41 protein-coding genes (2 of these 41 running past the window's edge) are annotated in these 57671 nt (G+C 67.3%); 13 read left to right on the top strand and 28 right to left on the bottom strand.

The window, feature by feature from the left end:
• The 4 genes from sppA to ACVOMH_RS11880 form a co-directional block, all read right to left on the bottom strand.
• Positions 1 to 840, bottom strand: partial view of a signal peptide peptidase SppA gene (gene sppA, locus ACVOMH_RS11895; protein WP_481552094.1) — the 5' portion only. 1068 nt of this gene lie to the left of the window's left edge; the window shows 840 of its 1908 coding nt (coding positions 1-840); its start codon is at positions 838 to 840; the stop codon falls past the left edge of the window.
• Positions 841 to 909: 69 nt separating this feature from the next.
• Positions 910 to 2274, bottom strand: a complete 1365-nt coding sequence (locus ACVOMH_RS11890) for an MATE family efflux transporter (protein WP_481552093.1) — start codon at positions 2272 to 2274, stop codon at positions 910 to 912.
• 146 nt (positions 2275 to 2420) lie between these two features.
• Entirely contained in the window at positions 2421 to 2987 is a 567-nt protein-coding gene (locus tag ACVOMH_RS11885) for a DUF3106 domain-containing protein (protein ID WP_481552092.1), read from the bottom strand.
• The gene (locus ACVOMH_RS11880; RefSeq protein WP_481552091.1) at positions 2974 to 3972 is read right to left on the bottom strand and encodes a hypothetical protein; all 999 of its coding nucleotides are present in this window, start codon (positions 3970 to 3972) and stop codon (positions 2974 to 2976) included. The genes ACVOMH_RS11885 and ACVOMH_RS11880 overlap by 14 nt, the downstream gene beginning before the upstream one ends.
• Before the next feature lie 422 nt (positions 3973 to 4394).
• Between ACVOMH_RS11880 and ACVOMH_RS11875 the strand changes: the two genes are divergently transcribed.
• Positions 4395 to 6590: a primosomal protein N' gene (locus ACVOMH_RS11875; protein ID WP_481552090.1), complete on the top strand. Its 2196-nt coding sequence runs from the start codon at positions 4395 to 4397 to the stop codon at positions 6588 to 6590.
• Positions 6591 to 6804: 214 nt separating this feature from the next.
• On the opposite strand, the gene ACVOMH_RS11870 is transcribed toward ACVOMH_RS11875, so the two are convergent.
• The 6 genes from ACVOMH_RS11870 to ACVOMH_RS11845 form a co-directional block, all read right to left on the bottom strand.
• Positions 6805 to 9468, bottom strand: a complete 2664-nt coding sequence (locus tag ACVOMH_RS11870; protein WP_481552089.1) for a beta-mannosidase — start codon at positions 9466 to 9468, stop codon at positions 6805 to 6807.
• A gap of 35 nt (positions 9469 to 9503) precedes the next feature.
• Positions 9504 to 10745: an AGE family epimerase/isomerase gene (locus ACVOMH_RS11865; protein ID WP_481552088.1), complete on the bottom strand. Its 1242-nt coding sequence runs from the start codon at positions 10743 to 10745 to the stop codon at positions 9504 to 9506.
• On the bottom strand, positions 10742 to 11737 hold the full coding sequence (locus tag ACVOMH_RS11860; protein ID WP_481552087.1) for a carbohydrate kinase family protein: 996 nt from the start codon (positions 11735 to 11737) through the stop codon (positions 10742 to 10744). The genes ACVOMH_RS11865 and ACVOMH_RS11860 overlap by 4 nt, the downstream gene beginning before the upstream one ends.
• Positions 11738 to 11743: 6 nt before the next feature.
• Positions 11744 to 12988: an L-fucose:H+ symporter permease gene (fucP, locus tag ACVOMH_RS11855; RefSeq protein ID WP_481523325.1), complete on the bottom strand. Its 1245-nt coding sequence runs from the start codon at positions 12986 to 12988 to the stop codon at positions 11744 to 11746.
• 106 nt (positions 12989 to 13094) lie between these two features.
• Complete coding sequence (locus tag ACVOMH_RS11850; protein WP_481552086.1) at positions 13095 to 14156, bottom strand: LacI family DNA-binding transcriptional regulator; 1062 nt, start codon at positions 14154 to 14156, stop codon at positions 13095 to 13097.
• Between the two features lie 98 nt (positions 14157 to 14254).
• Positions 14255 to 16717, bottom strand: a complete 2463-nt coding sequence (locus tag ACVOMH_RS11845; RefSeq protein WP_481552085.1) for a GH92 family glycosyl hydrolase — start codon at positions 16715 to 16717, stop codon at positions 14255 to 14257.
• A 756-nt stretch (positions 16718 to 17473) separates the two neighbouring features.
• Here ACVOMH_RS11845 and ACVOMH_RS11840 point away from each other — a divergent pair.
• A complete protein-coding gene (locus tag ACVOMH_RS11840; RefSeq protein ID WP_481523128.1) occupies positions 17474 to 20593 on the top strand; it encodes a TonB-dependent receptor in 3120 nt (1039 codons plus the stop codon).
• 123 nt (positions 20594 to 20716) lie between these two features.
• On the opposite strand, the gene ACVOMH_RS11835 is transcribed toward ACVOMH_RS11840, so the two are convergent.
• Together ACVOMH_RS11835 and ACVOMH_RS11830 are read right to left on the bottom strand one after the other, a co-directional pair.
• Positions 20717 to 21337 carry a glutathione S-transferase family protein gene (locus tag ACVOMH_RS11835; RefSeq protein WP_481552084.1) on the bottom strand — a complete coding sequence of 207 codons (621 nt, stop codon included), beginning with the start codon at positions 21335 to 21337 and terminating at the stop codon, positions 20717 to 20719.
• A 43-nt stretch (positions 21338 to 21380) separates the two neighbouring features.
• Positions 21381 to 22178: an NYN domain-containing protein gene (locus ACVOMH_RS11830; protein WP_057506279.1), complete on the bottom strand. Its 798-nt coding sequence runs from the start codon at positions 22176 to 22178 to the stop codon at positions 21381 to 21383.
• Between the two features lie 128 nt (positions 22179 to 22306).
• Between ACVOMH_RS11830 and ACVOMH_RS11825 the strand changes: the two genes are divergently transcribed.
• Positions 22307 to 23587, top strand: coding sequence for an NAD(P)/FAD-dependent oxidoreductase (locus ACVOMH_RS11825; protein ID WP_481552083.1), 1281 nt, complete (start codon positions 22307 to 22309; stop codon positions 23585 to 23587).
• A gap of 142 nt (positions 23588 to 23729) precedes the next feature.
• On the opposite strand, the gene rpoH is transcribed toward ACVOMH_RS11825, so the two are convergent.
• From rpoH to rhlB, 6 genes are all read right to left on the bottom strand, one after another.
• Positions 23730 to 24605, bottom strand: coding sequence for an RNA polymerase sigma factor RpoH (gene rpoH / locus ACVOMH_RS11820; protein WP_481552082.1), 876 nt, complete (start codon positions 24603 to 24605; stop codon positions 23730 to 23732).
• Positions 24606 to 24785: 180 nt separating this feature from the next.
• Positions 24786 to 25514: a uracil-DNA glycosylase gene (gene ung / locus ACVOMH_RS11815; protein ID WP_481552081.1), complete on the bottom strand. Its 729-nt coding sequence runs from the start codon at positions 25512 to 25514 to the stop codon at positions 24786 to 24788.
• Complete coding sequence (locus ACVOMH_RS11810) at positions 25511 to 26353, bottom strand: response regulator (RefSeq protein ID WP_481523122.1); 843 nt, start codon at positions 26351 to 26353, stop codon at positions 25511 to 25513. The genes ung and ACVOMH_RS11810 overlap by 4 nt, the downstream gene beginning before the upstream one ends.
• 7 nt (positions 26354 to 26360) lie before the next feature.
• Positions 26361 to 27323: a permease-like cell division protein FtsX gene (gene ftsX / locus ACVOMH_RS11805; protein ID WP_481523121.1), complete on the bottom strand. Its 963-nt coding sequence runs from the start codon at positions 27321 to 27323 to the stop codon at positions 26361 to 26363.
• Entirely contained in the window at positions 27320 to 28006 is a 687-nt protein-coding gene (ftsE, locus tag ACVOMH_RS11800; protein WP_054659484.1) for a cell division ATP-binding protein FtsE, read from the bottom strand. The genes ftsX and ftsE overlap by 4 nt, the downstream gene beginning before the upstream one ends.
• 69 nt (positions 28007 to 28075) lie before the next feature.
• The gene (gene rhlB, locus ACVOMH_RS11795) at positions 28076 to 29728 is read right to left on the bottom strand and encodes an ATP-dependent RNA helicase RhlB (RefSeq protein WP_481552080.1); all 1653 of its coding nucleotides are present in this window, start codon (positions 29726 to 29728) and stop codon (positions 28076 to 28078) included.
• 198 nt (positions 29729 to 29926) lie between these two features.
• Between rhlB and trxA the strand changes: the two genes are divergently transcribed.
• Both trxA and rho read left to right on the top strand, forming a co-directional pair.
• Positions 29927 to 30256 carry a thioredoxin TrxA gene (gene trxA / locus ACVOMH_RS11790; RefSeq protein ID WP_481552079.1) on the top strand — a complete coding sequence of 110 codons (330 nt, stop codon included), beginning with the start codon at positions 29927 to 29929 and terminating at the stop codon, positions 30254 to 30256.
• A gap of 231 nt (positions 30257 to 30487) precedes the next feature.
• Positions 30488 to 32212 (top strand): transcription termination factor Rho, encoded by a 1725-nt coding sequence (gene rho, locus ACVOMH_RS11785; protein ID WP_481552078.1) that lies wholly within the window; start codon positions 30488 to 30490, stop codon positions 32210 to 32212.
• A gap of 133 nt (positions 32213 to 32345) precedes the next feature.
• Here the strand turns inward: rho and ACVOMH_RS11780 are convergent, their stop codons facing one another.
• The 7 genes from ACVOMH_RS11780 to ACVOMH_RS11750 form a co-directional block, all read right to left on the bottom strand.
• Positions 32346 to 33230, bottom strand: coding sequence for an energy transducer TonB (locus ACVOMH_RS11780; protein ID WP_481552077.1), 885 nt, complete (start codon positions 33228 to 33230; stop codon positions 32346 to 32348).
• 60 nt (positions 33231 to 33290) lie between these two features.
• Entirely contained in the window at positions 33291 to 35021 is a 1731-nt protein-coding gene (gene aceK, locus ACVOMH_RS11775; RefSeq protein ID WP_481552076.1) for a bifunctional isocitrate dehydrogenase kinase/phosphatase, read from the bottom strand.
• A gap of 235 nt (positions 35022 to 35256) precedes the next feature.
• Positions 35257 to 37488, bottom strand: coding sequence for an NADP-dependent isocitrate dehydrogenase (locus ACVOMH_RS11770; RefSeq protein ID WP_481552075.1), 2232 nt, complete (start codon positions 37486 to 37488; stop codon positions 35257 to 35259).
• A gap of 405 nt (positions 37489 to 37893) precedes the next feature.
• Positions 37894 to 38376, bottom strand: a complete 483-nt coding sequence (locus ACVOMH_RS11765; protein WP_054658577.1) for a hypothetical protein — start codon at positions 38374 to 38376, stop codon at positions 37894 to 37896.
• 50 nt (positions 38377 to 38426) lie between these two features.
• Positions 38427 to 38726: a LysM peptidoglycan-binding domain-containing protein gene (locus ACVOMH_RS11760; RefSeq protein WP_481552074.1), complete on the bottom strand. Its 300-nt coding sequence runs from the start codon at positions 38724 to 38726 to the stop codon at positions 38427 to 38429.
• 95 nt (positions 38727 to 38821) lie between these two features.
• Positions 38822 to 39640 carry an NADPH-dependent 7-cyano-7-deazaguanine reductase QueF gene (gene queF, locus ACVOMH_RS11755; RefSeq protein WP_481552073.1) on the bottom strand — a complete coding sequence of 273 codons (819 nt, stop codon included), beginning with the start codon at positions 39638 to 39640 and terminating at the stop codon, positions 38822 to 38824.
• A gap of 148 nt (positions 39641 to 39788) precedes the next feature.
• Positions 39789 to 41111 (bottom strand): amidohydrolase, encoded by a 1323-nt coding sequence (locus ACVOMH_RS11750; RefSeq protein ID WP_481552072.1) that lies wholly within the window; start codon positions 41109 to 41111, stop codon positions 39789 to 39791.
• Positions 41112 to 41321: 210 nt separating this feature from the next.
• Here ACVOMH_RS11750 and ACVOMH_RS11745 point away from each other — a divergent pair, with 210 nt between their 5' ends.
• The 8 genes from ACVOMH_RS11745 to ACVOMH_RS11710 all read left to right on the top strand — a co-directional run bounded on the left by ACVOMH_RS11745 (position 41322) and on the right by ACVOMH_RS11710 (position 54952).
• Positions 41322 to 42563, top strand: a complete 1242-nt coding sequence (locus ACVOMH_RS11745; RefSeq protein WP_481552071.1) for an efflux RND transporter periplasmic adaptor subunit — start codon at positions 41322 to 41324, stop codon at positions 42561 to 42563.
• Between the two features lie 47 nt (positions 42564 to 42610).
• The gene (locus ACVOMH_RS11740; protein ID WP_481552070.1) at positions 42611 to 45835 is read left to right on the top strand and encodes an efflux RND transporter permease subunit; all 3225 of its coding nucleotides are present in this window, start codon (positions 42611 to 42613) and stop codon (positions 45833 to 45835) included.
• 6 nt (positions 45836 to 45841) lie between these two features.
• Positions 45842 to 48961 carry an efflux RND transporter permease subunit gene (locus tag ACVOMH_RS11735; protein WP_481523110.1) on the top strand — a complete coding sequence of 1040 codons (3120 nt, stop codon included), beginning with the start codon at positions 45842 to 45844 and terminating at the stop codon, positions 48959 to 48961.
• Positions 48962 to 49821: 860 nt separating this feature from the next.
• Positions 49822 to 50499, top strand: a complete 678-nt coding sequence (locus ACVOMH_RS11730) for an ABC transporter ATP-binding protein (RefSeq protein WP_481552069.1) — start codon at positions 49822 to 49824, stop codon at positions 50497 to 50499.
• Positions 50480 to 51466 carry an HlyD family secretion protein gene (locus ACVOMH_RS11725; RefSeq protein ID WP_481552068.1) on the top strand — a complete coding sequence of 329 codons (987 nt, stop codon included), beginning with the start codon at positions 50480 to 50482 and terminating at the stop codon, positions 51464 to 51466. Before ACVOMH_RS11730 ends, ACVOMH_RS11725 begins: the two co-directional genes overlap by 20 nt.
• Positions 51463 to 52449, top strand: a complete 987-nt coding sequence (locus ACVOMH_RS11720) for an HlyD family secretion protein (protein WP_481523107.1) — start codon at positions 51463 to 51465, stop codon at positions 52447 to 52449. The genes ACVOMH_RS11725 and ACVOMH_RS11720 overlap by 4 nt, the downstream gene beginning before the upstream one ends.
• Complete coding sequence (locus tag ACVOMH_RS11715) at positions 52446 to 53705, top strand: efflux RND transporter periplasmic adaptor subunit (RefSeq protein WP_481552067.1); 1260 nt, start codon at positions 52446 to 52448, stop codon at positions 53703 to 53705. Before ACVOMH_RS11720 ends, ACVOMH_RS11715 begins: the two co-directional genes overlap by 4 nt.
• Entirely contained in the window at positions 53702 to 54952 is a 1251-nt protein-coding gene (locus tag ACVOMH_RS11710; RefSeq protein WP_481552066.1) for an ABC transporter permease, read from the top strand. The genes ACVOMH_RS11715 and ACVOMH_RS11710 overlap by 4 nt, the downstream gene beginning before the upstream one ends.
• A gap of 335 nt (positions 54953 to 55287) precedes the next feature.
• Here the strand turns inward: ACVOMH_RS11710 and hglS are convergent, their stop codons facing one another.
• From hglS to ACVOMH_RS11695, 3 genes are all read right to left on the bottom strand, one after another.
• The gene (gene hglS / locus ACVOMH_RS11705) at positions 55288 to 56646 is read right to left on the bottom strand and encodes a 2-oxoadipate dioxygenase/decarboxylase HglS (RefSeq protein WP_481552065.1); all 1359 of its coding nucleotides are present in this window, start codon (positions 56644 to 56646) and stop codon (positions 55288 to 55290) included.
• Positions 56647 to 56740: 94 nt separating this feature from the next.
• A complete protein-coding gene (locus tag ACVOMH_RS11700) occupies positions 56741 to 57325 on the bottom strand; it encodes a hypothetical protein (protein ID WP_481552064.1) in 585 nt (194 codons plus the stop codon).
• A gap of 2 nt (positions 57326 to 57327) precedes the next feature.
• Positions 57328 to 57671: the end of an HAD family hydrolase gene (locus ACVOMH_RS11695; protein WP_057506616.1), read on the bottom strand. 403 nt of this gene lie beyond the right edge of the window; 344 of the gene's 747 nt are visible here — the last part of the coding sequence; its start codon lies off the right edge, out of view; it ends in the stop codon at positions 57328 to 57330.

Raw genomic sequence — 57671 nt, 5'->3', positions numbered from 1 at the left:
GAACCGGGCCAGATCGCCCTCGGCCGCGGCGATACCTTCGGGCAGGGTGTCGATGCCGGCGGCCAGCTGTGCGGGGTCAAGCTTGCGCGCGGTGGCGATGTCACCCAGGTAGCGCTGCCACACATCGTTCATCCAGAACAGGTCCGCTTCCTTGGCCTGCGGCGAGGCGGCGTCGAGCACATAGGGCTCGGCGGCGGACTTGAACTGGCCGACCTTGAACAGGTGCACGTCCACGCCCAGCTTGTCCTGCAGGCCGGTGCGGAAGTACTGACGGTAGCGGCCCAGGCCTTCCAGCAGCAGCCCGCCCATCGGGTCCAGATAGATCTCGTCGGCCTGCGCGGCCAGCAGGTACTGCGACTGGTTCAGGTTTTCGCTGAAGGCCACCACCTGCTTGTTGGCCGCACGCAGCTCCTGCAGCGCCGCGGCCACCTCGCGCATCGAGGCGAAGCCGCTGGGCTGGAGCTTGTCCAGATTCAGCACCACCCGCTCGATCTTCTTGTCGTCCCTGGCCGCCTCGATGCCGCGGATCAGGTCACGCAGCTGGATCTCCTCGGCGCCGGTATCGCCCAGCGCCTTGCCCAGCGCGCGGCTGACCGGATCGGTGCTGTACTGCTCCACCAGCCGGCCCTCGGGGGCGATCACCAGCGTGGTGCGTTCGTGCAGGACCTTGGCCGAAGACGCGCTCATGCCCAGCGCCGCCACGAACACCATCAGCACCAGCAACAGCAGACCGAAGAACACCAGGTTGAGGATCAACCGGCGGGTGAAATTCATCACATCCCACAGCCCGATGAAGAAGCTGGCGATGGGGTTGCGACGCGGAATCGGGGGGGGATTCATGAACGCTCCAGAGGGGCTTGTTGCAAAGCAGGATACCCACAACCGGCGGCGCCGGGCATGGGCTTCAAGTCAGGGTGCCACACGGACGAGCAGCCGCCGGCTGCTGACCCGCAGCCGCCAGCCCAGCAGCAGCGCGGCCACGGTCAAACCGATAATCAAGCCGACCCACATGCCCTGCGGACCCCAGCCCAGACCCAGGCCCAAGCCGGCACCGACCGGCATGCCCACGCCCCAGTAGGCGAACATGGCGATGAACATCGGCACCCGGGTGTCCTTCAAGCCGCGCAGCGCGCCGGCCGAGAGCACCTGGATGCCATCGGGGATCTGGAACGTTGCCGCATACAGCAGCAAGGTCGACGCCAAGGCCGCCACCGCCAGGTCGTCGGTATACAGGCCCACCACCGCGTCATGGCCAAGCAGCAGGGCGCTGATCGACACCAGCTGGGTCACCAGCACGATGGCGTAGCCGGCCCAGGTGGCCCGGCGCACCCCCAGCGGATCATTGCTGCCCACCGCATGGCCGACCCGCACCGTGGTGGCCTCGGCCACCCCCATCGGAATCATGAAGCACAGCTGCGCCACGTTGATCGCGATCTGGTGGGCGCTGGCCTCGGTGGCGCCGATGCGGCCGATCAGCAGCGCGGTGATGATGAACAGACCGCCTTCCATCAACACGGTGATGCCGATCGGCAGACCGGTACGCAACAGGTCCCAGATCGCGGCCATGCGCGGCAGCTCGAAGTGCGTGAACAGCCCAAGGTGTGCGAACCGCCGGGTCAGGGCCAGGTAGCTGGCGAAGGCCAGCGCCTGCACCCACATGGTCACGGCCGAGGCGATGCCCAGGCCTGCGGCGCCCAGCTCCGGGAAGCCGGCCTTGCCGTTGCACAACGCGTAACCCAGTGGCCCCAGCACCAGCAGGCCGCCGAAGCCGATCAGCATGGTCGGCAAGGTCCAATGCATGCCTTCACTGAGGTAGCGCATGCAGAAATACAGCGTCAATGCCGGCACACCCCAGCGGATGGCATGCAGGAAACCGGTGGCCCCGGGCACGATATCCGCGGCAATCCCGAACGCCGGCAGCAACGCCGGCACCCCGCTCAGGAACACGAACATCAGCGCACTCAGGCCCACGCCCAGCCACAGCGCCTGGCGGAACAGCGGGCCGATTTCACGCGCGCGGCCGGCACCGTTTAGCTGCGAGACCGAGGCGGTGAGCGAGATCAGGGTGCCGATCGGCACCAGCATCGGCAGCCACAGCAGCGCGGTACCGATACTGACCGCGGCAAAGGTGTCGGTGCCGTGGTGGCCGGCGATGGTGTTGTCAACGAAAGCGATCAGACCGGTCGAGACATGGCCCAGAACCAGCGGCAACGCGAGCAGACCGGTCGTCCGCACTTCGTTGAGGAAGCGCGGCGTGGCGGTGGCGGTAGACATAAGGAACAGGACAGACGCGGACTGCGGCCGGCGCGGAAAGCGCACAGGTGCCGGGTCGCGGAAGCCGCGCATTTTACATGCGCCGGCCGCAATCCGGGGCGCCGGGCCATGAACAACGGATCAACTGGCGGGCCGCACCGGCCGGTTCAGTGACCGACTTTCTCGCGCAACCACGCGCCGCGGCCGGCCGCCGACACCCCCAGCAGCTGCGCGCGCAGTTCAGCGCGGTCCTGCGGCGGGGTGCGCTGGGCGATCAGGGTCAGCTGCGCCAGCTGCTCGGGGTCGAGCTGCCGCAACAGGGTGAGCAGCGGCTCACGCTGCTCGGCCGGCACGTAGCCCAGCAGCGGCTGCAGTTTGGGATACAGCGCGCCCAGTTGCGGGCCCAGCCGCCAGCCGTCGCGATGCAACTGGTCCTGACCGGCAAAACGCGCGCGCAAGGCGTCGCGCTCGGCGGCGGACAAAGCGGCCACGCGCGCGGCGGCCTGGCGGATGCGCTGGCGCTCGCTTTCCGGCAACGCCCGCCACGCGGCATAGCGCGCGCGCAGGTCACGCTGCTGCGCAGGGACCAGCGCCGACCAGCCGGCGGCCGGATCGGTCCTTGGCGCCGGTGGTGCGGCCGGCGGCAGGCCAGGCAAGCCAGGCGGGGGCGCGGCGGCCACGGCCAGCGGCAACCACAGCAGACAGCCCAGCAGCACTCGCTCAGTTTTCCGCATCGACCGTCTCAAGGGCGGCGGTGGCCGGTTCCGGGCGGCTTGGTTGCGGCTGCGATTCGTCCACCGGCAACGGGCCGCCGGCAGCCACCCAGGCATGGAAGTCGGCCTCGCGGGCCAGTGCCAGCTCCGGATCGGCCAGCATCGCCGCATCGGCGGCAGGAACGTCGGACGCCGGCGGGGCCGGAGTACTGTCATCGTCCAGGGCTTCAACCTGGACCGGGCCGTTGTCGGTCAACACGCCATCGGCCGGCGCCGCAGCCGCCGCGCCGCGCGGGCCACCCCGCCAGGCCCACAGCGCCACCACCACCAGCAGCAGCAACGGCAGACACAGCAGCAGCCAGGTGCGCCAGCTCCAGCGTGGACGCGGCTTGCGCGCGGTGGCCGCGCGCGGGCGGATCATCGGCGCAGCGGTCGCGGCGGCCGGTTTGGCCACCGGCGCGTCGCCGGTCAGCGATTCGCGCAGCTGTTCCAGCTGCAGCACCCGGGCCGCTGCCAGGTCGCGCACCTGGGTCTGGACCTGTTCGGCCAGCGCGCGCCAACCGGCAGCATCGGGATAGCCGCCGGCATCGAGCGGGCAGGCCCCGGCCAGCGCCTGCCGGTAGGCCTCGATCGACACTCCCAGCACCGGTGCGGCGATCGCCTCGTCCAGCCCGGCACCGATACGCAGCAGCAGCGCCAGCCGGTCGGCCGCGGCCAGCTGCTGGAGGTGACGCAGCGGCACCGGCCACTGCCCGCCCGCGGGCGGCGCCAGCAGCTGAGGTGTGCTGCACAGCAATCCCCAGAACCGCGCCGGCCAGTCCACCATGGGCAGATCGGCGGCATGGCCGGCAAAGGCACGCATCGCCACGGCCACCGCGCGGGCGGCCACGGCGTCGTCACCGGCCTGCAATTGCGCCACCACCAGCGCACGCCGCTCGACGCCACGCAAAAACGCCGCCAGCGCATTGGCGGCGGCCGGGGCCAGGGGGGCGGGTGCGGCCATCATGTGAACTCCATCATCCTGCGCATGATACCCAGCGCACCTGCGCCACCGCCGTGGCGAGCATGCCGGCAGCACCGCCGCCGACCGGTCTGCCGCAACTTGTGCACAGCGTCAATACGCTGCGGTGATTTTCCCGCCCGGGCTGGGCCAGGACCGGGTTTAGCTTTTGTTTCACGAACAAGTATTTGATTTTTAAAGACTATTTTATGTGGCTATTTTTTGACCAAGTTAAGCGGAAGGCTTGACCCATCGGCTTGAGCGCGTGGAGCACCCGGCTCACCCACAGAGTTATCCACAATAAATGTGGATAAGCGGAAATCCCCAAGTACGGCCTGTGTTTACGTGCCATTTATGAATTGGTCCGGAGCACTTTCACCCAAGTGAACAGAACCGGCCCCCTGCCCGGCAACGGCTAAACTGGGCCCATGCCCGCCTGCCCTACCCTGCGCATCGCCCTGCCGGTGCCGCTGCCGCAACTGTTCGATTACCTGTCGCCGGAAAACAGTCCCGTCCCCTCCGACGGCGATGTCGGCCGCCGGGTGCGGGTACCGTTCGGTCCGCGCGAGCTGGTCGGGGTGGTCGAGGGCGTCGGCCAGGCCGAGGATCCGGCCGCCCTGCGCCCGGCACTGGCGTGGCTGGATCCGGCGCCGCTGCTGGCCGGGGAACTGGCCCGCTCGCTGCACTGGCTGGCGCGCTACACCCATGCGCCACTGGGCGAGGTGATCGCCACCGCGCTGCCGGCGCCGCTGCGCCGCGGCGAACCACTGGCCGATACCCACGGCTGGGCCTGGCAGCTGACCCAGGATGGCATCGCCGGCTTAGGCGCACTGCGCCGTGATACCCGCCCGCAACGGCTGGCCACGCTGCTGCAGGCCGGCGCGGTCAACGAGGACCTGCTCGACGACCAGCTGGAAGACTGGCGCAGCGCCGCGCGGGCCTTGCTCAAGCGCGGCTTCGCCGAGCGGATCGAGGTTGCGGCCCTGATCCCGCAGCCCAACACGCAGCCCGGCCCGACCCCCAATGCCCAGCAGCAGGAGGCGATCGAGGCGATCAACGCCGCCGACGGTTTCCAGCCGTTCCTGCTGGACGGGGTGACCGGCAGTGGCAAGACCGAGGTCTACCTGCAGGCCATCGCCCAGTGCCTGGCGCAAGGCAAGCAGGCACTGGTGCTGGTGCCGGAGATCGGCCTGACCCCGCAGACGCTGCACCGTTTCCGCAGCCGCCTGGGCATCCCCGTGCACGCGCTGCATTCGGGCCTGAACGACAACGAGCGCGCGCGGGTGTGGGCGGCGGCCAGCCGCGGCGAGGCGCGGGTGATCGTCGGCACCCGCTCGGCGGTGTTCACCCCGCTGCCGCAGGCCGGGCTGATCGTCATCGACGAAGAGCACGACGGCAGCTACAAGCAGCAGGACGGCATCCGCTACCAAGCCCGCGATTTCGCCCTGGTCCGCGGCAAGGCGCTGGAGGTGCCGGTGGTGCTGGGCAGCGCCACGCCGTCGCTGGAATCGCTGCACAACGCGCGCAGCGGCCGCTATACCCACCTGCGCCTGCAGCAGCGCGCCGGCGATGCCAAGCCGCCGGGCGTGCGCGTGTTCGATGTGCGCAAGCGCCCGCTGCAGGATGGATTGGCGCCGGAGGTGATCGCCGGGATCGGCCAGCATCTGCAGGCCGGCAACCAGGTGCTGGTGTTCAAGAACCGCCGCGGTTACGCGCCGGTACTGCTGTGCCACGACTGCGGCTGGACCGCGCCGTGCAAGCGCTGCAGCACACCGCTGCACAGCACGCCGATGACGGTGCATGGCGCTGGCCGCCGCCTGCAATGCCATCACTGCGGCGCGCGGGCGCCCGTGCCGCTGGCCTGCCCGGATTGCGCCAGCCTGGCGCTGCAGCCCCAGGGCATCGGTACCGAGCGGCTGGAGGAACGGCTGCTGCAGCTGTTTCCCGAGCATCCGGTGCTGCGCATCGACCGCAGCACCACCGCGCGCCGCGATGCGCTGGAGCAGACCCTGGCCACGCTCGGCGATCAACCCGGCATCCTGGTCGGCACACAGATCCTGGCCAAGGGCCACGATCTGCCCAAACTCACCCTGGTGGTGGTGGTGGGCATCGACGAGGGGCTGTTCTCGGCCGATTTCCGCGCCAGCGAGAAACTGGCCCAGCAGCTGATCCAGGTCGCCGGCCGCGCCGGCCGCGCCGAACGTCCCGGCGAGGTCTGGCTGCAGACCCACCACCCGGACAACGCGCTGCTGCACACGCTGGTCAACGGCGGCTACCACGCCTTCGCCGAAGCCGAGCTGCTGCAGCGCGAGGCCGCCGGCTTCCCGCCGTTCGCGCATCTGGCGCTGCTGCGCGCCGAAGCCAAACAGGTCGAACAGGCCAACGACTTTCTCACCGCGGCAAGAAACCTGATCGCGGCCGACAACGGGGTCGAGCGCTTCGGACCGATGCCGGCACCGATGCCGCGCCGGGCCGGTTTCCAGCGCACGCAGTTGTTGCTGTCAGCCGAACAGCGGCGGCCCTTGCATGGCCTGCTCGATGTGCTGATGGCGCAGGTGTACGCCCTGCCGCAGGCGCGGCGCGTGCGCTGGTCGCTGGATGTGGACCCGCTGGATCTTTACTGACGTCGGTCCGCCGGCACCCCGGACAATACCAGCCGGCGCATAGGCAGCGTTGTAGCCCGGGTAAGCGAAGCGCACCCGGGATGTCGTCGATGCCGGCACGGCGAGGTTTCCCGGGTGCGGCCATTGGCCTTGCCCGGCCTACAGACTGAAAAAGCACCGGCCGACCCTGTGCAGGCCGGCCGGAACAGGTGCGACTGTCGGGGGACGGAAGGAGCTAGAGCGTGTCGCCCAGCGTGCGCACCTGCAGCGCCTTGCGCAGGGTCGCCAGATCCGCGGCGCCGCGCACCACCAGCTCGCGGCTCTGGCCCGGCAGCAGGTCGAAGGCGTTGTCCTCGACGCTGGCCACGTTTCTATCGAAACCGATCCAGATCCCCCGCACCAGCCCGGCGCTGCGCAACTGCAGCACGTGGTGATCGCCCACCGCACGCAGCTCGGTCTGCAGCTGACCGGCCGCCAGTGCCTGGTCCTTGGCGGCGGTGAAGTACACCAGCCGCTGCGCTAGCAACGTCCCGTCACGCATGAGCTCGAACGCCGCCACGCTGCGGCGCGGGTCGGCGCCCTGCAGCAGTTCGGCATCGCTCAACCGCGCTACCGCGGTCGCCGACTGCGGTGCCAGCGTCAGCGCCTGTTCGCGCTGCTGCAGCACGCGGCCGTCGAAATCGAGCACGCGCAGCCGCCACTGCGCCGGCAGCGGCTGCAGGCCATCGTTGAGCAGGCTCACCGACGTGGTGCCCTCATCACGCAGCGCCGCCACCGCGACCTCGGCGAAGAACCGCCGCGCATGGAAATGCAGCGCCTTCCAGTTGCCGTAGTAGTCCACGCTCGACCACGACGCGCCGGGCCACACATCATTGAGCTGCCAGTACAGCGAGCCCATCGTGTACGGGCGCGAGGCACGGTGGTGCAGCGCGGCCAGCGCGATGCCCTCGGCCTGCATGGCCTGGCCCAGATAGAGGAAATCGGCGAACGAGCGCGGCGTGCCGTATTCCATCGCGATGTAATGCAGCAGGCGCGCGTTGCCCTCGCCGGCCATGAACTTCTGGTGGGCGCGGATCACCGGCCCGTCGATCTGCTGCTCGTCACGCGTGGCGAAGGCATCCACCGTGGACTGCTGCGGCCAGGCCTGCAGCCCGTATTCGGACATGAAGCGCGGGGTTTCCTTCAGGTAGGCGGTCGGCGGCAGCGCCGGCCCGCCCCAGACGTCCCAGTAGTGCTTGTCACCGCGCCGCGAATCGTTGGCCTTGGTATCCAGATCGTTGCTCGGCGAGCTGGACCAGTACGGCACGCCCAGGCCTTCTTCGGCCACCACTGCGCGCAGGTCGTTGCCGAACAGCTCCACATAGCCCTGCCAGACCTTATCGGCGAACACCGGGTCGGCCTCCTTCAAGGTCTTGCCGTGGCCCCAGTCCTTCCACGCGGTTTCTTCCTCGTTGTTGCCACACCACAGCACGATGCTGGGGTGGTGGCGCAGACGGCGGATGTTGTCGCGCGCCTCGGCCACCACATTGGCGCGGAACGCCGGATCGAAGCCGGGCTGCATGCCGCCACCGAACATGAAGTCCTGCCAGACCAGCAGGCCCAGTTCGTCGGCGAGATCGAAAAAGTCCTCGCTCTCGTAATAGCCGCCGCCCCAGTTGCGGACCATGTTCATGTTCGCGTCGCGCGCGCTCTGCAGGTCACGGCGCAGGCGCTCGCGCGTCACCCGGGCCGGGAACGCGTCGAATGGAATGGCGTTGACGCCCTTGGCGAACACCGGCACGCCATTGATCACGAAGGCGAAGCCCTGGCCGCCGTCGGCATCCTCGTCACGCTGCAGCTGCACCGAACGCAGACCGGTCCGGATGCTGGAAGACAGCGCCTCGCCGGCACCGCTGCCGATACGCGCCGTCACCGTGTAGCGGTCCTGCGCGCCATAGCCGACCGGCCACCAGCGCCGCGGCTGGGCGATCTCGATGGGCAGCTCCAGCGTGCGGCTGCCCGGCTGCAGCGCGACCTTGCGGCGGAGCTGCGCCACCGGTTTGCCCTCCGGGTCGAGCACCTCCAGCGCCACCGGCACCGTGCCGGCCGCCGCGCTGTGTTCGACCTGCAGCAGCACACTCAGCGCGGCGCGGTCGGCGTCCAGCGCATCGGTGCGCACCGCCAGATCGGTGATGCGCTGGTCATCCCAGCTGTCGATATGCACCTGCCGCCAGACGCCGGCGGTGACATAGCGCGGGCCCCAGTCCCAGCCGAAGTGGTAGGCCGGCTTGCGCACGAAGTTGCCGACCATCGCGTCCTTGGGCTCATCACCGTAGGGCGAGGGATAGTTGCCGGCGATCTTGTGCTCCATCGCCTGCACCTGCGGCAGCAGCGTGCGGATCGGCGAGCGGAACACGATACGCAGCTCGTTGCCGGTGGCGCGCAGCTGCCCGTCCACCCGCGCGCGCCAGGTGCGGTGCGCGTTGTCGGCCTGCAGCAGCGGCTGGCCGTTGAGGCGGACCTCGGCAAAGGTGTCCAGACCGTCGAAACGCAGCTCGGCATGCGGGCGCGCCAGCGTGGCCGCGTCCACATCGAAGCGCGCCCGGTATTCCCAGTCGCCCAGCCCGATCCACTGCAGCCCGGCCTCGGCCGCGCCCACATACGGATCGCCGATCAGACCGTTGGCGAGCAGATCGGTATGCACGCTGCCCGGCACCGTGGCCGCGCGCCACGTCTCCATACCCGGATGCGCGGACAGCTGCGCATCACCCGGCAGCAGCCGGAAGCTCCATTGCGCCTGCAACGGCGCGGCCAGCGCGGCGCCGGCCAGGCCGCACAGCAGACAGGCGGCCAGTGCGCGCCGCACCCAGCCCAGTCGCGGTGCTACCGCTTGGAAATGTTGATGCGACCGCTGCTGCATGCTGCCTCCGTTGGTTGTGCTGTACGCGCCGGAAATCAGCCCGGCGCGCCCTCGCGCACCACGTTCAACACTTCGTGGCAGGCGCCCATGGTGTGGTAGTCGGTCTTGCCGGCCGGGCTCTTCTCGTCGCTGTATTTGCGGTTGTCCGCGTCCAGGATGCGGAACCACGCGCCGTACTGGTGATCGACCAGGTGCTCCCACGAATAGGCCCACAGCTTGTCGTACCACTGCCAGTAGCGCGCCTCGCCGGTGCCCTGGGCCAGCAGCGCGGCCGCGGCCAGCGACTCGGCCTGCACCCAGAAGTACTTGTCGTCGTCGCAGACGAAGCTGTCGCCACCGATCGGCGCGCCGTCCATGCCCGGCTGGCGGCGGGTCTCCGGCGCGAAGCCGTAGTACAGGCCGCCGCGTGCCTCGTCCCAGGAACAGGCCACCGCGTTGTCGAACAGGTGCGCGGCGGTGGGCACCAGCCAGTCGGCATCGACATGACGGTCCAGGATCATCAGCAGCTTGGCCCACTCGGTCTGGTGGCCGGGCTGGAAGCCCCACGGACGGAACAGGTGCTTGGGGTTGTCCAGGTTGTAGTTCCAGTCGATGTTCCAGTCGGTGTCGTAGTGTTCCCAGACCAGACCGCCGGCCTTGGCGGCCTGCTTGCGGGTCATGTTGTCGGCCAGCTGCAGCGCGCGATCCAGATAGCGCTGTTCGCCACTGGCCTCGAACGCGGCCAGCATCGCCTCGCACATGTGCATGTTGGCGTTCTGGCCACGGTAGCCGGTGAAGTTCCAGTTCGCGTCGGCCTCGTCGCGGTACAGGCCGTGCTGCGGTTCCCAGAAGTGACGCTCCAGCAGCTGCCAGGTCTCGTCCATCCACTCGCGGCCCTGCTCGATCCCGGCCTTCAGCGCGCAGCTGTAGGCCAGCAACACGAAGGCCACGCCGTAGCAGTGGTTCATGTCGTCCTCGACGGCGCCATCGCGCAGCGTCCAGGCGTAGCCGCCGGTGGCCGGATTGCGGTGCACGTTGCGCAGGTAATCCACGCCGTGCTTCACCGCCTCCAGGTACTCGGCATTGCCGTACTCGCGGTAGGCCATGGCGTAGTTGAAGACGAAGCGGGTGCTGCTGACCAGGTGGCGGTGGCCGGCGTCATAGACGCTGCCGTCGTCACGGAAGTAGTGGAAGAAGCCGCCCTGCGGATCGATGCAGCGCGGGTGGTAGAAGGCCATCGTGTCGGCGATATGCGCGCGCAGGAAGGCCGGGGAGCGGAAGTCGGGCGTGGTGGTCATGCGAGGGCGTCCTGTTGCTGCAGCAGCTGCTGCACATCTTGCAGAGAAGGCATGGCGGCGAAGGCGCCCTTGCGGGTGACCGCCAGCGCGCCAACCGCGGCGGCGAAGCGCAAGGTGGCGGTGATGGCGTCGGCATCGGCGCAGAACGTGGCAAAGCCACTGCCGGCCCCGCCACGCTCGGTCAGGCCGAACAGCACGCCGCCGACAAAGGCGTCACCGGCCGCGGTGGTGTCGACCGTCTTCACGGTGAAGCTCGGCACCACGCCCTGATCCTCGCGCGTGTACCAGCGCAATGCGCCGGCGCCATCGGTGACGATCACCCAGCGCGCCTGCGCGGCGAGCAGACGCGAGAGCACCTGCGCATCGCCATCGGCGCCGAGCGGCTGCGCCAGATAGTCCAGCTCCTCGCGCGAGAGCTTGATCAGGTCGGCGCGTTCCAGCGCCTGCCACAGCCACGGGGTCGGATCGACCTCGGCCGGCCACAGCGCCGGACGCAGGTTCAGATCCAGGCTGACCACCGCACCGGCGGCGCGGGCGCGATCCATGCCGGCGAAGGTCGCCGCGGCGATGGCCGGCTCGGTCAGGCTGTTGGAGCAGACGTGGAAACAGGCGGTGTCGTCGAAACAGGCCGCGGTGAAGTGCTCGCTGCGGAACAGCAGGTCCGCCGCCGGGGGGCGGTAGAAACTGAAGCTGCGCTCGCCGTGGGCGTCCAGCGCGACAAACGCCAGCGCGGTCTTGGCCGCGTCGGTACGCACGATGCAGTCGGTCTGCACCCCGGCCTCGGCCAGGCTGCCGACCAGGAAGTCGCCAAACATGTCACGCCCGACCATGCCGGCGAAATGGCTGCGGGCGCCGAGCCGGGCCGCGGCCACGGCGACGTTGGCCGGCGCGCCGCCGGCGTACTGCAGGAACGCGCGCGGGGTCTCCGGCGAGGCCGGCGGCTGCGCTAGTAGATCGATCAAAATTTCGCCGAAACAAACAATCTTGCCCATCTGGCCTCAGCCTCCCTGGCTGTTGCCGACGCTGGAACGGGAACCGACCAGGCCGTAGAAAATGACATAGCCGTAGCACAGCAACGGCAATACGAAGGAATGGTGCACGCCGATGCGGTCGGCCAGCAGGCCCTGCAGGAACGGCACCAGCGCGCCACCGACGATGGCCATGATCAGCAGGCTGGACGCCTTGTTGGTCAGCGGCCCCAGACGCTCGATGCCGAGCGCGAAGATGGTCGGGAACATGATCGAGTTGAACAGGCCGGTGGCCACCACCGAGTACAGCGCGACCTTGCCCTGGCTGCCCATGGTCAGGGCCAGCAGGCCCACGTTGACCAGCGCGAACAGGGCCAGCAGTTTGCGCGGCGAGAACCGCACCAGCAGCGCCGAGCCGGCGAAGCGGCCGACCATCGCCATGGTCCAGTACAGCGACACGTAGTGGGTGGCTTCCTGTTCGCTGAAGCCGCCGATGTTGGGCAGCGACAGGTAGTTGACCAGGAAGCTGCCGATGGACACTTCGGCGCCGACGTAGAAGAAGATCGCCAGTACGCCGAACAGCAGGTGGCGATGGCGCAGCGCATCGCCGTAGCTGTGGCGGGCGCTGTCGGCCTGCTCGCTGTTCTCGGTCAATGCCGGCAGGCGGAACAGGAACACGAACAGCGCCAGGGCAAACAGCGCGATGCCCAGGCCCAGGTACGGGCCCTGCACCGATTGTGCTTCGGCGGTGCGGTAGGCGACCTGTTCGGCCAGCGGCAGCACGGCCAGCTCGTCGGCGCTCTTGACGGTGTTGCCCAGGATCAGCAGGCCACCGAAGATCGGCGCGATCGCCGTGCCCAGCGAGTTCAGCGCCTGCGCCAGGGTCAGCCGGCTGGAGGCGGTGCGCTCGGGCCCGAGCAGCGCGACATACGGGTTGGCCGCCACCTGCAGCACGGTGATGCCGGTGGCCAGCACGAACAGCGCGCCGAGGAAGGCGCCGTAGATGCGCAGTTCCGCCGCCGGCCAGAAGCCGAGCGCGCCGATCCCGGCGATCACCAGACCGGCGACGATGCCCTGCTTGTAGCCCAGCCGCGCGACCAGACGCCCGGCCGGGAGCGACATCAGGAAGTACGCGCCGAAGAAGGTGAACTGCACCAGCATCGCGCGGGCGTAGTTCAGTTCGAACACCGCCTTCAGGTGCGGGATCAGGATGTCATTGAGGCAGGTGAGAAAGCCCCACATGAAGAAGATGCTGGTGGCCACCCACAAGGCCATCCGCGTGTTGACCACGGGCGCGGACGATGCCCTGGACGGCAGCGGTGTTGATGGAATCGGCATGCGGTAAGCGCCTCTGCGGGTTGATGACGGGAAAGGAAAGGGATCAGGTCAAACGCGCTGCGCTGCTTTCGCGCACACGCAGCTGCACCGGGGCCACGGTGCGCATCGGTGCCGCGTCGGGGGTGTCCAGACGCTGCAGCAGCAACGCCGCGGCCTGGCGGCCACGTTCGCGCGGATCGGCAGTCAAGGTGGTCAGCGGCGGCACAGCCACGGCCGCCTCGGAGATATCGTCAAAACCGGTCACCGCGAAATCGGTACCGGGACGGATACCGCGCGAGGTCAGGCCCAGCATCAGCCCCAGCGCCACGGTGTCGTTGTAGCAGACCGCCGCCGTGGGCTTGTCCGCACCTTCGAATAGCTCGCCGGTGCGTTCGGCCGCTTCCAGCCGGTTCGGTGCCGATTCGATCAGCCAGTGCGGACGCGCCGGCAATCCGGCTTCGGCCAGCGCCTGCTGGTAGCCCAGTCGGCGCTGGGCGCAGGAGCTGGAGGCGCCATGGCCACCGAAAAACGCGATGTCGCGGTGCCCTTGTTCGATCAGATGGCGGGTCGCCAGGTAGGCGCCCTGCCGGTTGTCCAGGGTGAGGAAATCCCACGCGGCGCCGGGCAGTTCGCGGTTGAACAGCAGCACGTTGGCATTGACGCCCAGCACCTGCTGCAGCTGGGCGGTATCGCTGCCTTCGGCCGGGGACAGGATCAGCCCGGTCGGAGTGTGTTCCATCAGCGTGCTCAGCACCGCCTGCTGCCGTTTGGGCGATTCGCCGGTGCTGCCCAGCAGGGTCACATAGCCCTTGTCACCCAGCGCCTCGTCCACCCCGGAGGCGAACTCGGCGAAGAACGGATTGGACAGGTCGTTGATCACCAGCGCGATCGAGGACGAGGTGCGCCGGCGCAGATTGGCCGCGGTGCGGTTGTAGACGTAACGCTGGCGGCGCAGTTCGGCCTCCACCTTGGCACGGGTGTCCACATTGACCAGCGGACTGCCACGCAGCACCAGCGACACCGTCGCCCGCGACACCCCCACCGCCTGGGCGATGTCGGTGACGGTGACGGCGCGCTGGCCGGCTTTGCGGGCGCCGCTGCTGGCGCCGGAAGGAGATTCGTTCATCGTGTCCGCGGGGGTGGCAGGGAGCGCCAAGCCTATAGGATCCTGAACACGACCTGTCGCGGCCGTGCCCTGTCCTCCGGTTCTGGCGCCCCGGCGGCTCACTTCAGGACACTGCCCGGTGCGGCGCAGAACGAGACCGGCAGGTCGGAAACGGCCGTGCCCCAGCCCTGTTCCGGTGCCTGCGCGCCCAGTTCGAACGTCACCGTGCCGCCGCGCTGCAGGCGCTCCCAGTCCAGCCACACGGCCGGCTGCGGCTTGCCATCGACATGCACACTCTGGATGTACTGCAGCGCGCGACCATCGGCGCCCGGCGCCAGCAGGTTCAGGGTGCGGCCGTTGCCCAGGGCGATCTGCGCCTTGCTGAAACGCGGGGTGTGCAGCAGGAACTCGCCGCTGCCCGGCACCGCCGGGTACAGGCCCAGCGCGCTGAACAGGTACCACGCCGACATCGTGCCCAGGTCGTCATTGCCGGTCACGCCGTTGGGCGCGTTGGTGAACAGCTGCTGCGCGGCGCGCACCACGGTGGCGGTCTTCCACGGCTGGCCGATCAGCGTGTACATCCACGGGGCATGCAGGTCCGGCTCGTTGTTGGGGTTGTAGCGGAACTGGTTGTAGTAGCTGTAGGGGCCGACCACCCATTCCTTGCGCGCGGCGGTAAGCGGGGCCTTGAGCAGTTCGTCATAGGCGAAGAACGCATCCAGGCGCTTGCCGGCCTGCTCGCGGCCATGCATCGCTTCGACCAGACCCGGCACGTCCTGCTGCGCCAGCCACTGGTACTGCCAGCCGGTGCCCTCATGGAAGCCGTGCTGCGAGCGCGGGCTGTAGTGGCCGTTGGAGGGCGTGTACCAGTTGCCGTCCTCGCCACGCGGGCGCGGGAAACCGCTGAAACCGGTCTCCTCGTCGCGCACCGTGGCATCCCACACCTTGCGCCAGTTGCGCCCGCGTTCGCGCAGCAGCGCCGCGTCGGCGTCATGGCCCAGACGGTCGGCCATGTGCGCCAGCGAGCAGTCGGCCAGCGCGTATTCCAGCGTCGCCGAGCCGCCGTGGTGCGGATCCACGTCCATACCCTTGGAGGGGAAGGCGCGGTCGTAGGCCACGTAACCCTCGGCCTGGTAGCTGGCGTTGCCCGAACGGCCGGCCATGCGCGAATTGATCGGCGGCATCTCGAAGGCGTTGCGGCGCAGCGCGTCCCACGCCTCGTTCTCGCGGCCCTTGAGCGCACCAAAGCGCCACAGGTCCACCAGGAACGGGGTGACCGGGTCGCCGGTCATGATGTTGGTTTCGAAGTTGGCGTAGCCCCAGCGCGGCAGCCAGCCGCCCTGTTCGTTGATCGCCAGCACGGTGCGGCCGATGTCGCGGGCCACCTGCGGCTGGGTCAGCGCCAGCCACTGGTTCTGCGAACGGTAGGTATCCCACAGCGAGAAGTACTCGTAGTAGGTCCAGCCGTCGGCGCGGTGGATCGCATCGTCATAGCCACGGTAGCGGCCATCGGCATCGCTGCCGGTCATCGGCTGCAGCAGCGCGTGGTACAGCGCGGTGTACAGCACGGTGCGGTCGTCCTGGCTGCCGCCTTCGACCTTGACCCCGGCAAGCTGCTGGCGCCACTGCTGCTGCGACATCTCGCGCATGCGGTCGAAACCGATCAGCTTGCCGCCCTGCATGCCATCGGCACGCAGGTTGTTGCGCGCGCCTTCGGCATCGACGTGCGAGATCGCGGTGGTGGCGGTGACCGCGCGGCCGTCGGCCAGATCGAAGCTCAGCCACGCGCCATTGGGCTTGGCCTCGCCTTCCATGCTGTGGCGCGCGCCGGGCAGGCCGCCGGCCTCGCCCCAGGTGCCATGGGCCTTGAACGGGCGATCGAACTCGACCCGGAACCAGGTGGTGTACTGGTGGCCGCCGCAGAAGCTCTTGGTGACCAGCTTGCCTTCCACCACGCGGTCGCCGACCACATCGATCACGCTGCCGATCACCGAATGGCGCTCGTTGGCCTGGCCGACGTTGACCAGCACCTGGCCTTCCTTCTGCCCGGCGGCGAAGGTGTAGCGCTCGGCGGCGGCGCGGGTACGCGCGGTGGTTTCCACGTCGATGCCGCCGTAGCTGGTCAGGCGGACCTTGTAGTAGCCGGCCTGGCCGATCTCGCCGTCGTGGCTGTAGGTCGAGGCGTATTTCCTGTGGTCAAAGCTCTTGGCATCGGCGGTGTCGAAATCGCCCCCGGGGCCGATCGTGCCGGTCACCGGCAGCATGGAAACCTGGCCGCCCTGCTCCCAGCAACCGGCGCCGGAGATGAACGAGTGGCCGAAGCCGCGGATCTTCTCGTCGTCATAGCGCCAGCCGGAATAGTGGCTGCCGATCGGGCTGACCTGGATCAGACCAAACGGCGCCGACGCGCCCGGGAACGTGTTGCCGTCATCCTTGCTGCCGATGAAAGTGTTGACCTCGCGTTCCAGCGCGGTGGGCGCTGCCTGCAGCAGCGGCGCGAACGACAGCGCCAGCAGGCAGGCGACACCGGCAACGCGGCGACGGGCGGAACGGTCGAGGGGGGCAAGCGGCGATCGGCTCATGTGTGGATCCTGTGGGTCGATGTCGGTACGGCAAAAAGGGTGGCCCGGCGAACCGGGCCGCTGATACCCGACCCATCGGGGGATGGAGAGAGTGCCGGGATCAGTAAACGGATCAGGCCCGCAACGGCACTGCCCAACACCGGCATCACCGGGACTGGGAAAGCGTCATCACACGAACCTGTAAAGCAAGCAACGTTTGATCAGACAGGGAAACCAAGCATGAAACAGTGCCGCCGCAGACAGCCGTGACTGCGTTTGCATCGCTCCAGATTCAGACCCTGATGAATTTAGATCGATCCAAGTAAACCGCGCAATTCCCGTATTTGCATTCTGCGGCGCAACATCTCGCCGCGCCGTGGCGCAGACCGGCCCCGCCCCCGCCGCGACGATGGGCGGGGCGGCGCCCGTCCGGCGCGCTTCGATTCCCGGGCCGGCAGGGCTTGCGCATTTCCGCCCCGACCCGGCCATTTCGGCAATGGACAACGCGCCGCGCGGCAACGATCATTGCCGCCTTATTGCGCAGCAGCATGCACACAGCAAAGGGCTGTGCTAAAAAATCTACCACCAATAGTTTAGATCGATCCAAATCGACAAGTCACTACCGATCGAAAAATTTCAGGGAACCGCCACGTCCGGCACCACCGTCATCCGGGCCGAACGCGGCGGCTTCACCGCGCTGTTTTCCCTCGAAATTTTAGATCGATAAAAATTCTTTACACAGACACCGAATTCAATCCAGGAGAGGGAGAGAGCGCCATGAAACACAAATCACTGCTGCACAGCCGCGACGCATTGTCCGCGGCGATCGCCACCGCACTGTTTGCCGTGGCCATGGTGCCGGCCAGCGCGTTCGCACAGGACGCCGCAGCCGATGCCACCACGCTCGACAGCGTCACCGTCACCGGCTACCGCTACGCGATCGAGAAGAGCCTGGAGCAGAAGCGCGACGCCAACGCCGTGGTCGAAGTGATCACCGCCGAAGATGTGGGCAAGTTCCCGGACAAGAACGTGGCCGACGCGCTGCAGCGCGTGCCGGGCGTTATCATCAGCCGCAGCGGTGGCGAGGGCAAGAACGTCAGCGTGCGCGGCCTGGCCTCGGACCTGACCCTGACCCAGCTCAACGGCAACTTCGTCGCCTCCTCGGAAACCAACAACGAAGCCTCGCGCTCGTTCAACTACACCCTGCTGCCGTCGAACATGCTCTCGGCCGCCGAGCTGTACAAGACCCCGGAAGCCCGCATCGACGAAGGCGGCATCGGCGGCACGGTGATCCTGCGTACCCGCCGTCCGCTGGACATGGAAGCCAACTCCGGCTTCGCTTCGGTCGAGTACACCTCCTCCGATACCAGCAGCGGCGTCGACCCGCAGGCCTCGGCGATGTACTCCTGGCACAGCGATGACGAGCGTTTCGGTGTGCTGGTCGGCGCGACCAAGCAGAACCGCAACAACCGCAGCATGGAAGTCAGCACCGAAGACTGGCAGTGGTACAGCGACCGTGTCGATGCCAACGGCAACATCATCAACGACTTCGTCTGGAACCAGCGCGGCACCACCAAGCATCCGCCGGTCGACGTCAACGGCAACCCGCTGCCGGATGCCTCCAAGTTCTGGGGCGCCTCGGGCATCTATGACCAGAACGGCGGCCACTACTCCGGCTTCTTCATGCCGACCTCGGTCAACTTCGCGGTCAAGGACGAGAAGCGTGAGCGCACCGGCGGCCAGCTGACGTTCCAGTTCAAGCCTGTCGACAACGTCACCATGACCGCCAACTACTTCCGCTTCGAGCTGGAAGGCAACTACACCCAGAACATGCTCAAGGTGCCGGAATGGAACCTGGCGCGCGTGGCCGGTGACGGCAACTGGGAAACCGGCCGCCTGCTCAACGGCTTCACCCTGGATCCGAGCGGCACCATCGTCACCGGCGCCGAGTACGAGAAGCTGGCCGGCAAGACCTACATCTGCAGCGAAGACCAGGCGGCGGCCGCCGGCCTGCCGGGCGGCGGCTGGGGTCCGGACGACTGCACCGTGCCGACCCCGCAGCTGACCGGCACCTACAGCCGCGAGAAGGCGCTGTCGCAGACCGCCGACCTGTCCATCGACTGGGACATCAGCACGCTGTGGAAGGCCAGCTTCGGCGGCGGCCGCACCTGGTCCGAGGGTGGTCCGTCGATGAGCTTCCGCACCGCCGCCAAGCCGCGCCGCAAGGTCGATGGCCAGTGGCAGGCCGGCAACCAGTTCACCTCCTGGGACATCACCGGCACCCCGTCGGTGCAGTTCTCTCCGGACCTGCAGGACCAGCTGATGGCGGGCGTGGCCGAGATGGACACCGGCTCGACCGATTCGTCGTGGATGCAGACGAGCATGGAGCAGAACCACTTCCAGGCCGACTTCACCAAGCTGTTCGAGGCCGGCTGGCTGGATTCGATCCAGTTCGGCACCAAGTACAGCGACAGCAAGATCCACCGCAACACCGGCAACACCTACTGGGTATGCCCGGGTACCGATCCGAGCAACTACGACGACAACCGCTACCAGGCGGGCTGTGATCCGACCGCCGGCGACGCCCAGCCGGGCTTCTTCCTGTCCAAGCCGATCGGCAACATCGCCGGTGGTTTTGACGCCAACATCTTCCCGGGCATCAACTACCCGGCCTACATCGAGTACCTGAACAATAAGTACGGCGGCATGCACAACCGCCGCGAGTCGGACTTCGTCTACAACGTCGAAGAGAAGGTCAACTCCGGCTACTTCCAAGCCAACTTCCGTACCGAGCGCCTGCGCGGCAACGTCGGCCTGCGCGTGGCCCGCACCAAGCAGCACGCCGAGTCGAGCGATTCGGTCGAGCGTTTCAACGACTATTTCGCCGACAACGCCAGCGGTGCGCCGATGGCCTGTACCGATCCGGCCGCCGCCGGCCTGGTCGGTCACACCTGCGAAAGCGGTTTTGTGCGTCTGCCCGACGCGCTGGCCCGCGAGAAGAGCTACGTGATGGCCTCGCTGGACAAGACCTACACCGACATCCTGCCCAGCTTCAACATCGCCTGGGACATGACCGACAACGTGGTGCTGCGTGGCGCCGCCTCCAAGGTCATCGCCCGTCCGAGCTACACCTCCATCGCCTACCCGGGCGGCCTGACCTATTACTCGGAGGAGTACAGCAACGACCGTCGCGTCGCCGGCGGCGCGCCGAACCCGGGCTGGTACGGCTCGGGCAGCAACAAGGGCCTGGATCCGTTTGAAGCTATCCAGTACGACCTGAGCGTGGAGTGGTACTTCCAGCCGGGCGCCGTGGCCGGTCTGGGCGTGTTCCGCAAGGATGTGAAGAACTTCACCGTGCCGGTGGTGCGTGACCTGCAGATGTCGGTCGACGGCCAGACGGTGACCGTGCAGAACTACTCCACCCAGGCCAACGGCCGTGATGGCGTCTCGCAGGGTATCGAAGCGTACGGCCAGTACACCTTCGATTTCGGTCTGGGCTTCCAGGCCAACTACACCTACAACGACACCAACCTGGCTTCGGTGGAGATCGATGGCGAGAACATCGGCTCCTCGCCGCTGGTGGGCAGCGCCAAGAACCAGGCCAACTTCACCGTGTTCTACGAGAACAGCAAGTTCCTCGCGCGTGCCTCGTACAACCGCCGTGGTGAAATCGTCGGTGGCCTCAACAACGGCTTCACCTCCTACTCCGAGCCGTACGACCAGCTGGACCTCAACGCGGCCTACAACATCCGCGAGGACCTGACGGTGACCGCCTCGGTACTGAACGCCACCAAGTCCGAACAGCGCGTGCACCTGGGCAACGACACCAAGGCGCGCCTGCTGTCCAACAGCTACACCGGCCGCCAGCTGTACCTGGGCCTGAACTTCAAGTTCTAAGCCCCGGCTCCCGTACCTTCGGGTGCGGGGCCTGCAACACCCGACAGCCGCGCTGGCTCCAGCGCGGCTGTTTTTTTTGCCGATCGCCTGCCGCGTGCCGATCGATACGGTGCGCCCGGGTGGTTACGTCAGCGGCGTCATCACCGCGGTCCGATAGGCCGGGCGCTGCTGCAGCCGCGCATACCAGGCGGCCAGATGCGGCAGCTCCGGACGCTGGATGGGCATCTGGAACCACGCATAGGCGAAGGCCCCCAGCGGGATATCGCCCATCGCGAAGCGCTCGCCCGACAGCCATGGCCGCTGTGACAGTTCGGCATCGGCCAGCGCCAGCAGCTCGCCACAGCGCAGCAGCGCGGCGGCGATCCGCACTTCATCGCGATCGGCCGGCGCGGTACGCACCACGCCCCAGAACAGGTCGCGGAAGGCCACCGCGAAGCTCGAGCTGGTCCAGTCCATCCACTTCTCGCTCTGCGCGCGTTCGGCCACCTCTTCCGGATACAGGCTGCCCAACGCATAGCGCGCGGCCAGATAGCGCACGATGGTGTTCGATTCCCACAGCGGCAGGCCGTGATCCTCGATCACCGGCACCAGGCCGTTGGGATTCATCGCCCGGTATGCGGCCGTACGCGTGCCGCCAAAGGCGCCGCCGACCTCGATCGATTCATAGGGCAGGCCGATCTCCTCGGCACACCACAGCACCTTGCGCACGTTGCTGGAATTGCGCCGTCCCCAGATTTTCAGCATCTGTGTCCCTCCCGTGGTGTGAGCGGCTCCCTCATGCCGGCGTTCAGCGCGCGCCCTTGCGCGGCAGCACCCGCACCGAGCTGGTCTTGCCTTCCTTCTTCAGCTCGAACAGGCCCACCGCCGCCAGCAGATCACTGAGCTTGCGGTAGCCGTAATTGCGCGAATCAAACGAGGCGCGGTTGGCGATCTGGTTGCCCACCGCGCTGAGCTTGGCCCAGCCCTGGTCATCGGCGGCCGCATCGATCGCACCGCGCAGCAGATTGAGCAGGCGGCTGTCACCGCGCAGCTCGTTGCCCGGCCGTGGCGTGATCGGTGCAGCCGGGGCCGGATCGCCGGTGGCGTCAGCCTCCGCCGGCGCCGCGGCCGCGGTGTGCGCCGTGGTGATCACCGGCTCCGGTTCGTCATTGCCCAGCGCTTCCAGGTAGGTGAACTTGGAACAGGCGTTGACGAAGGCCAGCGGCGTCTTCTGCTCGCCAAAACCATAGACCTTCACCCCGTCGGTCAGCAGCCGCATCACCAGCGGGGTGAAGTCGGCATCGCTGGAGACGATGGCAAAGCCGTCCAGGTTGCGCGCGTACAGCAGGTCCATCGCATCCACCACCATCGCCATATCTGAGGCGTTCTTGCCCTTGGAATAGGCGAACTGCTGGATCGGCCGGATCGCGAACTCGTGCAGCACGCTCTCCCAGCCCTTGAGCCGCGGATTCTTCCAGTCGCCATAGGCGCGGCGCACATTGGCCACACCGAACGCGGCCACCTCGACCAGGATTTCATCGATCTTCGATGCCGGCGCGTTGTCGGCATCGATCAACACGGCGATACGCTTTTCAGGGTCGGACACGGCGCTGCTCCACGGCAATGGACGGCCCCGAGTATCGACCATCGCCGGTTCACGCCCCATCAGTGCGATGATCGGCAGTGACTGTCGTTCCTACCCGCCCGGTCCGCCGGCCCCGACCGGAGTCCTGCATGTCGCGCGTTCCCCATCTTGTGGTCATCGGCGGCGGCTTTGCCGGTTTATGGGCCACCCGTGCGCTGGCCGGTGCACCGCTGCGGATCACCCTAGTCGACCGCCGCAACCACCACCTGTTCCAGCCGCTGCTGTACCAGGTGGCCACCGCCGGACTGTCGGCCCCCGATATTGCCGCGCCGCTGCGCCACATCCTGGGCCGCCAGCACAATGCCGAGGTCCGGCTGGGCGAGGTGGTGGCGATCGACAGGCAGGCCCGACAGGTGCGGCTGGGCGATGGCAGCCGGATCGGCTACGACCTGCTGGTCGTGGCCTGCGGCGCCACCCACGCCTACTTCGGCCATGACGAATGGGCCGCCGACGCGCCCGGACTGAAGACCCTCGACGACGCGCTGGCGCTGCGCCGCAAACTGCTGCTGGCCTTCGAACGTGCCGAGGCCGAACCGGACCCGGCGCGCAAGGCCGCCTGGCTGAGTTTCGCCATCGTCGGCGGCGGCCCCACCGGCGTCGAGCTGGCGGGCACCCTGGCCGAGATCGCCCGCCACACCCTGAAAAACGAGTTCCGCCACATCGACCCGGCCGCGGCCAAGGTCCGGCTGGTCGAAGCCGGGCCACGGGTGCTGTCCAGCTTTCCGGAAGTGCTCTCGCTCAAGGCGCGGCGACAGCTGGAGAAACTCGGCGTGGAGGTGCTCACCGGCACCGCGGTCAGCGCGATCGATGCCCACGGCTTCCAGCTGGGCGACAGGCATATCCCCGCCCGTACCGTGGTCTGGGCCGCGGGCGTGGCCGCCTCGCCGCTGGCGCGGACCCTGGACGTGCCGCTGGACCGTGCCGGCCGCGTGCTGGTGCAGCCCGACCTGACCGTCCCCGGCCATCCGGAGATCTTCGTCGCCGGGGATCTGGCCGCGTTGCAGCAGGACGATGGCCGCCCGGTTCCCGGTGTGGCACCGGCGGCCAAGCAGATGGGCAACCACCTCGCCACGGTCATCAAGGCGCGTCTGCGGGATGCACCGGCACCGCCGCCCTTCCGTTACCGCGACCACGGCAACCTCGCCACCATCGGGCGCATGGCCGCCATCGTGCACATGGGCCGGCTGCAGCTGTCAGGCGTGCTGGCCTGGTGGTTCTGGCTGGCCGCGCACGTGTTGTTCCTGATCGGCTTCCGCAACCGGCTGGTGGTGCTGCTGAACTGGGCGGTGGCGTACTGGAGCTACCAGCGCGGCGCCCGCATCATCTTCGGCGATGCCGACAGCGGCGCCGGGGAAACGCCCGGCAGCTGATCTCCGGCGCGCGTGCCGGCGATCCGCTGCACGCGGATGCGCCTTCGCAACCGCTGCCATCGGCGCTTGGCGGACAGCCCCGCCAAAACGGCAAAGGCCCGGAATCCCGGGCCTTTGCCTTGTCACACCCAGGCCGCACCGATCAGGCGGCGAACAGTGCCTTCATCTTTTTCAGCGCATTGGCCTCGATCTGGCGGATACGCTCTGCCGACACACCGTACTCGTCGGCCAGCTCCTGCAGCGTCACCTTGCTGTCGGCATCGAGCCAGCGGCGGGCGATGATGTCACGCGAACGCTGGTCCAGCTTGGCCAGACCTTCGCGCAAAAGCTGCATCTGGTTGTCTTCGCTGTCCTCGCGCTCGTAGGCCTGCGACGGGTCTTCCTCGCGGGCGACCAGATAGGCGGCCGGTGACGGCGGCGCGTGGTCGTTGTACTCGTCCGTCGGCGCATCAAAACCGATGTCACGGCCGGACAGGCGCGATTCCATTTCCATCACTTCGCGCTCGGACACGTTCAAGTCCTTGGCCACCGCGCTGACTTCAGCCGCGTTCATCCAGCCCAAGCGGGTCTTGGACCTGCGCAGGTTGAAGAACAGCTTGCGCTGCGCCTTGGTGGTGGCGACCTTGACGATGCGCCAGTTCTTCAAGATGAACTCGTGCATCTCGGCGCGGATCCAGTGCACCGCGAAGGACACCAGACGCACGCCCATGTCCGGGTCGAAGCGCTTGACGGCCTTCATCAGGCCGATATTGCCTTCCTGGATCAGGTCGCCCAGCTGCAGGCCGTAACCGTTGTAGCCGCGGGCCACATGCACGACAAAGCGCAGGTGCGAATGCACCAGCTCGCGTGCCGCATCCAGATCCTGCTCGTCACGGAAACGGCGCGCCAGTTCCTGCTCGTCATCGACCGACAGCACCGGGATCTGGTGCACGGCACCGATATAGGCGTCCAGCGAACCGAGCGCGCTGGGAATCGGGAGATTGTTTGCCACAAGGGCAGTAGAGGTGTTCTGGCTCATAGGACCTCATCTTAGCAGTCGGACTATTGGACTGCTGAGTACAGAAAAAGTTCCAGCGTTCTGTTTTTGTCGCAGAACTCACAGTAAAAGCTGAATGGGCGACCGCGACGCAGGAGCACTCCAACAGGTCCTACCGTAGCAAAGCCAACGCCACCGCGATATGACAGGCATCAAGGAGATTCAGACAGCAGTGAACCCGGCTTCCAGCACCTGGCGCGATGGCAGACCCCAGTCGACCGGGCCCAGCCCGCGCCGCTGCAGGTACTCATTGGCCTGGGAGAAGTGACGGCAGCCGAGGAAGCCGCGATGCGCCGACAACGGCGACGGGTGCGGCGCCTTGAGCACGCGGTGGCGGCGGGTGTCGATGACCTTGCCCTTCTGCTGGGCGTAGGCGCCCCACAGCAGGAATACCAGCCCCTCGCGCTCGCGGTTGAGTACATCCACCACGTGATCGGTGAATCCTTCCCAGCCGCGGCCCTGGTGCGCGCCGGCCTTGCCCTCTTCCACCGTGAGCACGGCGTTGAGCAGCAGCACGCCCTGGCGCGCCCACGGCAACAGACAGCCGTGGTCCGGGCGCGGAATGCCCAGATCGGCCTCGATCTCTTTATAGATGTTGAGCAGCGAGGGCGGCACTGGCACGCCCGGCGGCACCGAAAAGCTCAGGCCATGGGCCTGGCCATAGCCGTGATACGGGTCCTGGCCCAGCACCACCACCTTAACCTGCTCGAACGGCGTGGCCTCGAACGCGGCGAAGATCCGCGGCCCGGGGGGAAACACCTGCGCGCCGGCGGACTTGCGCTGGCGCAGGAACACGGCCAGCTCGCGCATGTCCGGGCGCAGCAGCCAGTCGCCGATCCTGGCCTTCCAGCTGGATTCAAGCTGGATCTGCGCAGATGCCGCTTCGCTCACAGCACCACGACCGGCTGGGAAAGCCGTGCCAGTCGCAGCTGGAACAGCACCTTGGTCACCAGCAGGCGTTCTTCCACCGGTTTCTGCACCAGATCATTGGCACCGGACTGCAGCAGCGCCGACTGGTTGTGCGGATTGCTGTCGCCGGTCATCACCAGCACCGGCAGACGGCGCTTGCCATAGCCGAAATCGACGCGGATGCGCTCGACCACGTCGCCCCCGTTGAGCTCGCCCTTGAGGGTGACGTCGGTCAACACCAGGTCGATGCGACGCACGGTGCGGCCCAGCGATTCGGCCGTCAGCAGCGAGAACGCGTCCTCGGCGGTAAGCACATGCACCACCTGCAGGTCGTGGCGTTCGAGCATGCGCTTGGTCGCCTCGGCCACCACCCGGCTGTCTTCCACGTACAGCACAGTGGCGCCGGGCACCGGCTCAGGCTGCACATAGCCGCGGATGAAGGTCGCCAATGCCTCGTGGCCCAGCGATTTGTCGAAATAGTCGGTGACGAACTCGGTGAAACGGCGCTGCTCCAGATGCTGCTGGGCATCGCCGGAGACCACGATCACCGGCACATACGCCTGCGCCGCGGTTTCGCGCACGCTGCGCGCCAACGCCAGGCCATCGCCATCGGGCAACGCCAGCGACGTGGTGACCAGATGCACCGGGCCGGCGGCCAATGCCTCGCGGGCCTCGGCGATGCTCGCGCAGCCGATGACATCCACATCCGGCAGCTCACGCTTGAGCACATCGGAAATCAGCCGGCGGACCAGTTTGGAACCATCGACCACCATCACCCGCGGGGCGTCACTGATCAGATGTTTAAGTTCTTGCGCTCGCATGCGGGCCTCAGGTCTCGGTCGGGCGAGTCTGCCTGAGGAAGTGGCCGGTCACCAGCCATGCCCCCAGCCAACCCAGGATCGTCGTCGCCACCAGCACCATCACCGAATGGAACAGATCCAGCCCATGCAGCACGAACGGGCTGCCATAACTTTGAGAAAGCGCGGCCAGCGGCGGCCGCAGCGCCAGCCCGCAGACGCCGATCAGCGCCAGCGCGACCAGCCCGGCACCCAGTCCGTACCATGCGCCCAGATAGACAAACGGGCGGCGGATGAAGCCGTCACTGGCGCCGAGCAGCTGCAGCACGCCGATCTCCTCGCGGCGGGCCTGGATATCCAGCCGCACGGTATTGCCGACCACCAGCGCCGCGCCCAGCCCGAGCAGCAGCGACAGCACCTGCACCAGCCGCGCGCCGAAGCCCAGCCAGCCGTCCAGCCGTTGCCGCCACAGCGCATCGTGCTGGACCAGATCGGCCTGCGGCAGCGCCTCCAGTGACTTGGCCAACGCCGCATCATCGCCATGGGCGGGGGTGACGATCAGCAAGGTCGGCAACGGATTGTCACCCAAGGCATCGATCGCCTCGCCCAGCCCGGCGCTGTGGCGCAGCTCGGCCAATCCTTCATCGGGCGAACGCACCACCACCTGCGCAACATCGGCGTTGCCGCGCAGCGACTGCACCACGGCCTGCGTGGCGGCTGCATCCAGATCCGGCTTCAGGAACAGGTTGATGTCGCGCGACTGCTGCACGCTGCCGGAAAAATGCTTGAGGTTGTCCAGGGCGATGGACAGGCCCAGCGGCAATGCCAATGCCAGCGCCATGACCGCCACCGTCAGCAGGGTCGCCCATGGCTTGCGCAGTGCACGGCCGAGGCTGAACACCACACTGTGCAGGTGATGGCTGATCCAGATCCCCAGCCGCGAGGGCGCGGCCACTGCGCTGTTGGCGGGCTTGTTCGGGGTACTTACGCTCATTCGGCCAGGTCCTGCGGCGAAATGTCATCGACCAGACGGCCGTGATCGAGGATCAACACGCGCTTGCGCATCTGTTTGAGCAGGGCCAGGTCATGGCTGACCACCAGCACGCTGGTGCCACGCGCCGGCAGTTCGGCGAACAAGGTCATGATTTCCGCCGCCAGTGCCGGATCCAGATTGCCGGTCGGCTCATCGGCCACCAGCAGCCTGGGTTCGGCCACGATCGCGCGGGCGATGCCCACGCGCTGTTGCTCACCGGCCGACAGCTGCGTGGGCAGGGCCTTCTCGCGATGCCCCAGGCCCATCCGCTCCAGCACCGAGCGCACGCGCTTGTCCGCATCGGCGCGACGATCACCGCGCAGGATCAACGGCAAGGCGACGTTCTCGCCGACGCTGCGGTCGGTCAGCAGGCGGTGATCCTGATAGACCGCGCCGACCTGGCGCCGGTGCAGGGCGACCTTGCCGCCGCGCACCTTCAGCAGATTGCGCTCAGCGAACAAAACCGCGCCGCGCGTGGGGCGCTCGCTCAGGTGGATCAGCTTGAGCAGGGTGCTTTTGCCTGCCCCCGAATGCCCGGTGACGAACAGCATTTCGCCGGCGGCCACCTCGAAGCTGACATCCACCAGCGCCGGATGGCCACCGGCATAGTGTTTAGTGACATTGTCAAAACGCAGGACGCTCATGCGGCGATTATGCCGGAGCGCGGCCCGCGTGCGCCGCCCCACTGCGAGGCGGCGCGGAGACCGCGGCGATCAGCTGCCCGACAACATGCGGCGGATCTTGCGGCCCAGCCGGGTCAGGAACGAATCGGCCTCGTTGCCCGCCGTGCGCATCGGCTTGGCCGGCACCTGGGTGGGACCATTGCTCGGCGGCGCCGTGGTGGTCGCGCCTTCGGCACCTTCGACCGGACGGCCATGACGGCGACGGCGACGCTTGCGCGGCGCGCGCTCACCCTCGACGGCCGGGCTGTTGGCCGCCGACGGCGCCTCCACGGCGGCCGGACGCGGCGGCCTGGGCGCGGCATCGACCGCCTTGTGCTCACCCTCCACGCGCGGCTTGCGCGGTGGGCGCGGCTTGCCATCGGCACCACGGCTGCCCCCCGGCTTGCCATCACGACCACCGCGACGGGCCTCGTCGGCCGCCTTCTGCTCGCGGGCCTCGCGGAAAATCGCACCCACGCTTTCCTCGGCCTCGCCTTCGGGCAGCGGCGCGCGTTCCGGACGCGGCAGCGCGGTCATCAGCTCGCTGGTCACCGCTTCAACCGGAATCTTCTGCTCGATATAGGCCTCGATGTCCGGCAGACCCATCGCATAGCGCTCGCAGGCGAAGCTGATCGCATCGCCCTCCTCGCCCAGACGCGCGGTGCGGCCGATGCGATGCACGTAGTCTTCGGCGTCGAACGGCAGGTCGTAGTTGTAGACGTACTTGATGCCATCGATATGCAGACCGCGCGCGGCCACATCGGTGGCCACCAGCACTTCCAGCTGGCCGGCCTGGAACCGCTTGAGCAGGCTTTCGCGCTTTTTCTGCGGCACGTCACCGGACAGCACACCGACGCGGTAACCGGCTTTTTCCAGCGCACGGGCGACGCGCTCGACAAACACCTTGGTATTGACGAACACCATGGTGCGGGCGCCTTCACTGCGCGACAGCAGGCCGATCAGCAGCGGCAGCTTTTCCTCGTCGGCCGGGAAGTAGATGCGCTGGCGCACGCGGTCGGCGGTGATGCTTTCGGTCTCCACCACCAGCTTCTGCGGCTCGTTCATGTGCTCGTAGGCCAGCTCCAGCACACGGTGGCTCAAGGTGGCGCTGAACAGCAGGGTCTGGCGCGTGGTGCGCTCGGGCATGCGCCGCAGCAGGAAGCGGATGTCCTTGATGAAGCCCAGGTCGAACATGCGATCGGCTTCGTCCAGCACGCAGATCTCGCAGGCGTGCAGCGAGACCACCTTGTGCTGCTTGACGTAGTCGATCAGGCGGCCGGGGGTGGCGATGATCACGTCCACGCCCTGCTGCAGCAGCTCGCGCTGCTTGTCGTAATCCACCCCGCCGTAGACCAGCGCAAAGCGCAGCCCGGTGTCGGCGGTGAACTTCATCGCGTCCTTGTGGATCTGGATCGCCAGCTCACGGGTCGGCGCCAGGATCAGCGCGCGCGGGTCTTCCGGCTTGCGGTCGGCCAGCGCCGGACGGGTCAGCAGGCGGTTGCACACCGCCACCAGGAAGGCCAGCGTCTTGCCGGTGCCGGTCTGCGCCTGGCCGGCCACATCGCCGCCGGGCAAGGCCACCGGCAGGGTCAGCGCCTGGATCGGGGTACAGCGGGTGAAGCCAGCTCCTTCAAGGCCTGCCACCAGCGAGGGCTGCAGGTCGAAGGAGGAAAACGTCACATCGGTCAGCGGTTTGTCGCTCATTATTCTGTCTTTGTTGTGCCGGCCGGCCAAGGTGGCCGGGCAGCTTGCATCGATTCGGGTGCCGTCGCACACTGCGGCCCCTGCGCCGGGTCGCGTGACGTTGGGCCCTGCCCTGTATGTCTACGCGAATGCCCCAGTTTACCGCAATGCGACGGCCAACCCGGCACGGGTAGTCGCATTGCACCAGGAGACTCCAAAGTGAGCGATAAGGTTTTACACGTCGGCGATGCCGACTTCGACACCGCCGTCCTGCAATCCGGCGAACCGGTCCTGGTGGATTTCTGGGCTGAATGGTGCGGCCCGTGCAAGATGATTTCCCCGGTTCTGGACGAGCTCGCTGATGCCTACGACGGCAAGCTGAAGATCGCCAAGGTCAACGTGGACGAGAACCGCGCCACCGCGGTGAAGTATCACGTGCGCTCGATCCCGATGCTGCTGCTGTTCAAGGATGGCCAGATCCAGGCCACCCAGATCGGCGCGGTCGGCAAAGGCCAGCTGAGCCAGATGATCGACAAGGCCCTGGGCTGATCAAGCGGCAAGGTCCGGCGGCTGTCCGCCGCCGGCCCCTCCGGGCCTGCCATATGCCGGCCCAACAAGGTTTCCCGGCATCTTGCACCGCCACACTGGGCGGTGTTAGTGTCGCGACATCCGGCAGCATTCGCTTGCCGCACCCTCCGGTCGGGTTCTAGCCCGGACCCTTCCCAACCAGTTCGCCGCCCCGCAGGGCGCTCGCACATCCAAGCGAGAGGAATCAAGCACTTGTCCGAGAACACTCCTTCCGAAACCGGGAGCACCGACGCGCCCGTCGAGAAGCGCGTGCGCAAGCCGCGCGTTGCCAAGACCGTCGAAGCCAGCGACACCAGCGCTCCGGCAGCCTCCGCACCGGCCCAGCCGGCATTGCCTTTGCCTGCCGCACCGCCGGCTCAGGCTCAGGCCAGCGAATCATCCGCACCGGCCACCGGCTCTGGCAGCCATGAGGGACAGGCTGCTGCATCCAGCGGTCCGCAGGACGATGGCGGCGAGCCGCGCAACAGCGATGGCCAGCAGCGCCAGGGCCAGCACAATGCGCAGGGTCAGGGTCAGGGCAACCGCCGTGACCGCTTCCGCAACCGTCGCGACCGTGACCGCAACCGTCCACGCGATGACGGCGGCATGTCCGGTGACGGCGGCAATGAGGTCTACGTGCCCCGTTCGATGCCGAGCGTGCCGGAAGGCTTCCCGGTCTATTCGCTGAGCGATCTCAAGCGCATGCCGGCGCACAAGCTGCTGGAAGTGGCCGAGCAGCTGCAGATTTCCGAAGGCGTGGCCCGCGCCCGCAAGCAGGACGTGATCTTCGCGCTGCTGAAGGTGCTGACCCGTCACGGTGAAGGCGTTGCCGCCGATGGGGTGCTGGAAATCCTGCCCGACGGCTTCGGCTTCCTGCGTGCGGCCGAGGCCAGCTACCTGGCCGGTCCGGACGACACCTACATCTCGCCCAGCCAGATCCGCCGCTTCAACCTGCGTACCGGCGACCATATCTCCGGCCGTATCCGTTTTCCGAAAGATGGCGAACGCTACTTCGCGCTGAACATCGTGGACACCATCAACGGTGAGCCGATCGAAGCCTCGAAGAACAAGGTGCTGTTCGAGAACCTGACCCCGCTGTTCCCGCGCAAGCGCTTCACCCTGGAGCGTGGCAACGGTTCCTCGGAAGACATCACCGGCCGCATCCTCGATCTGATGGCGCCGCAGGGCAAGGGCCAGCGTGCGCTGATCGTTTCACCGCCCAAAGCCGGCAAGACGATGCTGATGCAGCAGGTGGCCACGGCCATCACCACCAACCATCCCGAAGTCCACATGATCGTGCTGCTGGTGGATGAGCGCCCGGAAGAAGTGACCGAGATGCAGCGCACGGTGCGCGGCGAAGTGGTTTCCTCGACCTTCGACGAACCGGCCGCGCGCCACGTGCAGGTTGCCGAAATGGTGATCGAGCGCGCCAAGCGCCTGGTCGAGCACAAGAAGGACGTGGTGATCCTGCTGGACTCGATCACCCGTCTGGCGCGTGCCTACAACAACGTCGTGCCCAGCTCCGGCAAGGTGCTGACCGGCGGTGTCGATGCCAACGCCCTGCACCGCCCGAAGCGGTTCTTCGGTGCGGCGCGCAACGTTGAGGAAGGCGGTTCGCTGACCATCATCGCCACCGCGCTGGTGGAAACCGGCTCGAAGATGGACGAGGTGATCTACGAGGAGTTCAAGGGCACCGGCAACAGCGAAGTGCACCTGAACCGCCGTATCGCCGAAAAGCGCGTGTACCCGGCCATCGACATCAACCGTTCCGGCACCCGCCGCGAAGACCTGCTGATCGAACCGGAGCTGCTGCAGAAGATCTGGATCCTGCGCAAGCTGCTGCATCCGATGGACGAGATCGCGGCGATGGAATTCCTGCTGGACAAGATGAAGAACACCAAGTCCAACGACGAGTTCTTCGGTTCGATGAAGCGCTGATTCCTTCACCGGGATCGCGACTGAAAAGCCCCGCGAAAGCGGGGCTTTTCATTTGCCCGGGTGACGCGGGCGCGAGCTGATGCGGGTACCCCCCGCTGCAGGGAAGTACCCCGGACAGTACCGGATCGTGCAATCAACCGCCGTGCAGTGGCGTCAGCAGCCGCGGCCCCTTGGCATCGGCCATGTAGACGCCACCTTCGGGCAGCGTATCGGGCGAGAAGTGGGCTTCCTGCGCAGCATCACGCCATGGCGCGGATTCGCGCGGACCGGCCACGTAGCTGTTCCACCGCCCGTACCCCTCATGCTCTCGCGGCACCGTTCCCGTGCTCAGCCGGTAACTCACCGGCACGCGGATGTTCCAATACGGCTGCGATGCGGCTTCTCCCGTGGTCGGGGTGCGGAACGTCCATCGCCTGGCCGCTGCCACCGCATTGCGCGCAAACAGCTCCCGGAAACGCCGCTGCTCGGCAGCGCTGCTGAGGAAGCCAAGATTCACCTGCTCGGCAAACGCATCCTCCACCTGGCCATTGCGCCCGACCCTGACCAGCAGGTAGACATCACCGGATGCGCCGGTGCGCCACGCCTGCTCCGGATAGCGGGGTGGCGGCATGTCCAGACTGGCGACATTCTGCGGATCCTCGGAATCGAAGCGCTGGAAATTCACCCCCCGCAGCGCGACTTCAAAACTGTCGCCCTCCCCTTTGCGGGCAATAACACGCAGGCTCATCGGCGCGATGGCCTTGACCACGGCGCCCTCCACCACGATCGGCTCGAAGCGCCACTGCAGTGCCGCCTCGCGTACCAGCGTCACTACCCCGCGGGGCAGTTTCTCTTCACGATGCAGCGTTACCGCCGAGACCGTTCCATCGGTTTCGATCCGCACTTCTCCCCGCACCAGCATGCTGCTTTCCACTTGCTCGCGCACAGCGGCCGGCCCGTACCCCGCCGCCGTGGCCACCAGCGGCGTCGCCAGCAGCACGACACCGGCCAATCCCATCGCCCGGAACCAGTTCTTCATCACCACACTCCCTTGAGGTTGCTGTGCGCCGATTACAGCCCGGATGGGTAGCCGCGGCAACTAGGCGATCCGCAGCGCACGCGGATACGGCGGCGTATCGGGAAACTCCCCGCGCCTGAAGCGCGTCTGCAGCCCCTGCCACCAGGCCGGATCGAACAGGTCACGGTGCGCTTCAGCAACCAGCTCCCGCAGCGCCTTGGGCAAACCCATGAACAGCGGAAAACGCTCCGGGAACACATCATTGGCGGCGACATGGAACCACGGTTCGCTGGCCAGGGCCTCCTCGTGATTGCGCGGCGCCGGCCAGGCGCGGAAGTTGCAGTCGGTGACCAGGCACAGCTCGTCGTAGTCGTAGAACACCGCACGGCCATGACGCGATACGCCGAAGTTCTTCAGCAGCATGTCGCCGGGGAAGATGTTGTTGCAGGCCATGTCACGGATCGCCTGTGCGTAATCCAGCGCGGCCGCGCGCGCCGCATAGGCCCCCTGCTCGCGCAGATACAGATTCAACGGCCGGAACCGGCGTTGCACATAGCAAAGCGCAATCTCCACCTCGTCGCCATCGATGTGCACGCTCTGGCTGCACTCATCCACCAGCTCCTGCAACAACGCCGGTGCGAAACGCTGTCGCGGGAAGCGCAGATGGCGATAAGGCTGTGCATCCAGCAGACGGCCGATGCGGTCCAGGTTGAACACCAGCGCGTACTTGTCTTCCACATCCTGCCGGCTCATGGTCTTGGGCCAGGCGAAACGGTCGCGGATCAGCTTGAACACCAGCGGATAACTGGGCAGCGTGAACACCGACATGACCATGCCCGGCGTGCCTTCGGCATGCACCAGCAGCTCGTTGTGGTGTTGCTGGAAGTGGCTGAAGAAGGTGCGATAGCGCTCGGTTTTGCCCTGCTTGGCCCGACCCAGCACGGTGTAGATCTCATCCACCGGTTTGCCCGGCAGGATGCTGCGCAGGAACACCACCGCGTCAGCCACGGTGGGCAGATCGGCCTGGAAGTAGCTGCGCGAAACCCCGAACAGATGCGCCACATCACGCCGGCGGCTCAGCACCGCCTCCACGCGGATGCCGTCGCCCTCATTGACCAGGGCAATCACACACGGCGAGAAACGGTGCTCGCCGAACACCCGACCGACCAGATAGGCACGGCGCTCGCGGTAGAACACGGTTTCCAGCAGCTCGATCGCACGCACCGGATGGGCGCCCCAATGGGCCAGATCGTCCTGCAAGCGCACCGCGATGGCGGCCGCACAGCGCAGTTGATGACGGTAGGGAACCTCGAAGGCATAGTCGCCCAGCAGCCGCGAGAACGCCTCGGCCGGGCGGTTTTCCGATACCGCATACACATGCCGCGCCACCGGATGGGTGATCGCATCGGAGGGCTCGATATCCAGCGCCATGAACTCGATGCTGTCCTCCACCCCGCGGGTTGCGAACAGGCGCCGGGTCAGGGTGTTGTAGAAGGTCTTGTACAACTCGCCGTCGATACGGGTATCGATCAATGCGGCAAAGCCGGTCTTCACCTCTGCCCACAGCGCGTGCGAGGGCGACGCCCCCTGCTGCAAGCCGTCCAGTTGCTGTCGACAGCGCGCGATGCATTGATCGTACAGCGCGATACGCTCCACCGCGTCGCGCTGCGCGCCGGCCCAGTCGCACACCTGGAAGCGCTCGCGCGCGCGGCGCGTCACCTGCGCAAACCCCGAGTGGTAGTCCTCGAATCCCCGCACGATGCACGCGGCCAGCCGCTGCGCCTGCCCGTGCTGGTCGGCAGATGCATTCATCCCTGTGGCCGCCATTGAGGCAAGAAGGCGGTGCAACCGTGGAGACAGCCGAACCTGTTCATGCGCATGCTTATCCAGTTCCGTGCTGCGACCATACGCCAACACGCCGGCACGAGCCCAGTCCCGCGAAATTCCATGCACCGGCGCACCACGCCACGCATGAAAAAGGCCCGCATCGTGCGATGCAGGCCTTCTGCTTCCGATGGCCCGCGCTGTGCGCGCAGGCCCCGGTCCCTCAGCCCTTCAGTGTCGCCAGAGCGGCATTGAAGGTTGCGCTCGGACGCATTGCCGGGCCGGCCTTGGCCAGGTCCGGACGGTAGTAGCCGCCGATGTCCACGGCCTTGCCCTGCACGGCGACCAGCTCGTCGACGATCTTCTGCTCGTTGCCGGCCAGCGCCTCGGCCAGCGGGGCGAACTTCGCCTTCAGTGCGGCGTCGTCATTCTGCGCTGCCAGCGCCTGCGCCCAGTACATGGCCAGGTAGAAGTGGCTGCCACGGTTGTCGATGGTGCCCAGCTTGCGGCCCGGCGAGCGGTCGTTGTCGAGGAACTTGCCGTTGGCCTGGTCCAGTGCCTTGGCCAGCACCGCGGCGGCCGGGTTGTCGTAGCGCTGGGCCAGATGCTCCAGCGAGGCGGCCAGGGCCAGGAACTCGCCCAGCGAATCCCAGCGCAGGTAATCCTCTTCAACGAACTGCTGGACGTGCTTCGGGGCCGAACCACCGGCACCGGTCTCGAACAGGCCGCCACCGGCCATCAGCGGCACGATGGACAGCATCTTGGCGCTGGTGCCCAGCTCCAGGATCGGGAACAGGTCGGTGAGGTAGTCGCGCAGCACGTTGCCGGTCACCGAGATGGTGTCCTGGCCCTTGCGGATGCGCTCCAGCGACAACGCCGTGGCGGCCACCGGGTCGAGGATGCGAATATCCAGCCCGCTGGTGTCGTGGTCCTTCAGGTACTGCTCGACCTTGGCGATGACCTGCGCATCGTGGGCACGGTTGGCGTCGAGCCAGAACACGGCCGGGGTATTGCTCAAGCGGGCGCGGGATACGGCCAGCTTCACCCAGTCCTGGATCGGCGCGTCCTTGGTCTGGCACATGCGCCAGATGTCGCCGGCTTCCACGGCATGCTCGAACACCACCTTGCCGGCCTCGTCGGTGACCTTGACCACGCCATCGGCGGTGATCTGGAAAGTCTTGTCGTGCGAGCCGTATTCCTCGGCCTTCTGCGCCATCAGACCGACGTTCGGCACCGAGCCCATGGTGGCCGGATCGAAGGCGCCATGCGCCTTGCAGTCCTCGATCACGGCCTGATACACACCGGCGTAGCAGCGGTCAGGGATCACCGCCTTGGTGTCCTGCAGCTTGCCTTCGGCGTTCCACATCTTGCCGGAGTCGCGGATCATCGCCGGCATCGAGGCGTCGACGATCACGTCCGACGGCACATGCAAGTTGGTGATGCCCTTGTCGGAGTTGACCATGGCCACGGCCGGACGCTTGGCGTACTCGGCAGCGATGTCGGCCTTGATCGCTTCCCGGGTGGCTTCAGGCAGCTGCGGCAGGCGCGCATACAGATCGCCGATGCCGTTGTTGGCATCAAAGCCCACTTCCTTCAATGCGGCGGCGTGCTTGGCCAGCACGTCCTTGTAGAACTCCTCGACCACGACACCGAACATGATCGGGTCGGAGACCTTCATCATCGTCGCCTTCAGGTGCAGCGAGAACAGCACGCCCTGCGCCTTGGCATCGGCCACCTGCGCATCGATGAAGCTGGCCAGCGCGCGGCGCGACATCACCGCGGCGTCGACGATCTCGCCGGCCTTGACCGCGGTCTTTTCCTTCAGCACGACGGTCTTGCCGTCGTTCTGGACCAGCTCGATCTTCAGGCTGCCGGCGCTGGCGATGGTGGCCGACTTCTCGCTGCCGTAGAAATCACCGCCGTCCATGTGCGCCACGTGCGATTTGGAATCGGCCGACCACACGCCCATGCGGTGCGGATGCTTGCGGGCATAGTTCTTCACCGACAGCGGCGCGCGGCGATCGGAATTGCCTTCGCGCAGCACCGGATTGACCGCACTGCCCTTGACCTTGTCGTAGCGCGCCTGGATGTCGCGCGAGACCTCGTCGGTGGGCGCGTCCGGGTAGTTCGGCAGCACGTAGCCCTGGTCCTGCAGTTCCTTGATCGCGGCCTTGAGCTGCGGCACCGAGGCGGACACGTTCGGCAGCTTGATGATGTTGGCTTCCGGCTTCGTCGCCAGTGCGCCCAGTTCGGCCAGATCGTCGCCGATCTTCTGCTCGTCCTTCAGGAAATCCGGGAACTGCGACAGGATGCGGCCGGACAGGGAGATGTCACGGGTCTCGACGGTGATACCGGCAGTGGCGGTAAAGGCATCGACGATCGGCAGCAGCGACTGGGTCGCAAGGAAGGGCGCTTCGTCGGTGAGCGTGTAGATGATCTTCGGCGTATTCGACATGGGGGCAGGAACTCTCTTGCTGACGGAGGCAGAACGTGGAATGGCACAGGCGATGGAGGCAAGACGCAGGGATCGGCACAGAGGCCAGCCGCGATGTCACCCCGACGCGCACCGGGTGGAAAACACCCCGCATTGTCGCGGTTTAAGCCGGTCCCGGCAAAATTGCGCCATACGCAAAGGTAGGGCCTGGAACTCCCGGGGGCCGGCGCCTGCGCGCAGCCCTTGCGCCGTCTCGCCCGCTGCCGCGGCACGGATTGCCGGTCACAATTGCAACCGTTGCGCCTGACCCGGGGACAGCACCGGCCACTGCGCAACCACCGGGCCGTCCATAAAAAAGGGCGCGGCCCGTTGGCAGCGCCCATGCGATTCCACGACCGGGAGAGAGTCGGCGTGGAACGGCTTTCCTTACTTCACTTCGAATTGCTGTGGCATGCCAACCGGCTTGCCGTCGACCATGACTTCGGCGGTGTACTTGCCAGCCGGCCACGGGCTCGCCTTGCTGAATTCCAGATTGGTCGTGCCGGTATCGGTGGTGTTGAGCACGGCGCTCTGCTCACCGGCGACCTGGCCATCCTGGTACATCAGCTTGGCCGCCAGATTCACGTTGCTGGCGGTCCCGCTGGTCTTCACCGAGACGATGATCTTGTCGGTGGGGGCGAGCATCGCCATCGGAGCCACCGACATGTCCGCCGCCGCGGTATTGCCCACGGTCACCGAGGTCACGCTGACCGCAGGTGCCGCCGGAGGCGGTGCCGGTTCGGCCATCGGCGCCGGCGCGGGGGCCGGTTCCGGCGTCATGACGGTTTCTTCTTTCTTCTTGCAACCGGCCAGTGCCGCAGCACCCACCACGGCCATCATCAGGACACTGCTCAGTGACGTCTTCTTCATCGGATCGGCTCCAGAAAAACCAGGGGAATAGACCAAGGTAGAGCGCCGGATCAGCGCTGGGGCGGCGGGATCTTCAACACCTGCCCCGGGAAAATCTTGTCCGGGTCGTCCAGCACATCGCTGTTGGCTTCAAAGATCTGCTTCCAGGCATTGGCATCACCCAGCAGGTTTTTGGCGATCCGGGAAAGGCTGTCGCCCTTCTGCACGGTGTAATGCTGTTCGCCAACGCGCTGTTCGGTGCTGCCCACCGTTCCAGCCACATCGGAGAAGTCGGCCCTGGGCGCGCTCTGCTCCGTACTGCTGACCGTGGCGGTGACATCGGAAAAATCGGCCTTTTTCTCGGTACCCATCCAAGTCACTCCTTCGTAACTGGAGGCCACCATTGCACGCTACCCGTTAAGGTTTCATCGTGCGGGTGTAAAAACCGGCGGTGCTGACGGAGCGATTATTGACGGGCATCGCGGAACGCGTTTTCAGCGGACAGCCCGTCGTCGGCGGTGGTCCGCCGCGGGTTGATATCCAGGCCGCCGCGACGGGTGTAGCGCGCTTCGACGTGCAACGCCTGGGGAGCGCAGCGGTGCATCAGGCCGAGGAAGATGCGTTCCACACACTGTTCGTGGAATTCGGCATGGTCACGGTAGCTGACCAGATAACGCAGCAGCCCTTCGCGATCGATACGCGGACCACGGTAGCGGATGCTGAGGCTGGCCCAGTCCGGCTGGCCGGTCACCGGGCAATTGGACTTGAGCAGCGCTGAAGTAAGCGTCTCTTCGACAATGCACTCGGCATCGGCCAGCAGCAAAGACTCGTCCGGCGGGCCGTAGCGGTCGATGGCCACGTCCAGATGATCGACACTTTGCCCCGGTGCTTCGGCAACCGGCGGCAGTCCGAACTCGACACGCACATCGGCGCCGGCGCAGCTCGACAGATCGGTGGTGATGCGTTCACGCAGGGATTCGGCGCTGTTGAAGCGGGCGCTGTTGAGCGAGTTCAGATACAGCTTGAGCGATTTGGACTCGATCAGATTCGGCGAGGTGGCCGGCACCCACAGCGTGGCGGTGGCCACGCAGGGCTTGCCGCGCGCATCCAGCCAACCCAGTTCATACACATGCCAGCGGTCTTCGCCGATAAACGGCAGGGCCGGGCCGTGCAGACCGATCTGGCCACGCGCGGCGGCACGCGGGATCGGGAACAGCAGGCTGGCGTCATACCGGGTGGGGTAGTCGACCTCGCGGCCGAGACTGGAATTTTCAGGGGTATTCATGGGCGGAATTGTAGGGGCTGGCGCTTGACCGGCCGCTATATGACGCCCCGGGCGCAGACCCAACGGGCTTCTCCGGCGCCGGCTCGAACGCAGCGCCCCCTGTCCCGGCGCGCCGCCAGCACAGCAAGGCACGCCGCGCGCTGCCGGATCAGCGACGGCCGGTGCCGCCGTGGAGGTAGTCCAGCGAGACCTGCAGCAATGCGCGCAGGCCCACGTCCAGCGCCTTCTCGTCGAGCAGGAACTTCGGCGAGTGGTTGCTGGGCGCGGTGGCCGGGTCGATGCCGGCACCGGTCGAACCGACGAAGAAGAACATCGCCGGCACCTGTTGGGCATACAGCGAGAAGTCCTCCGAGCCCATCTGCAGTGGCGGTTCGTAGACGTTGTCCTTGCCCACCACCGCCTGCAGGCTGGGCAGCATGCGTGCGGTCAGTGCCGGGTCGTTGACCGTGGCCGGGTTGCCGTCGTTCTCATATATCTCGGTGACGGCAGTTGCACCATGGGCCGCGGCGGTATGCTCGGCGACATTGCGCAGGTCGGCGAAGATCTGCTTGCGCATGTCCGGATCAAAAGTGCGGATGGTGCCGACCATTTCCACCGAATCGGGAATGATGTTGTAGCGGATGCCACCCTTGATCGCGCCGAAGGTAAGCACGGCCGGCTGCTTGGAGAGGTTGGCGCGGCGGCTGACGATGGTCTGCGCGGTGCCGATCAGATCGGAGGCGGCGACGATGGGGTCAATGCCGTTCCACGGTGCCGAACCATGCGTCTGGCGGCCATTGACGGTGATGCCGAAGCGGTCGGAGGCGGCCATCAGCGGGCCACCGCGCACCGCGACCTGGCCCGCCTGCACGCTGGAGAACACATGCAGGCCGAATACCGCCTCCGGCGTGAAGTCCTTGAACAGGCCCTCCTTCAGCATCAGGTCGGCCCCACCCTGTTCGGGCGGCGGTGCGCCTTCCTCGGCCGGCTGGAAGATCAGCATCACTTCACCGGGCAGCGTGTCGCGCATCGCCACCAGCGCATCGGCCACACCGAGCAGGGTCGAGGTATGGGCGTCATGGCCACAGGCATGCATCACCCCGACCTGCTCGCCGCGGTACTCGGCGGTGGCCTTGGAGGCGAACGGCAGGCCGGTCTGCTCGGTGACCGGCAACGCGTCCATATCGGCGCGCAGGGCGATCTTCGGGCCCGGCAGGCCGCCCTTGATGATGGCGACGACACCATGCACGGCCACCCCGGTCTTGGGGGTCAGGCCCATCGCCCGCAGGCGCTCGGCGACCTTGGCCGCGGTACGCACTTCGCGATTGGACAGTTCCGGATGGGCATGGAAGTCGCGCCGCCAGTCCACCACCTGCCGCTGCAGCCGCGCGGCGGCAGCAGCCACTTCCGGACGCAGGGCGTCCCGGGCCTGCGCCACCAGCGGTGACAGGGCGCACAGCAGTGCGGACAGCAGTACGGTCTTGCGGGCCATCGACGCTTCCCCTTGCACAATCCTCGAAGACCGGAATGTAGGTCAAAAATCCGCTGCACACGAGCGTCAACCAAGCCCGCGCTGGAACGTTCACCCTGTACGCAGGTCTGTACACGTAGCCCATCGGTCATGGGTCCACCCGCCGGTACGGACGTTATCCTCTCCGGCTTGCCCGCTGTCCTCCCCCACCGGTTCCTCAGGAGTTTTTGCATGTCGCGTTTCTGGAAGATCGTGCTGCTGGTCATTGCAGTGCTGCTGGTGGCCGGTATCGGCTACCGGATGATGGGAGGAGGCAAGCAGCCCGCCGCCGGGCAGGCGATGGGCATGCGCGGTGGCAACGGCGGTGGCCGCGACAGCGCACCGGTGCCGGTGACCGCGGTGACCGCCGAGCGCAAGGACGTGCCGGTGTATGTGACCGCGCAGGGCACGGTGAGCGCCTACAACACCGTCACCGTCAGCCCGCAGGTGGGCGGCGAGCTGCTGAGCGTCAACTTCCGCGAAGGCCAGCCGGTGAAAAAGGGCGAGCTGCTGGCGCAGATCGATCCGCGCACCTTCCAGGCCCAGTACGATCAGGCCCTGGCCAGCAAACGCCAGAACCAGGCCCTGCTGGCCACCGCGCAGTCCAACTACGAGCGTTCCAGCTCGCCCGAGTACCGCCAGTTCGTCGCCCAGACCGACCTGACCACGCTGCGCAACCAGGTGGCCCAGTACCAGGCCGCGGTCGCCGCCGCGCAGGCCTCAGCCGACCAGGCCAAGGTGCAGCTGGACTACACCCGCATCACCTCGCCGATCAGCGGTGTCACCGGCATCCGCGCGGTGGATCCGGGCAACGTGGTCAGTGCCGGCAGCGCCATCGTCACCGTCACCCAGCTGCAGCCGGCCTATGTGCTGTTCAACCTGCCCGAGCAGCAGCTCGACGCGGTGCGCAGCGCGCAGGCCAACGGCCCGTTGTCGACCGCCACGCTCGACCGCGAGGGCAGCGCGGTGGTCAACGCCGACGGCACGTTGCGGGTGGTGGACAACCAGATCAGCGCCAGCAGCGGCACGTTCCGCCTGCGCGCCGAATTCCCCAACGCCGATGGCACGCTGTGGCCGGGCCAGTTCGTCAACGTGCGCATGCAGCTGGGCGAGCTGCCCGGCGCGGTGGTGGTGCCGGCCGAAGCTGTGCAGCGCAGCAGCACCGGAGATTTCGTCTATCTGATCAAGCCCGACAACACCGTCACCCTGCGCCCGGTCGTACAGGGTGGCCAGGTCGATGACAGCCACGTGGTGATCAGCGAGGGGCTGCAGCCCGGCGACAAGGTGGTGACCGAAGGCCAGTTCCGCCTGAAGGAAGGCAGCAAGGTCAACGCGCTGGCCCCGGGCCAGGCGCCGCCGGCGCCGACCGAGGAACAGCTCAAGGCCGCCAGCCAGAAGGGCGGCCGTGGTGGACGGGGTGGCCCGCCGCGCTGACGCGCCGGCCGCCACCCGCCCTCCCTCCCCCGCACCAGGAACCGACCGTGGGCTTTTCGACTATTTTCATCCGGCGCCCGATCGCCACCTCCCTGCTGATGATCGGGCTCATGCTGCTGGGCATCCTCGGCTACCAGCGCCTGCCGGTCGCCGCCCTGCCCGAGATCGAAGCGCCCAGCCTGGTCGTCACCACCCAGTATCCGGGGGCCAGCGCGCAGACGATGGCCTCGCTGGTGACCACGCCGCTGGAGCGGCAGCTGGGACAGATTTCCGGGCTGGACATGATGACCTCCGACTCCTCGGCCGGGTTGTCCAGCATCGTGCTGCAGTTCTCGATGGAGCGCGACATCGACACCGCCGCGCAGGACGTGCAGGCGGCGATCCGCCAGGCCACCCTGCCCGGCTCGCTGCCCTACCAGCCGGTCTACAACCGGGTGAATCCGGCCGACGCGCCGATCCTCACCCTCAAGCTGGCCTCGGACACGCGCCCGCTGCGCGAGGTCAACGACCTGGCCGACTCGATCCTGGCCCAGCGCCTGTCGCAGATCGACGGCGTGGGTCTGGTGTCGATCGCCGGCAACGTGCGTCCGGCCGTGCGCATCCAGGCCAACCCGGCGCAGCTGGCCAACATGGGCATGACCCTGGAAGACCTGCGCAGCGCGCTGACCCAGGCCAATGTCAACGCGCCCAAGGGCTCGCTCAACGGCAAGACCCAGAGCTACACGCTGTCCACCAACGACCAGCTCAGCGACGCGGCCGACTACAACGACATCATCATCCGCTACCAGAACGGTGCCCCGGTGCGTCTGCGCGACGTGGCCAAGGTGGTGGACGGGGTGGAGAACGACCAGATTGCCGCGTGGGCCGACGGCCAGCCGGCGGTGCTGCTGGAAGTACGGCGCCAGCCCGGCGCCAATATCGTCAAGACGGTGGAGAACATCCGCCAGATCCTGCCCAGCCTGCAGGCCATGCTGCCGGCCGATGTGACGCTGGATGTGTTCTCCGACCGCACCGTCACCATCCGCGCCTCGGTGCACGATGTGCAGTTCACCCTGATCCTGACCATCTGTCTGGTGGTGGCGGTGATCTTCGTGTTCCTGCGGCGGCTGTGGGCCACGGTGATCCCGTCGGTGGCGGTGCCGCTGTCGCTGCTGGGCACGTTCGGGGTGATGGCATTCGCCGGCATGTCGCTGGACAACCTCTCGCTGATGGCGCTGACCGTGGCCACCGGTTTCGTGGTCGACGATGCGATCGTGATGATCGAGAACATCGTGCGCTACATCGAGCAGGGCAAGGACGGCCAGGAAGCGGCGGAAGTCGGCTCACGGGAAATCGGCTTCACCGTGCTGTCGCTGACCGTGTCGCTGGTGGCGGTGTTCCTGCCGCTGATCCTGATGCCCGGCGTTACCGGCCGCCTGTTCCACGAGTTCGCCTGGGTGCTGACGATCGCCGTGTCGATCTCGATGCTGATCTCGCTGACGCTCACCCCGATGATGTGCGCCTACCTGCTCAAGCCCGACGCATTGCCCGAGGGCGATGACGCCCACGAACGGGCGGCGGCAAGCGGCAGGATCACCGCGTGGTCGCGGCTGGTGCATGCCTACGAGCGCAGCCTGGACTGGGTGCTGCGTCATCAGCCGCTGACCCTGACCATCGCGCTGGGCTCGGTGGTGTTGACCGTGTTGCTGTACATGGCCATCCCCAAGGGCCTGCTGCCCGACCAGGACACCGGCATGGTCACCGGGGTGGTGATCGCCGACCAGAACGTGGCCTTCGAGCAGATGCAGCAACGCACCCAGGCGGTGGCCGCGGCATTGCAGCAGGACAAAGCCGTCACCGGCGTGGCCGCCTATATCGGTGCCGGCACCATGAATCCCACGCTCAACCAGGGACAGCTGAGCATCGTGCTCAAGGACCGAGGTGATCGTGACGGGCTGGACGTGATCCTGCCGCGGCTGCAGGCCGCTGCCGCGCATATCCCCGGCGTGGCGCTGTACCTCAAGCCGGTGCAGGACGTGACCCTGGATACGCGCGTGGCCGCCACCGCCTACCAGTTCTCGCTCTCGGACATGGACAGCACCGAGCTGGCCGAACAGACCGCACGCGTCACCGACGCGCTGCGCCGGCTGCCGCAGCTGGCCGATGTCGACAACAACCTGGCCAACCACGGCCGCGCCCTGCACGTGCAGGTGGACCGCGACAAGGCCGCCCGCTACGGCGTGCCGATGCAGACCATCGACGACACCTTGTACGACGCCTATGGCCAGCGCCAGATCTCGACCATCTTCACCCAGCTCAACCAGTACCGCGTGGTGCTGGAAGTGGCACCGGAGTTCCGCACCAGCGATGCACTGATGAACCAGCTGGCGATCGGCAGCAACGGCAGCGGCGCGCTGACCGGCAGCAATGCCACCACCCTGGGCCAGGTCAGTTCGAGCAACTCCTCCACCGCCACCGGCATCGGCAACAGCAATACCGGCATCGCCCTGGGCGGCGGCGGCAGCATTCCGCTGTCGGCCATCGCCAGCGCCGTGCCCGGCACCGCGCCGCTGATCGTCAGCCACCAGCAGCAGCTGCCCTCGGCGACGATCGCGTTCAACCTGGCGCCGGGCTACTCGCTGTCCGAAGGCGTGGACGCGATTAACAAGGCGGTGGCCGGGCTGCAGCTGCCGCCGCAGATGCAGGCGCAATTCGTCGGCACCGCCGCGGAGTTCTCCAGCAGCCAGACCGACGTGGTGCTGTTGCTGCTGGCGGCCATCGCGGTGATCTACATCGTGCTGGGCGTGCTGTATGAAAGCTGGATCCACCCGCTGACGATCATCTCCACGCTGCCGCCGGCCGGCGTTGGCGCGCTGCTGGCGCTGTACCTGTGCGGCATGAGCCTGTCGGTGGACGGCATCGTCGGCATCATCCTGCTGATCGGCATCGTCAAGAAGAACGCGATCATGATGATCGACTTCGCGCTGGACGCGCAGCGCGCCGGCGCCAATGCCTACGACGCGATCCGCCGCGCCTGCCTGCTGCGTTTCCGCCCGATCATGATGACCACCGCCGCGGCCATGCTCGGCGCGCTGCCGCTGGCACTGGGCAGCGGCATCGGCTCGGAGCTGCGGCGGCCGCTGGGCGTGGCCATCGTCGGCGGTCTGCTGCTCTCGCAGCTGGTCACGCTGTACACCACGCCGGTGATCTACCTGTACTTCGAGCGCTTCTCCGAATGGGCCGCGCGCCGCCGCGAGCAGCGTGCCGCCGCGCGGCTGCAAGCAGCCCGGTAAGCACGGATGAACATTTCCGCGCCCTTCATCAAACGTCCGATCGGCATCACCCTGCTGGCGATCGGCCTGTTCTTCGCCGGGCTGGTCTGCTACCTGCGGCTGGGTGTGGCGGCGCTGCCGAACCTCACCATTCCGGTGATCTTCGTGCAGGCCTCCAACATCGGTGCCGATGCCGACACCATGGCCGCCACCGTGACCGCGCCGCTGGAACGGCATCTGGGCCAGGTACCGGGCATCGACACCATGCGCTCGTCCAGCAGCGACGGCCGCAGCATGGTGTTCCTGATGTTCAACACCAGCCGCGATATCGATTCGGCCGCACAGGACGTGCAGGCCGCGATCAACGCGGCGATGGCCGACCTGCCGGCCGGCATCAACACGCCCACCTACCAGAAGGCCAATCCCAACGACGATCCGGTGATCGCGCTGGCCCTGACCTCCGAAACACAGTCGGTGGCCGAGCTGTACAACCTGGCCGACTCGCTGCTGGCACAACGCCTGCGCCAGCTGCCCGGGGTGTCGCAGGTGGATATCGCCGGTGCCTCCACGCCGGCGGTACGGGTGGATCTGAACCTGCGCGCGATGAGCGCGCTGGGGCTGACTCCGGATGATCTGCGCAATGCGATGCGCGCGGCCAATGTGGCCTCGCCACTGGGTTTTTTGAGCGACGGCAGCAGCCAGACCGCGATCGTGCTCAATGACCAGATCCGCAAGGCCGCCGATTTCGCCAACACCGCCATCGCCACTCACGACGGTGCAGTGGTGCGGCTGAAGGATGTGGCCACCGTCTATGACGGCCAGCAGGACGCCTACCAGGCGGCCTGGGTCAACGGCAAACGCGGCGTGCTGATGTATGTGTACCTGCGCAGCGGCGCCAACCTGGTGGCGACCGTGGACCGGGTCAAAGCCGAGGTGCCGGCACTGTCCGGCTACCTCGATGCCGGCACCACGCTGACCCCGTTCTTCGATCGCACCCCGACCATCCGCGCGTCGCTGGCCGAAGTGCAGATCACCCTGATGATCAGCCTGGCGATGGTGATCCTGACCATGGCGCTGTTCCTGCGGCGGCTGGCGCCGACGCTGATCGCCGCGGTGACCGTGCCACTGTCGCTGGCCGGCGCCGCGCTGCTGATGACCACGCTGGGTTTCACCCTCAACAACCTGACCCTGCTGGCGCTGGTGATCGCCATTGGTTTTGTCGTCGACGATGCGATCGTGGTGATCGAGAACATCATGCGCCACCTCGACGAGGGCCTGCCGCGCGAGCAGGCGGCGATGTCCGGGGCGCGCGAAATCGGCTTCACTATCGTCTCGATTACCGCCTCACTGATCGCCGTGTTCCTGCCGATCATCTTCGCCCAGGGCATGATCGGCGCGTTCTTCCGCGAGTTCACCCTGACCCTGGTGGCGGCAATCGTGGTCTCGGCGCTGGTCTCGCTGACCCTGACCCCGGCGTTATGCGCACGCTTCCTGCAGCCGCATGCCGAGGGCGCGCGCGATACCCGCATCAACCGCCTGCTCGACCGCATGCATGACGGCATGCTGCGGACCTACACCGTGGCGCTGGACTTCTCGCTGCGCCATGCGTTGCTGCTGTCGCTGACGCCACTGTTGCTGATCGTGGCGACCTTCTACCTCGGCGGTGCGGTCAGCAAGGGACAGTTTCCCGAGCAGGACACCGGACTGATCTGGGGCCGCGCCAGTTCCGCCGCCACGGTCTCGTTCAATGAGATGAGCGAGCGCCAGCGCCGCCTGAGCGACATGCTGCTGGCCGATCCGGCGGTGAAGATGGTCGGCGCACGGCTGGGCTCCAGCCGCCAGGGCAGCAGCGCGCAGTTCAACATCGAACTGCTTACCGAGAAGGAGGGCCGGCAGGAGCCGACCAACGTGGTGGTGGCGCGGCTCAGCGCCAAGGCCGCGCAGTTCCCGGATCTGGATGTGCGCCTGCGCGCGATCCAGGACCTGCCGTCCGACGGCGGCGGTGGCGGCGGCTCGCAAGGCGCACAGAACCGCGTGACCCTGCAGGGCAACGACGCCGCGCAGCTGGCCGAGTGGCTGCCGAAACTGGTCGAGGTGCTCAAGCAGAATCCCAAGCTGCGCGATGTCGGTTCGGATGTCGACAAGGGCGGGCTGATGCAGAAGATCGTCATCGACCGCGAGAAAGCCTCGCGGCTCGGGGTGAGCATCGGCGCCATCGACGGCGCGCTGTATGGCGCGTTCGGCCAGCGCCAGATCTCCACCATCTATGCCGATCTGAACCAGTACGGCGTGGTGGTCAACGCGCTGCCCAGCCAGACCGGCAGTCCGGCGGCGATCGAGGATCTGTACGTGGCCTCCCGCAGCGGACAGATGATTCCGCTGACCGCGCTGGCACATCAGGAGCCAGGCCTCGCACCGTCGCAGGTCACCCACCAGAACCAGTACACGGTGATGGACCTGAGCTACAACCTGGCACCGGGCGTGAGCAGCGGCGAAGGCGATGCCATCGTCAAGGCGGCGATCGACGGCCTGCGCATGCCCGGTGACATCCGCCAGGCCGCGCGCGGCGGCTTCCGCCAGGCCATGGATCCGGCGGCGATGCTGATGCTGATCATCGCCGCCATCGCCACGGTCTACATCGTGCTGGGCATGCTCTACGAGAATCTGGTGCACCCGGTAACGATTCTTTCCACCCTGCCGGCGGCGGGTATGGGCGCACTGCTGGCGTTGTGGATCACCAGGACCGACCTGTCGGTGATTTCGATGATCGCGCTGGTGCTGCTGATCGGCATCGTCAAGAAGAACGCGATCATGATGATCGACTTCGCCCTGGTCGCGCAGCGCGAGCATGGCAAGGCGCCGGCCGAGGCGGTACGCGAGGCCTGTATCGTGCGCTTCCGGCCGATCATGATGACCACGATGGTGGCGATCCTGGCCGCATTGCCGCTGGCGATCGGCCTGGGCGAAGGCTCCGAGCTGCGGCGGCCGCTGGGCATCGCGATGATCGGCGGGCTGCTGATCTCGCAGAGCCTGACCTTGCTGAGCACGCCGGCGTTGTATGTGATCTTCTCCTGCCTGCAGCAGCATTGGCGCAGCTGGCGGGCACGGCGCAAGGCGCGCAGGCAACAGCGCATCGCCCGGGCCTGATCGTCTCCTGCACGCGTCTACGTTCCGCTGGAACGTAGAGGAAAAGCCTCTGCCGGGCGTTGCCCGGCACTACGCAGATCGCTGTCGCGACGCGTTGCCGTTGCTCCTGATCTTTGACCTCCGGGTCCCCATCACCAGCGATGGAGCCAGCGGGAAAGATCCGAAGGGCGACGTGCACGGGTTCGTGCGGGATCAGGCGAAACACGGCTCCGCCCCGCCGGATGGGCAACTGCCGCGCAACGGAGGGCCTGCACTCGACCGCGAAGCGGACAAACACGCCATATTTCGACGAGACCTGAATGTCTCGCCGAAAGATACTGCCGGCGGAACAGCCCGGAGTACCGCAGGCACGAAGCGCGCGGAGGCAGGGGCGAAAGCCCTGCACACGCTTCCTGCCTTCATGCATTGGTTCTTGCTCTGGCAGGTGACTTCCGCCAGGCACAGGGGGAACCAGAACAACAACATCGGCAGGATCAAAGGTTCTCGCTGCCATTTGTGGCGCGAATGGCTTCTTTCTTCTCGTGCGAAGAGTAGCAACCAGGACAGACACGGGCCGGGCCACGATCCATTGGGCCGCGCCCGGCGATCCGGCATGCCAAGGCGACGGCGCACAACTCGCTTCGCGCGGACACGCGTGCCTCTTCACCCCTGTCCCGCTGTGGTGCCTGGCTCGCGCTAAGCCCGGAGGAATAACAAGCAAGGCCAGAGCAGGAGCACGAGCAACAGCAGAACTTCCGCATGCTCGCACTGGTGGCCAGCCGACAAGCAAGCCCGGCCAGCCACCTCACCATGGCCTTTCCGCAACGTCTTCGGCTAGCATCCGGGCACAGGACCAAAGGGGCAGTCAGGATGACCAGGCCGTGATAGAGCTGCGCAACGTGCACCGGCATTACGCCATGAGCGGGCAGACCGTGCGTGCACTGGAGGATGTGAGCCTGGGGATCGGCGCAGGCGAGTTCGTGGCCATCACCGGTCAGTCCGGCTCTGGAAAATCCAGTCTGCTCAACATCCTCGGCTGCCTCGACCATCCCACCAGCGGCCACTACCTCATCGAGGGCCGGGACGTGGCCACGCTCGACGACGAGGCCAGCAGCGACATCCGCAACCGCCGCATCGGCTTCGTTTTCCAGAGCTTCCACCTGCTGCCCCGGCTGACCGTACGCGAGAACGTGCTGCTGCCGTTGCGTTTCAACCGTCAGCCGCCTGCGGGAACGCAGGAGCGCGCGGACATGCTGCTGGAGCGGGTCGGGCTGGCCGACCGGCGCCACCACCGCCCCGGCGAGCTTTCCGGCGGGCAGATGCAGCGCGCCGCCATCGCTCGCGCCCTGCTGTTGCAGCCGGCCCTGTTGCTGGCCGACGAACCCACCGGCAACCTGGACTCGCGAAGCGCGGCCGACGTGCTGGCACTGATCGACGAGGTGCACCGCGATGGCCAGACCGTGGTGCTGGTGACCCATGACAACGACATCGCCGCGCGCACGCCACGCTGCGTACGGCTGCATGACGGCAGGATCGAGCATGATTCGGCGCTGCACTGAACGGGCGGCGCTGGCCGCGCTGTGCCTGGCCATGATCGCGCCGGTAGCGGCACGGGTGGTGCTGACAGGCGAGGTGCGCTCGATCGACGGCCAGGCCATCTTCACGCCCCAGTCGAACAGTTCGCCGGTGGTCATCCGCTATTTCATCCCGGAAGGAGAGCCGGTGAAGAAGGGCGAGGTCGTCCTGCGCCTGGATCCGGGCCAGTCGGCGGCGATGATTCCCGACCTGGAGTCGCAGATCGAGCAGCTCAGCGCCAAGGGCAACAAGGAGATCGCCGAACTGGAGGTCAAGACGGTCGAGGCCGAACTGGCCCTGGTCGACGCGCAGGCCAAGCTCGGCACCGCCAGGATCGACGCGCGGATTCCCAAGGGACTTGTCTCCGATCTCGACCACGATCGCTATCAGGGCGAGCTGGACAGCGCCACGCGCGAGGTGGCGCTGCAGCAGCGCCTGCTGTCCGAGGCGCGTGAGGCAGTGCGCCGGCGCCGCGAGGACAACCGGCTCGAGATCCGCAAGCTGGAAGTCCAGCGCGACTATCACACCGTATTGGTGCGCAACGCCGAAGTCCGCGCCGACCGCGACGGCATCGTCGTGCATGGTTTCAACAACAACTGGATCGGCGGCCGCATCGACGAGGGGTCCTCGACGATGGCGGGCAGCCGTGCCGGCGAAGTGATCTCAACGACCAGCCGCTTCGCGGTCCGCGCCTGGGCGTTGCAGCCCGACCGCCAGGTGCTGCGGATCGGACAGGCGGTACGCCTGGGGTTCGATGCCGTGCCCGGCACCAATGTGGCCGGGCGCATCACCGCCATCGGCGGGGCGCCGGAACGCCGGCCCGAGTGGGGCAACGGACTGTATTTCCCGGTGGACATCACGTTCGACCCGGGAAAATTGCCACTGCTGCCAGGCATGAGCGTGCGCGTGATCGCCGATGCACACGCCACCAGCGCAGGAGCGCCACGATGACCCGAGCGTTCGCACGCCTGTGCCTGCCGGCCCTGTTCAGCGCAACGCTTGCGGCCTCTGCTGCCGGCGGCGGCACGCTGCGCGTGGATGGCGAAGTCTACGCCCAGCAGTCGGCGCAGCTGATGTCGCCGTCCGTGGACCGCATGTGGCAGTTCAAGATCACCCAGCTCGCCCCGGATGGCTCACCGGTCCGAAAAGGCCAGCCGGTGCTGGCGTTCGATAGCAGCCAGCTGCAGCGCGACCTTGGCGAGAAGCAGAGCAAGCTGCAGGAAAAGCAGCGCGAGCGCGAGAAGCTGCTGCTCGACCTGGCCGAGCGTGAGCGTACCGAGCGGCTTTCCACCGCCGAAGCGCGCGCCGCGCTGGAGAAGGCGCAACGCAAGACCGAGCAGCCACGCGAGCTGATCGCCGCCATGCAGTACGACAAGCTCGTGGAGGAGCGACGCCAGGCCGAACAGCGCATGGTGCTGGTTCAGCGGCGCGAACTGCTGGCTGCGGAACAGCGCCGGCAGGAACGGCGCCTGGTCGATTCCGAGCTCGCCCAGTTGCAGGCCGATGTCACGCGACTCCAGGCTTCGGTGGCGCGGATGACCGTCACCGCGCCGCGCGACGGCGTGATGGCGCACAAGAGCAGCTGGAATGGCGAAAAGTTCGATGTCGGCTCGCAGGTGTGGCTGGGCCAGACCGTCGCGGAGATTCCGGATGCGGCTGCGCTGGCCGTGCGCGCGCAGCTGCCCGAGCGCGACCTGCTGCGCGTGTCGGTGGGCACATCGGCGCGGATCGTGGTCGAAGGCGGCGGCGGCAGCACGCACCACGGGCAGGTAGCCAGCATCGGGCGTGCGGTGCGCAGCAAGTCGCAGGTGCAGCCGATCCCGGTGGTCGATGTGGTGATCGAATTCGGCAGCGCTGCCACGCGGCTGCGTCCCGGCCAGGCCGTGCGCGTCGAACTGGCCGTGCCCGCACTGGCGAAGGAGGCCGGCGCATGACCCCGCGTCCATGGCTGCTGTTGACGCTCGCGCTGGCACTGTCCGGTTGCGCGGCAGACGCCGTGCCCCCGGCATCGGAGATCGTATCCGCGGGCGAACTGCTGCTCAGCATCGATGGCGAAGGTGAACTGCGTTCGAGCAAACCGATGCCGCTGAACGTCCCGGGCCGCAACTGGGCCTCCCGCCAGGTCGAATGGATGCTGCCCGAAGGCAGCGGGGTGAAGAAGGGCGACCTGCTGGCCCGCTTCATCGCCCCCGACGGCAGACAGCAGCTCGACCAGGCCATGCTCGACCTGCAGCGCAATGCGTTGGCCCGGATGTCGAAGGAGGGCGACCTGGAAGCGACCCGGGGCCGGGTCTCGGTGGACCTGGCGCATGTCGCGGTCCAGCTTGGCATCGCGCAGCGCTATGCCGGCGCCGATTTTTCGGCCCTGGCGCGCAATGACGTGCTCGACGCGATCGAGGACAGCCGCTACCTGGGCGAGAAACAGGACACGCTGCAGTGGCGCCGTGCGCAGGCAGGCACCCGCGGTGGCGCCGAGCTGGCGGTGCTGGATGCGCAGCGCGCCACCTTCGACCTCACTGCCAGGGATCGCCGGGCCGACCTTGATGCGCTGGAGCTGCGCGCGCCCAACGATGGCGTGCTGCTGCTGACGCCCAACTGGTCGGGCGACAAGCCGACCGTCGGCGCGGCGATGCACGCCGGCACCGAGTTCGGCAGCCTCCCCGATACCTCGGCGATGGAGGTCCAGATCGACCTGCCGCAGATCGAGGCGCAGGGCGTGGCCACCGGCAACAGTGTCGAGCTGCATCCGCTCGGCCGGCCCGACCAGCCTTTCACCAGCCAGCTGTCCTGGGTCGCCAGTGCGGCAAAAACGCTGGGGCGTGAGAGCCCGGTGAAGTACCTGTCGGTGCGCGCCCCCGTGCCCGCGGAGGTGATCGCACGGTATGGCCTCGTCCCCGGGCAGCGCTTCGTGGCCAAGATCGTGCTGGCGCGCGAGGCCGATGCCATCGGTGTGGCCAATGTCGCCATCGAGCAGCAGGACGGCAAGCAGTGGGTACGGGTGCGCGAAGGCCGTGATTTCGTCCGCCGCGAGATCGAACTGGGCGTGCGCGGCACCGCGCGGTCGAGGGTACTCAAGGGCCTGCGGCCCGGCGAGGAGGTACTGCTTTCGGCCGGAGGACCAGTGCCGGCTCCGGGCGAAGAACCGGGCGACGACGACAAGGACGATGCCATGCAGAAGGACGCGGAATGAAGCCCAGGCTTCCGGAACTGCCACAGGTGTGGCGCGAGGCGGTCGAGGAACTGTGGCGGCGGCGCCTGCGCACCCTGCTCACCCTGCTCGGCCTGATTTTCGGCGTGGGCGCGATCGTGGCGATGCAGGCGGTTGGCGAAGGCAGCCGGCGCGAGGCATTGAAACTGGTCGAGGGACTGGGCCTGCACAACCTGATCGCCGAGGCACGTCCGCAGGACGACGCCACGTTGCGCGAGAACCGCGCCCGCAGCCTGGGGCTCACTCTTTCCGACGCACAGGCGGCACTGCAGGTGGTGCCCGGCGCGGAGCGCTTTGCGGCTGAGAAGCGCATCCGCACGTACTCGGTGTTCAGCGACCGTGCCGGCAGCGATGCCCAGGCCAGCGGGGTGAGCCCGGACTGGTTCGAGCTGTCCTCGCTGCAGCTGGCAAAAGGACGTGCGCTCACCGCCGGGGACAATGCCGCACTGGCATCGGTGGCGGTGCTCGGGCATCAGGCCGCAGCCAGCCTGTTCCCCGGCCGCGATCCGGTCGGGCAGCTGCTCAAGGTCAACCATGTGTGGCTGGAGGTGGTGGGCGTGCTCGCCGACCGCGACCTGGGCAAGCGCGATTTCGAGGGTGTGCAGCTGGGCTCGGAGAGCAACCGCGTGTTCGTGCCGCTGGCCAGCGCGCAGGCACGCTTCCGCTTCCAGCCGCGCGAAGATCCCATCGACCGCTTCCTGCTGCGCCTGGACACGCCCGACAAGCTGGCCGCCGGCGCCAGCGTGCTGTCGGCCGTGCTCGACCAGCGCCATGCCGGCGTCGCCGACTATCAGCTGGTGGTGCCGCAACAACTGTTCCAGCAACACCAGAAGACGCAACGCATCTTCCAGGTTGTGATGGGCGCCATCGCCGGCGTCAGCCTGCTGGTCGGCGGCATCGGCATCATGAACATCATGCTCGCCAACGTGCTGGAACGGCGGCGCGAGATCGGCCTGTTGCGCGCCCTGGGCGCGCGCCGCAATGATGTCGTCGCGCAGTTCCTGCGCGAGGCCAGCGTGATCTGCATCGCGGGCGCGTTGCTGGGGCTGCTGTTCGGCGCGGTACTGGCCTACCTGATCGCCGCCTTCGCCGGCTGGCAGGTAGCGTGGGCGCCTTTGCCGGTGCTGCTTTCGGCCGGGTTCTGCGCCCTGGTCGGCCTGGCCTTCGGCGTCTACCCTGCACGCCAGGCCGCACAGCTGGATCCGATCGCGGCGTTGCGGCAGGAGTAAGTTCGGCCAGTCTAGCGGCGGGTCGCTTGTGGCGGCAGCATCACGCTTGCTCCGAACTTTGCTGTGACGTTGCTGTTGTCTATCGCTTTTGCTCTTCCTGAGCCCCGTCCGCAGCAAAGGAAGCGGATAAGGAAGAGCGAAAACAGAAGCAACGACGTTGCGCCTCTTCGCTCCAATCACTCTAAGGCGCACGGCCGGCTCTACCGCCGGAGTGAGTCAAAAGCGGCAACAATACCCAACGCTCAAGCGGCAGCCAGTGGAGCGAACTCCGCTGGCTGCAGGACGTCCCGGCGTTGCAGGCACCAGAGCCGCCCGTTCCGAACCGCCGCCGCGGATCAGGCAGCCAGCTGCGCCAGCGACTCGGCCTGCAGGCGTTCGTAGATGGCGAACTCGTCGCTCACCGGCGCGCCCAGCGCCTGCTCGAACGCCGCGCGGTTGGCGCGTGCGGCATAGGCGCGCTGCTCGTCGCCGCCCAGGTTGGACTGGAAGATACCGGCCGCACTGACCGGCAGGAAATCCTCGTAGATGATCGGATCGGCGGTGGCCAGACCACGTTCGATCAGGACTTCGGCCGGCAGATCGCGCGCGGCTGGCGGCAGTGCACGGCCGGCTTCGGTCAGTGCATAGCGGTAGTAGCCCAGGCCTTCGCGACGCAGACGGTCGTGGTCATCCGGGAAGCCCGCAAAAGCGGCCTGCAACCGCTGCATGTAGTCGTCGCCGGTACTGCCGGCACCACCCCGGGCGTCGGCCAACAGGACGTCGTACAGCGCGCGGCCCTTCGGCGTCAGTGCCAGCCCGCGCTGCTCGATCTCGCCAAAACGCGCGGTGTGGGTGCCCGCCTGGTTGTCGGCACCGGACGGGAAATGCACCATTTCCTCCAGCGCCTTGAAGCTGGTCTGGCGCAGCAGGATCGGGCACTGCCGGCGCGGCGGACCTTCGATCACCGCCTTGGCCGCCAGCCCGCGCGCCTGCATCTGCACCTGCGCCGCGTCGATATCCAGGGTGCGCGGGGTGAGGTGGTTGATGTGCGGACCGCGGAAGCTGACCACGTCGGCCACCAGCCGGTGCGCGCCAAGCAGCGCGCGATAGGTTTCCAGCGACACGGTGGCCTCGTTGTGCCAGCGGAAGGTTTCCAGCGCTTCCACCACGAAACGCCAGGCGTCGTCCTCGCCCAGGCCGCCGTCACGTTCGCACTGTTCGATCAGTTGCAGCACGCCGGCGGTGAAGATGGTGCGGCGGGACAGGATCTCGGCCGCCTGCGCGCGCAGGGCGTCATCCTCGATCAGCTCCAGCCGCAGCAGCGAGGTGAACACGCGGAACGGATTGCGGTTGAGCGATTCGCCATCGACAGGGCGGAACGCGGTGGAGTGCACCGGCACACCCGCCACCGACAGGTCGTAATAGCCCACCGGGTACATGCCCATCACCGCGAACAGCCGGCGCAGCGTGGCCAGTTCCTGGGCGGTGCCGACACGGATCGCGCCGTGGCGCTCCACGTCCAGGCGCTCGCGCTCGCCGCTGCGCTGCATCTGCTCGGCCAGCGCCGGCTGGGCGGCGAGCACGTTCGCGTTCACCTCTGCCACCAGTTCCACCAGCGTGCCGTACAACGGCACTTCGGTGCGGTACATGTGCGACATCGCCTGCGAGAACAGGCTGCGGATATGGTCGGGCGAAACGAAACGGTCGGCGGTCATGACAAGGCGCGCTGGCGCGGAATCGAAGGAAGCGGCCATTTTCGCCCGGAAGCGGTCACAAAGCCTATCCGCACAGCAGCAAAGCCGCGTGTCCTCAGTCGCCGGCTGCCGCCTTGAGCGCGGCAGCGTCGCGCTGCGCGCGGTCACCGAGCTGGCGCTTCAGCAGCGGATCCAGCGTGATCGGCCGGTCCCAGTGGTCGAAACTGGCGACGATGGCGTGACGCAGCGCGCGCCATTGCAGGTTGTCCGGCGCCGGCTTCCGGCTCTCCACAACCGCTTTCCAGCCGGTCTGCGGCAGGCGCGTGCGGGCACGTACCCACTCGCGACAGCCGCCACCTGCGACCTGGCCCCAGACGCAGGCGAAATAGATATCCCCGGCGTTCCAGCCGTGCTCCTGCAGCAGCGCGGTCACATAGCGCGGATGGGCGCCGGCATAGCGCGCCAGCTCATCGACGAACGCATCCGGATAGCGCGCGGCATAGGCATTGATATCGGCCAGCTGGCGATCCACCCAGGCATCACCGGTGTCCGGGGCATAGGCCGGCGCGACCGCCTCCGTTTGCACGGGGGCGGGATCTTGCGCATGCACCCCCGGCATAGCCATCAGTGCCGCACACCACAGCAGCACGCCGTGCAGGCGCCCGGTCCGGGAATGAGGCTGTGGCACCGGCGCGGACATGTTCAGCGGCCCTGCGGCGCCGCCTGGGCGGCGATCGCACGCACCGCGTCCGGCCACTGGTGGGCGGTATCGGCCTGGTGCAGGCGCGGCGCATCGGCCGACACCCCGTGCTCGGCTTCATGCGCCCAGGTCACCGCATACGGGGTATGGATGCCCCAGCCGCCCAGACCGAGCACCGGTTCGATATCCGAGCGCAGCGAGTTGCCGATCATCACGAAGCGCTCGGCCGGCAGGTTGAACTCGGCCAGCACCCGCGCATAGGTGGCGGGGTCCTTCTCCGAAACAATCTCGATGCGCGGGAACAGATCCCGCAGCCCGGAGCGCTCGATCTTCTGCTCCTGGTGGA

It is taken from the genome of Stenotrophomonas sp. STEN013, assembly GCF_056760355.1.
The sequence above is the reverse complement of the archived record's forward strand: the minus strand, read 5'-3'. Positions and strand labels throughout refer to the sequence as shown.

What these genes read in the sequence shown, in the direction of transcription:
- queF (WP_481552073.1), bottom strand. Translation starts at nt 39,640, where the DNA reads ATGAATACCCCTGAAAATTCCAGTCTCGGCCGCGAGGTCGACTACCCC.
- ACVOMH_RS11770 (WP_481552075.1), bottom strand. Translation starts at nt 37,488, where the DNA reads ATGTCGAATACGCCGAAGATCATCTACACGCTCACCGACGAAGCGCCC.
- ACVOMH_RS11865 (WP_481552088.1), bottom strand. Translation starts at nt 10,745, where the DNA reads ATGACCACCACGCCCGACTTCCGCTCCCCGGCCTTCCTGCGCGCGCAT.
- ACVOMH_RS11875 (WP_481552090.1), top strand. Translation starts at nt 4,395, where the DNA reads ATGCCCGCCTGCCCTACCCTGCGCATCGCCCTGCCGGTGCCGCTGCCG.
- ACVOMH_RS11720 (WP_481523107.1), top strand. Translation starts at nt 51,463, where the DNA reads ATGACCCGAGCGTTCGCACGCCTGTGCCTGCCGGCCCTGTTCAGCGCA.
- ACVOMH_RS11735 (WP_481523110.1), top strand. Translation starts at nt 45,842, where the DNA reads ATGAACATTTCCGCGCCCTTCATCAAACGTCCGATCGGCATCACCCTG.
- ACVOMH_RS11860 (WP_481552087.1), bottom strand. Translation starts at nt 11,737, where the DNA reads ATGGGCAAGATTGTTTGTTTCGGCGAAATTTTGATCGATCTACTAGCG.
- ACVOMH_RS11725 (WP_481552068.1), top strand. Translation starts at nt 50,480, where the DNA reads ATGATTCGGCGCTGCACTGAACGGGCGGCGCTGGCCGCGCTGTGCCTG.
- ftsX (WP_481523121.1), bottom strand. Translation starts at nt 27,323, where the DNA reads ATGAGCGTAAGTACCCCGAACAAGCCCGCCAACAGCGCAGTGGCCGCG.
- ACVOMH_RS11885 (WP_481552092.1), bottom strand. Translation starts at nt 2,987, where the DNA reads ATGCGGAAAACTGAGCGAGTGCTGCTGGGCTGTCTGCTGTGGTTGCCG.
- aceK (WP_481552076.1), bottom strand. Translation starts at nt 35,021, where the DNA reads ATGAATGCATCTGCCGACCAGCACGGGCAGGCGCAGCGGCTGGCCGCG.
- ACVOMH_RS11745 (WP_481552071.1), top strand. Translation starts at nt 41,322, where the DNA reads ATGTCGCGTTTCTGGAAGATCGTGCTGCTGGTCATTGCAGTGCTGCTG.
- ACVOMH_RS11780 (WP_481552077.1), bottom strand. Translation starts at nt 33,230, where the DNA reads ATGAAGAACTGGTTCCGGGCGATGGGATTGGCCGGTGTCGTGCTGCTG.
- rpoH (WP_481552082.1), bottom strand. Translation starts at nt 24,605, where the DNA reads ATGAGCCAGAACACCTCTACTGCCCTTGTGGCAAACAATCTCCCGATT.
- ACVOMH_RS11825 (WP_481552083.1), top strand. Translation starts at nt 22,307, where the DNA reads ATGTCGCGCGTTCCCCATCTTGTGGTCATCGGCGGCGGCTTTGCCGGT.
- ACVOMH_RS11870 (WP_481552089.1), bottom strand. Translation starts at nt 9,468, where the DNA reads ATGCAGCAGCGGTCGCATCAACATTTCCAAGCGGTAGCACCGCGACTG.
- ACVOMH_RS11750 (WP_481552072.1), bottom strand. Translation starts at nt 41,111, where the DNA reads ATGGCCCGCAAGACCGTACTGCTGTCCGCACTGCTGTGCGCCCTGTCA.
- ACVOMH_RS11840 (WP_481523128.1), top strand. Translation starts at nt 17,474, where the DNA reads ATGAAACACAAATCACTGCTGCACAGCCGCGACGCATTGTCCGCGGCG.
- ACVOMH_RS11890 (WP_481552093.1), bottom strand. Translation starts at nt 2,274, where the DNA reads ATGTCTACCGCCACCGCCACGCCGCGCTTCCTCAACGAAGTGCGGACG.
- ACVOMH_RS11880 (WP_481552091.1), bottom strand. Translation starts at nt 3,972, where the DNA reads ATGATGGCCGCACCCGCCCCCCTGGCCCCGGCCGCCGCCAATGCGCTG.
- ACVOMH_RS11760 (WP_481552074.1), bottom strand. Translation starts at nt 38,726, where the DNA reads ATGGGTACCGAGAAAAAGGCCGATTTTTCCGATGTCACCGCCACGGTC.
- rhlB (WP_481552080.1), bottom strand. Translation starts at nt 29,728, where the DNA reads ATGAGCGACAAACCGCTGACCGATGTGACGTTTTCCTCCTTCGACCTG.
- ACVOMH_RS11835 (WP_481552084.1), bottom strand. Translation starts at nt 21,337, where the DNA reads ATGCTGAAAATCTGGGGACGGCGCAATTCCAGCAACGTGCGCAAGGTG.
- ftsE (WP_054659484.1), bottom strand. Translation starts at nt 28,006, where the DNA reads ATGAGCGTCCTGCGTTTTGACAATGTCACTAAACACTATGCCGGTGGC.
- ACVOMH_RS11850 (WP_481552086.1), bottom strand. Translation starts at nt 14,156, where the DNA reads ATGAACGAATCTCCTTCCGGCGCCAGCAGCGGCGCCCGCAAAGCCGGC.
- ACVOMH_RS11810 (WP_481523122.1), bottom strand. Translation starts at nt 26,353, where the DNA reads ATGCGAGCGCAAGAACTTAAACATCTGATCAGTGACGCCCCGCGGGTG.
- ACVOMH_RS11700 (WP_481552064.1), bottom strand. Translation starts at nt 57,325, where the DNA reads ATGTCCGCGCCGGTGCCACAGCCTCATTCCCGGACCGGGCGCCTGCAC.
- hglS (WP_481552065.1), bottom strand. Translation starts at nt 56,646, where the DNA reads ATGACCGCCGACCGTTTCGTTTCGCCCGACCATATCCGCAGCCTGTTC.
- fucP (WP_481523325.1), bottom strand. Translation starts at nt 12,988, where the DNA reads ATGGCCTTGTGGGTGGCCACCAGCATCTTCTTCATGTGGGGCTTTCTC.
- ACVOMH_RS11845 (WP_481552085.1), bottom strand. Translation starts at nt 16,717, where the DNA reads ATGAGCCGATCGCCGCTTGCCCCCCTCGACCGTTCCGCCCGTCGCCGC.
- ACVOMH_RS11765 (WP_054658577.1), bottom strand. Translation starts at nt 38,376, where the DNA reads ATGAAGAAGACGTCACTGAGCAGTGTCCTGATGATGGCCGTGGTGGGT.
- ACVOMH_RS11715 (WP_481552067.1), top strand. Translation starts at nt 52,446, where the DNA reads ATGACCCCGCGTCCATGGCTGCTGTTGACGCTCGCGCTGGCACTGTCC.
- ACVOMH_RS11710 (WP_481552066.1), top strand. Translation starts at nt 53,702, where the DNA reads ATGAAGCCCAGGCTTCCGGAACTGCCACAGGTGTGGCGCGAGGCGGTC.